Annotated in this window: 42 protein-coding genes (1 of these 42 running past the window's edge); 14 read left to right on the top strand and 28 right to left on the bottom strand. The window is 68.7% G+C overall.

Features of this window, described 5'->3' with window-relative positions:
- From MU407_RS04065 to MU407_RS04050, 4 genes are all read right to left on the bottom strand, one after another.
- Positions 1 to 301 carry the start of a hypothetical protein gene (locus MU407_RS04065; RefSeq protein ID WP_246955549.1) on the bottom strand. Its footprint begins 1016 nt before the window's first position, so the window shows 301 of its 1317 coding nt (coding positions 1-301); the start codon lies at positions 299 to 301; the stop codon falls past the left edge of the window.
- 142 nt (positions 302 to 443) lie between these two features.
- A complete protein-coding gene (ilvC, locus tag MU407_RS04060; protein WP_102235215.1) occupies positions 444 to 1475 on the bottom strand; it encodes a ketol-acid reductoisomerase in 1032 nt (343 codons plus the stop codon).
- A 94-nt stretch (positions 1476 to 1569) separates the two neighbouring features.
- Positions 1570 to 2085, bottom strand: coding sequence for an acetolactate synthase small subunit (ilvN, locus tag MU407_RS04055; RefSeq protein ID WP_102235280.1), 516 nt, complete (start codon positions 2083 to 2085; stop codon positions 1570 to 1572).
- Positions 2086 to 2155: 70 nt separating this feature from the next.
- Positions 2156 to 3913 carry an acetolactate synthase large subunit gene (locus tag MU407_RS04050; protein ID WP_102235214.1) on the bottom strand — a complete coding sequence of 586 codons (1758 nt, stop codon included), beginning with the start codon at positions 3911 to 3913 and terminating at the stop codon, positions 2156 to 2158.
- 385 nt (positions 3914 to 4298) lie between these two features.
- Between MU407_RS04050 and nirB the strand changes: the two genes are divergently transcribed.
- The 3 genes from nirB to cobA are packed head-to-tail and all read left to right on the top strand — an operon-like array spanning position 4299 to position 9045.
- Complete coding sequence (gene nirB / locus MU407_RS04045) at positions 4299 to 6968, top strand: nitrite reductase large subunit NirB (RefSeq protein WP_246955547.1); 2670 nt, start codon at positions 4299 to 4301, stop codon at positions 6966 to 6968.
- 35 nt (positions 6969 to 7003) lie between these two features.
- On the top strand, positions 7004 to 7417 hold the full coding sequence (locus tag MU407_RS04040) for a nitrite reductase (NAD(P)H) small subunit (protein ID WP_246955544.1): 414 nt from the start codon (positions 7004 to 7006) through the stop codon (positions 7415 to 7417).
- Entirely contained in the window at positions 7417 to 9045 is a 1629-nt protein-coding gene (gene cobA / locus MU407_RS04035; protein ID WP_246955542.1) for a uroporphyrinogen-III C-methyltransferase, read from the top strand. The genes MU407_RS04040 and cobA overlap by 1 nt, the downstream gene beginning before the upstream one ends.
- A 47-nt stretch (positions 9046 to 9092) precedes the next feature.
- Here the strand turns inward: cobA and MU407_RS04030 are convergent, their stop codons facing one another.
- On the bottom strand, positions 9093 to 10664 hold the full coding sequence (locus tag MU407_RS04030) for an alanine/glycine:cation symporter family protein (protein WP_246955565.1): 1572 nt from the start codon (positions 10662 to 10664) through the stop codon (positions 9093 to 9095).
- Between the two features lie 345 nt (positions 10665 to 11009).
- Here MU407_RS04030 and MU407_RS04025 point away from each other — a divergent pair, with 345 nt between their 5' ends.
- Genes MU407_RS04025 through MU407_RS04010 form a run of 4 tightly spaced genes read left to right on the top strand, consistent with a single transcriptional unit; the run spans position 11010 to position 16916 of the window.
- Positions 11010 to 11993: an ABC transporter permease gene (locus tag MU407_RS04025; RefSeq protein ID WP_102235210.1), complete on the top strand. Its 984-nt coding sequence runs from the start codon at positions 11010 to 11012 to the stop codon at positions 11991 to 11993.
- On the top strand, positions 11990 to 12919 hold the full coding sequence (locus MU407_RS04020) for an ABC transporter permease (RefSeq protein ID WP_246955540.1): 930 nt from the start codon (positions 11990 to 11992) through the stop codon (positions 12917 to 12919). The genes MU407_RS04025 and MU407_RS04020 overlap by 4 nt, the downstream gene beginning before the upstream one ends.
- Positions 12916 to 15180, top strand: a complete 2265-nt coding sequence (locus tag MU407_RS04015; RefSeq protein WP_246955538.1) for an ABC transporter ATP-binding protein — start codon at positions 12916 to 12918, stop codon at positions 15178 to 15180. Before MU407_RS04020 ends, MU407_RS04015 begins: the two co-directional genes overlap by 4 nt.
- The gene (locus MU407_RS04010; protein WP_246955536.1) at positions 15180 to 16916 is read left to right on the top strand and encodes an ABC transporter family substrate-binding protein; all 1737 of its coding nucleotides are present in this window, start codon (positions 15180 to 15182) and stop codon (positions 16914 to 16916) included. Before MU407_RS04015 ends, MU407_RS04010 begins: the two co-directional genes overlap by 1 nt.
- 303 nt (positions 16917 to 17219) lie before the next feature.
- On the opposite strand, the gene MU407_RS04005 is transcribed toward MU407_RS04010, so the two are convergent.
- The 5 genes from MU407_RS04005 to MU407_RS03985 form a co-directional block, all read right to left on the bottom strand.
- Positions 17220 to 17645: a type II toxin-antitoxin system VapC family toxin gene (locus MU407_RS04005; protein ID WP_246955534.1), complete on the bottom strand. Its 426-nt coding sequence runs from the start codon at positions 17643 to 17645 to the stop codon at positions 17220 to 17222.
- Complete coding sequence (locus MU407_RS04000) at positions 17642 to 17878, bottom strand: type II toxin-antitoxin system prevent-host-death family antitoxin (protein WP_246955532.1); 237 nt, start codon at positions 17876 to 17878, stop codon at positions 17642 to 17644. The genes MU407_RS04005 and MU407_RS04000 overlap by 4 nt, the downstream gene beginning before the upstream one ends.
- Positions 17879 to 18082: 204 nt before the next feature.
- Positions 18083 to 19915, bottom strand: coding sequence for a dihydroxy-acid dehydratase (gene ilvD, locus MU407_RS03995; RefSeq protein ID WP_246955530.1), 1833 nt, complete (start codon positions 19913 to 19915; stop codon positions 18083 to 18085).
- 359 nt (positions 19916 to 20274) lie between these two features.
- The gene (locus MU407_RS03990; RefSeq protein WP_246955528.1) at positions 20275 to 21873 is read right to left on the bottom strand and encodes an amino acid carrier protein; all 1599 of its coding nucleotides are present in this window, start codon (positions 21871 to 21873) and stop codon (positions 20275 to 20277) included.
- Between the two features lie 83 nt (positions 21874 to 21956).
- Positions 21957 to 23696 (bottom strand): amino acid carrier protein, encoded by a 1740-nt coding sequence (locus MU407_RS03985; protein WP_246955526.1) that lies wholly within the window; start codon positions 23694 to 23696, stop codon positions 21957 to 21959.
- A gap of 412 nt (positions 23697 to 24108) precedes the next feature.
- Between MU407_RS03985 and MU407_RS03980 the strand changes: the two genes are divergently transcribed.
- Both MU407_RS03980 and MU407_RS03975 read left to right on the top strand, forming a co-directional pair.
- Positions 24109 to 24333, top strand: coding sequence for a hypothetical protein (locus MU407_RS03980; protein ID WP_246955524.1), 225 nt, complete (start codon positions 24109 to 24111; stop codon positions 24331 to 24333).
- Complete coding sequence (locus MU407_RS03975; RefSeq protein ID WP_246955522.1) at positions 24330 to 24806, top strand: hypothetical protein; 477 nt, start codon at positions 24330 to 24332, stop codon at positions 24804 to 24806. The genes MU407_RS03980 and MU407_RS03975 overlap by 4 nt, the downstream gene beginning before the upstream one ends.
- 90 nt (positions 24807 to 24896) lie before the next feature.
- On the opposite strand, the gene gatB is transcribed toward MU407_RS03975, so the two are convergent.
- From gatB to gatC, 3 genes are read right to left on the bottom strand one after another with little or no spacing between them, the layout of a single operon-like run.
- Positions 24897 to 26402, bottom strand: coding sequence for an Asp-tRNA(Asn)/Glu-tRNA(Gln) amidotransferase subunit GatB (gatB, locus tag MU407_RS03970; protein WP_246955520.1), 1506 nt, complete (start codon positions 26400 to 26402; stop codon positions 24897 to 24899).
- Complete coding sequence (gene gatA / locus MU407_RS03965) at positions 26399 to 27907, bottom strand: Asp-tRNA(Asn)/Glu-tRNA(Gln) amidotransferase subunit GatA (protein ID WP_246955518.1); 1509 nt, start codon at positions 27905 to 27907, stop codon at positions 26399 to 26401. The genes gatB and gatA overlap by 4 nt, the downstream gene beginning before the upstream one ends.
- 1 nt (position 27908) lies before the next feature.
- Positions 27909 to 28205, bottom strand: coding sequence for an Asp-tRNA(Asn)/Glu-tRNA(Gln) amidotransferase subunit GatC (gene gatC / locus MU407_RS03960; RefSeq protein WP_102235199.1), 297 nt, complete (start codon positions 28203 to 28205; stop codon positions 27909 to 27911).
- 116 nt (positions 28206 to 28321) lie between these two features.
- On the opposite strand from gatC, the gene MU407_RS03955 reads away from it, so the two are divergent.
- A complete protein-coding gene (locus MU407_RS03955) occupies positions 28322 to 28621 on the top strand; it encodes a hypothetical protein (RefSeq protein ID WP_246955516.1) in 300 nt (99 codons plus the stop codon).
- A 121-nt stretch (positions 28622 to 28742) separates the two neighbouring features.
- Here MU407_RS03955 and MU407_RS03950 read toward each other — a convergent pair whose 3' ends face one another.
- Positions 28743 to 29648 carry a hypothetical protein gene (locus tag MU407_RS03950; protein ID WP_246955514.1) on the bottom strand — a complete coding sequence of 302 codons (906 nt, stop codon included), beginning with the start codon at positions 29646 to 29648 and terminating at the stop codon, positions 28743 to 28745.
- Complete coding sequence (locus MU407_RS03945) at positions 29645 to 30238, bottom strand: hypothetical protein (protein ID WP_102235196.1); 594 nt, start codon at positions 30236 to 30238, stop codon at positions 29645 to 29647. Before MU407_RS03945 ends, MU407_RS03950 begins: the two co-directional genes overlap by 4 nt.
- A 97-nt stretch (positions 30239 to 30335) precedes the next feature.
- On the opposite strand from MU407_RS03945, the gene MU407_RS03940 reads away from it, so the two are divergent.
- A complete protein-coding gene (locus MU407_RS03940; protein ID WP_246955512.1) occupies positions 30336 to 32576 on the top strand; it encodes a DEAD/DEAH box helicase in 2241 nt (746 codons plus the stop codon).
- Positions 32577 to 32604: 28 nt separating this feature from the next.
- Here the strand turns inward: MU407_RS03940 and ligA are convergent, their stop codons facing one another.
- From ligA to MU407_RS03875, 13 genes are all read right to left on the bottom strand, one after another.
- Entirely contained in the window at positions 32605 to 34983 is a 2379-nt protein-coding gene (ligA, locus tag MU407_RS03935) for an NAD-dependent DNA ligase LigA (protein ID WP_246955510.1), read from the bottom strand.
- A gap of 434 nt (positions 34984 to 35417) precedes the next feature.
- Entirely contained in the window at positions 35418 to 38828 is a 3411-nt protein-coding gene (locus tag MU407_RS03930) for a DEAD/DEAH box helicase family protein (protein WP_246955508.1), read from the bottom strand.
- 48 nt (positions 38829 to 38876) lie between these two features.
- A complete protein-coding gene (locus MU407_RS03925) occupies positions 38877 to 40043 on the bottom strand; it encodes a restriction endonuclease subunit S (protein ID WP_246955506.1) in 1167 nt (388 codons plus the stop codon).
- The gene (locus tag MU407_RS03920; RefSeq protein ID WP_246955504.1) at positions 40040 to 41509 is read right to left on the bottom strand and encodes a class I SAM-dependent DNA methyltransferase; all 1470 of its coding nucleotides are present in this window, start codon (positions 41507 to 41509) and stop codon (positions 40040 to 40042) included. Before MU407_RS03920 ends, MU407_RS03925 begins: the two co-directional genes overlap by 4 nt.
- A 93-nt stretch (positions 41510 to 41602) precedes the next feature.
- Positions 41603 to 42736, bottom strand: coding sequence for a hypothetical protein (locus tag MU407_RS03915; RefSeq protein WP_246955502.1), 1134 nt, complete (start codon positions 42734 to 42736; stop codon positions 41603 to 41605).
- Positions 42733 to 43818, bottom strand: a complete 1086-nt coding sequence (mnmA, locus tag MU407_RS03910; protein WP_246955500.1) for a tRNA 2-thiouridine(34) synthase MnmA — start codon at positions 43816 to 43818, stop codon at positions 42733 to 42735. The genes MU407_RS03915 and mnmA overlap by 4 nt, the downstream gene beginning before the upstream one ends.
- Positions 43819 to 43998: 180 nt before the next feature.
- A complete protein-coding gene (locus MU407_RS03905; RefSeq protein WP_246955498.1) occupies positions 43999 to 45234 on the bottom strand; it encodes a cysteine desulfurase family protein in 1236 nt (411 codons plus the stop codon).
- Positions 45228 to 46232 carry a hypothetical protein gene (locus MU407_RS03900; RefSeq protein ID WP_246955496.1) on the bottom strand — a complete coding sequence of 335 codons (1005 nt, stop codon included), beginning with the start codon at positions 46230 to 46232 and terminating at the stop codon, positions 45228 to 45230. Before MU407_RS03900 ends, MU407_RS03905 begins: the two co-directional genes overlap by 7 nt.
- Positions 46229 to 47224, bottom strand: a complete 996-nt coding sequence (locus MU407_RS03895; RefSeq protein WP_246955494.1) for a VWA domain-containing protein — start codon at positions 47222 to 47224, stop codon at positions 46229 to 46231. Before MU407_RS03895 ends, MU407_RS03900 begins: the two co-directional genes overlap by 4 nt.
- Entirely contained in the window at positions 47221 to 48246 is a 1026-nt protein-coding gene (locus tag MU407_RS03890) for a VWA domain-containing protein (protein ID WP_102235189.1), read from the bottom strand. The genes MU407_RS03895 and MU407_RS03890 overlap by 4 nt, the downstream gene beginning before the upstream one ends.
- A complete protein-coding gene (locus tag MU407_RS03885) occupies positions 48237 to 48806 on the bottom strand; it encodes a hypothetical protein (protein ID WP_233190606.1) in 570 nt (189 codons plus the stop codon). Before MU407_RS03885 ends, MU407_RS03890 begins: the two co-directional genes overlap by 10 nt.
- Complete coding sequence (locus MU407_RS03880; RefSeq protein WP_246955491.1) at positions 48793 to 49689, bottom strand: DUF58 domain-containing protein; 897 nt, start codon at positions 49687 to 49689, stop codon at positions 48793 to 48795. Before MU407_RS03880 ends, MU407_RS03885 begins: the two co-directional genes overlap by 14 nt.
- 21 nt (positions 49690 to 49710) lie before the next feature.
- Positions 49711 to 50841: a MoxR family ATPase gene (locus tag MU407_RS03875; RefSeq protein ID WP_246955489.1), complete on the bottom strand. Its 1131-nt coding sequence runs from the start codon at positions 50839 to 50841 to the stop codon at positions 49711 to 49713.
- Between the two features lie 195 nt (positions 50842 to 51036).
- Here MU407_RS03875 and glgX point away from each other — a divergent pair, with 195 nt between their 5' ends.
- From glgX to glgB, 3 genes are all read left to right on the top strand, one after another.
- Positions 51037 to 53262, top strand: coding sequence for a glycogen debranching protein GlgX (glgX, locus tag MU407_RS03870; RefSeq protein ID WP_246955487.1), 2226 nt, complete (start codon positions 51037 to 51039; stop codon positions 53260 to 53262).
- An 89-nt stretch (positions 53263 to 53351) separates the two neighbouring features.
- Entirely contained in the window at positions 53352 to 55379 is a 2028-nt protein-coding gene (locus MU407_RS03865) for an alpha-1,4-glucan--maltose-1-phosphate maltosyltransferase (protein WP_246955485.1), read from the top strand.
- Positions 55380 to 55473: 94 nt separating this feature from the next.
- On the top strand, positions 55474 to 57671 hold a 2198-nt coding region (gene glgB / locus MU407_RS03860), incomplete at its 3' end, for a 1,4-alpha-glucan branching protein GlgB (protein ID WP_246955563.1).

The raw sequence follows: 57671 nt of genomic DNA, 5'->3' as shown, positions 1-57671 counted from the left end.
GGGTCCCCGTCGTCGTGCCGTATCGCTCATCCGCGGCAACGAGGTCCACCTCGACGCTCTCGAGGTCCGCGATCGCCGCCCAGTCCACGAACGGATCCGCCGGCGTCGTTTCCTCGCCGCCGTCGCTGGGCTCGGGCTGGTCCTTCCCCCCACCGGACGGCACGGGGTCCTTCTCCCCGCCGAGGCCCGGTAGCAGCGAGCAGGCGCTTGCGGCGCTCACCACGCCGAGCGTCCCCAGACCCGCCAGGGCGGTGCGGCGCGTGGTCATCGTGCGTGCGGTGTCTCGTGCGCTGCGCATCATGCGGCGTCTCCCCCATCCCCGTGTGCTGTCGGCTCCACGCTGGAACCACCCGAGCACGATAGAGGACGGCGGGCCCTGGTGGGGACCCGCCGTCCATCCGGTCTGGGGCGCGCACCCTGCGGCGTGCGCGAGAGCGCTGCGCTCAGCGTGCGGCGCTGCCCTCGGTGTAATCGGAGTCCAGCTGCTCGGCGCTCCAGGAGAACATGGCGCGCAGGCCCTTGCCGACCTTCTCGATCTCGTGCCCGGCCTCCTGCTCGCGCAGCTGCGTGAACTCGGTGCGCCCGGCGTCCTGGTCCTCGATGAAGCGCTTTGCGAAGGTGCCGTCCTGGATGTCGGCGAGGATGCCCTGCATGGACTGCTTCACGTGGTCGTCGATCACGCGGGGACCAGAGACGTAGTCGCCGAACTCCGCGGTGTCGGAGATGGACCAGCGCTGCTTGGAGATGCCGCCCTCGACCATGAGGTCCACGATGAGCTTCATCTCGTGGAGGACCTCGAAGTAGGCGATCTCCGGCTGGTAGCCGGCGGCGGTGAGGGTCTCGAAGCCGGCCTGCACCAGGTGGCTCATGCCGCCGCACAGCACCGCCTGCTCGCCGAAGAGGTCGGTCTCGGTCTCCTCGGTGAAGGTCGTCTTGATGACCGCGGCGCGGGTGCCGCCGATGCCCTTGGCGTAGGACAGGGCCAGGTCCCAGGCACTGCCGGAGGCGTCCTGCTCCACGGCGACGATGTCCGGGATGCCGCGGCCGGCCACGAACTCGCGGCGCACGGTGTGGCCGGGAGCCTTGGGGGCGATGAGCAGCACGTCCACGCCGTCGGGGGCTTCGATGTAGCCGAAGCGGATGTTGAAGCCGTGGGCGAAGGCGAGCGCCTTGCCCTCACTCAGGTGCGGCTTGATCGACTCGGCGAAGACCTTCCGCTGGTCCTGGTCGGGGGTGAGGATCATGATGAGATCCGCCCACTGGGAGACCTCGGCGACGGTGCCGACGGTCAGGCCCTCATCCTGGGCCTTCTGCGTGGACTTCGAGCCCTCACGCAGGCCCACCCGGACCTCGACGCCGCTGTCGCGCAGGTTCAGCGCGTGGGCGTGGCCCTGCGAGCCGAAGCCGATGATCGCAACCTTTTTGGACTGGATGATCGAGAGGTCGGCGTCGTCGTCGTAAAAGATCTCTGCCACGGAGTGCTCCTTCGATGGTGTGGGGGCGACGGATCGATCCTACCGCCCATCGTCTTACGGTCTGAGAGGGGATCTCGCGATGTGATCGCGCGGGTCAGTGCAGCAGGGCACGGTCGGTCATGGCCCGGGCACCGCGGCCGATGGCCACCTCACCGGACTTCACGATTTCCCGGATGCCGAACTCCTCGAGCATGCCCAGCAGGGCGGTGAGCTTGTCCTGGGTGCCGGTGGCCTCGATGGTCACCGCGTCCGCGGCGGCATCGACCACCTTGGCGCGGAACATCTGCACGATCTCCAGCACCGAGGTACGGGTCGAGTTGTCGGCCGTGACCTTGATGAGGATCAGCTCGCGCTGCACCGTGGTGCGCGGATCGAACTGCACGATCTTCAGCACGTTCACAAGCTTGTTCAGCTGCTTGGTGATCTGCTCGAGCCGGTGCTGATCCACATCGACCACCACGGTGATGCGGGAGATCTCCGGATGCTCGGTGGGACCGACGGCCAGCGAGGAGATGTTGTAGCCGCGCCGGGAGAACAGGCCGGTGACGCGCGTGAGGGCGCCAGGCTTGTTCTCCACCAGCACCGACAGCGTCTGACTGCCGGGCCGCATGACGGTGTCCGTCGTGGAGGAGGCACGCGTGCTCGTCGAAGTGCTCGGGGCGTTGCCATGGATGCTCATCTCAGATCTCCCTCTCCCACTCGGGGCTCATGCCCTGCGCGATCTGGATCTCGTCATTGGAGACCCCGGCCGGCACCATGGGCCACACCATGGCGTCGGCGCTGACCTGGAAGTCCACGACCACGGGCCGGTCGTTGATCTCCATCGCCCGCTCGATGGTGGCGTCGATGTCCTCTTCCTGCTCGCAGCGCAACCCCGCGCAGCCGTAGGCCTCGGCGAGCTTCACGAAATCGGGCACGCGCCGCGAGTTGTGGCCGGTGTTCAGCTCGGTGTGCGAGTAGCGCTGGTCGTAGAACAGGTTCTGCCACTGGCGCACCATGCCCAGCGAAGAGTTGTTGATCAGCGCCACCTTGATCGGGATGTCATTGATGACGCAGGTCGCGAGCTCCTGGTTGGTCATCTGGAAGCAGCCGTCGCCGTCGATCGCCCACACGGTCCTCTCGGGCTGCCCCACCTTGGCGCCCATCGCCGCGGGGACCGAGTAGCCCATGGTGCCCAGACCCCCGGAGTTGATCCAGGTGCGCGGGTGCTCATAGCGCACGAACTGGCTGGACCACATCTGGTGCTGCCCCACCCCGGCCACGTACACCGACTCCGGCCCGGAGATCTCCGAGAGCCGGGAGATGACCTTCTGCGGGGCGGTGAAGCCATCAGCAGTCTCGGTCCAGCCCAGCGGGTAGGTGTCGCGCAGCATCGACAGCGTCCCCCACCAGGCCTCATAGTCCCGCGGGTCAGAGTCCTCCAGGCGGGCGCGCAGTTCCGCGGCCAGAGCGCGGGCCACATCGGCCGCCTGACCGACGATCGGGACGTCCGCGGCGACGTTCTTGGAGATCTCGGCGGCGTCGATATCGGCGTGGACGACGGTCGCATGCGGGGCGAAGGAGTCCAAGCGCCCGGTCACGCGGTCATCGAAACGGGCGCCGATGGCGATGATGAGATCCGCGCGCTGCAGGGCGGAGACCGCCGAGACGGTGCCGTGCATCCCCGGCATCCCCAGGTGCTGCGGGTGAGAGTCCGGCAGGGCGCCACGGGCCATGAGCGTGGTGACGAACGGGGCGCCGGAGAGGTCCACGAGCTCGCGCACCACCTCGGTGGCATTGCCGCGGATCACGCCGCCGCCCAGAAGGAACACGGGCCGCTTGGCCTGCAGCAGCAGGGAGGCCGCTTCGCGGATCTGCTTGCCATGGGGGCGGGGATCTGGCCGGTAGCCGGGCAGATCCATGCCCTCCGGCCAGGAGAAGTTCGTCATGGCCTGCTGGGCGTCCTTGGTGACGTCCACGAGCACCGCGCCGGGCCGACCGGTCGAGGCGATATGGAAGGCCTGCTTGATCACTCGCGGGATCTCGTCGGCGTCCTTGACCAGGAAGTTGTGCTTGGTCACGGGCATGGTCATGCCCACGATGTCCGCTTCCTGGAAGGCGTCGGTGCCGATGAAGGAGGAGCCCACCTGTCCGGTGATCGCCACCAGCGGGATGGAGTCCATCTGCGCATCCGCGATGGGGGTGATGAGGTTCGTGGCGCCCGGGCCGGAGGTGGCCAGGCACACGCCCACCTTGCCGGTGGCGTGCGCGTAGCCGCTTGCGGCGTGGCCGGCGCCCTGCTCATGGCGCACCAGCACGTGGCGCAGCTTCTTCGCGTCCAGCAGCGGGTCATAGGTGGGCAGGATCGCACCGCCGGGGAGGCCGAAGACGACCTCGGCCCCGGCGTGCTCGAGGGATTCGACCAACGCCTTGGCGCCGGTCATCTGCTCTGAGGTCATCGATGCTCCTGGGTCGTCTCGGTCGGTGGGCGGTGGGCCCGGGATTGTCGCGCCTTGCGCCGCACCCCGTCCGGGACATGGAAAAGCCCCTCCACCAGGGACTCGGGGAGGGGCGCGGCGACGTCTCGTCTCGACGAACGGGCGTCAGCCGCGCTCGGGGAGTACAAGAATCATCGTGTGCATGCGGTCACTCTAGGTCAGCCGATCCCCCACGATCCAGCCGTCCGCATGGCGAGATGCCGTTTCGTCACGAAGCTCGCCACGATGACGGCAGGCCTCGCCACGATGATGGTCGGCCTGGTCCGGACAGAGGTCCTGGCACCTCGCAGGCTCTCTGCGTACCGTATACACGACGTCACACGGCTCGTCGAGAGGTAGACCGCCCATGAGCACCCCTGGCCACTCCCCCCTCGCCCCCACCTCCGAGCATCGCCCGCTGGACGGGGCGCGCCTGCTCGTCATCGGCGGCGGCATGACCGGGCACCGCTTCGCCGCACGGCTGCAGTCGATGGATCCGGAGGGCACCTGGACGCTCACTGTGATCGGCGAGGAGCCGCAGCGCCCCTACGACCGCGTGCACCTGTCGAACTGGTTCGGCTCACGCAACGCTGATCTGCTGGCCCTGGACCCCACCGTCTGGGACGATGCGCGGATCACCCTGGTCACCGGGGACGCGGCCGAGAGCATCGACCGTGACGGCCAGAAGGTCACCACCGCCTCGGGCGCGGTGCACGAGTACGACCACCTGGTGCTCGCCACCGGCTCCTGGGCGTGGTCGCCGCGGGCGGAGGGCAAGGAGCTCGAGGGCATCTTCGACTACCGCACCGTGCAGGACGTCGAGGACCTCGCCGCCTGGGTCACCTCCCGCGGTGAGACCGTCGGTCGCCCGCTGAAGGGCGTGGTCGTCGGCGGCGGGGTGCTCGGGCTCGAGGCCGCCGCAGCGCTCAAGGGCATGGACGTGGACACCACCGTCGTGGAGTTCGCCGACCGCGTCATGGCCGTGCAGCTGGACCAGGGCGGCGGCGAGATGCTGCGCCTGCTCATCGAGGACCTCGGCATCCATGTGCGCACCGGCGTGGGCGCGACCGCCTTCACCCCCGCGGCCGACGGTGCGCTGGGCGCCGCGCACCTGTCCGATGACTCGCAGCTGGACGCCGATGTGGTCGTGTTCTCCACCGGCATCCGCCCGCGCGACAAGGTCGCCCGTGAGGCGGGCCTGGCCATCGGCGAGCGCGGCGGTGTCGTCGTCGGCGAGACCTGCCAGACCTCCGATCCCGCCATCTGGGCGATCGGCGAATGCGCCTCCTTCGACGGCGTGTGCGCAGGCCTGATCGCCCCCGGCAATGACATGGCCGACGTCGTCGTCGAGACGCTGCTGGGCCGCAAGCGCACCCACCAGCGCAAGGACGACGGCACCAAGCTCAAGGGCGTGGGCGTGGACGCCGCCGCCTTCGGTGACGTCAACGCCCTCTCCCCCGGCGCGCTCGAGGTCTCCTTCGTGGACCCCGTGCACCGCATGTACCGCAAGCTCGTCATGAGCGATGACGCCCAGGTGCTGCTGGGCGGCGTATTCGTCGGCGACATCGAGCTGTTCTCCCAGCTGCGCCCACTCGTGGGGCGCAAGCTCGGTGCTGACCCATCGGCCGTGATCGCCCCCGACGGCGGCGGTGACGCGATGGCTGGGGCGGAGCTGCCGGACGACGCGACCGTGTGCTCGTGCAACAACGTGGACGCCGGCACTGTGCGCCGGGCCGTCACCGAGCAGGGCTGCCACACCCTGGGCGCGGTCAAGGAATGCACCACGGCCGGCACCGTGTGCGGCTCCTGCGTGCCCACTCTGACGAAGCTGCTGAACCAGGAGCTGGCGAAGTCCGGCATCGAGGTCTCCCACGCCCTGTGCGAGCACTTCGACCACTCCCGCGCCGAGCTGTTCAAGCTCGTCGAGGCCGGCGGCGAGGACACCTTCAGCGATGTCATCGCCGCCCACGGCAACGGCGGGCGCGGCTGCGCGGTGTGCCGCCCCGTGGTCGCCTCGATCCTGTCCACCCTGGGCGCGATCACGGGCCGGCGCCACAACCCCGTCGGCCGCCAGCTGGGCGCCATCCAGGACACCAACGACTTCGTGATGGCGAACATCCAGAAGGACGGCACCTACTCGGTGATCCCCGCGATGCCCGCCGGTGAGGTCACCCCCGAGGGCCTGATGGTCATCGCCCAGGTGGCCAAGGACTACGGGCTGTACGTCAAGCTCAACGGCGCCCAGCGCATCGGCATGTTCGGCGCGCGCCTCGAGCAGCTGCCGGAGATCTGGGAGCGTCTGGTCGCCGCTGGATTCCAGTCCGGCCACGCATACGGCAAGTCGCTGCGCATGGTCAAGGCGTGCCTGGGCACCAATTGGTGCCGCTTCGGCGTGCAGGACTCCACCACCCTCGCCGTCGCGCTCGAGAAGCGCTACCGGGGTCTGCGCTCCCCGCACAAGCTGAAGATCTCCGTCTCCGGCTGCGCCCGCGAGTGCGCGGAGGCGCAGGCCAAGGACGTCGGTGTCATCGCCACCACGAAGGGCTGGAACCTGTACGTGGGCGGCAACGGCGGCATGAACCCCGCGCACGGCAAACTGCTGGTGGAGGATCTGGACGACGAGCGCCTGGTGCGCTGCATCGACCGCTTCCTCATGCTGTACGTGCGGGAGGCCGACAAGCTGCAGCGCACCGCCCGCTGGGTCGAGGAGTACGAGGGCGGCATCGAGGAGCTGCGCCGCGTGATCGTGGACGATTCGCTCGGGATCGGAGAGCAGCTCGAGGAGGCCATGCAGCGTCACGTGGACTCCTATGTCGATGAGTGGGCGGAGGCCGTGAACGACCCGGAGCGCCGCGCGAAGTTCGTCTCCTTCGTCAACGCCCCCGAGAAGTCGGATCCGAATCTGCGGTACGTCATCGAGCGTGGCCAGGCCCGCCCGGCGATGGAGGGCGAGACGGACACCTACCCCACCCCGCTCGCGGCCCGCGAGCACGCCATGGCCCATCCCGGCACGGCCGAGGCCGAGCTGGACATCTGAGCGGCGCGCGAGCGACGGACTGAAGGAGACCTGCGATGAGCACCGACACCACCGCCACGAGTGGCGAGACGATCGAGATCTGCGCCGTGCAGGCGCTGAGCGTGGAGCGCGGCGCCGCTGCCCTGCTGCCCGATGGGACGCAGATCGGCGTGTTCCTGCTGGACGACGGCTCCGTGCACGCCGTCCAGCAGTACGACCCGTACTCGGAGACGAACATCCTCTCCCGCGGCCTGGTGGGCACCCGCCGGATCACTGTCGAGGACGAGGCGCACGAAATCCCCACTCTCGCCTCCCCCATGTACAAGCAGACCTGGAACCTCGAGACCGGCGAGGTGCTCGATGCCGCGGGCGCTCAGAAGCACCCGATCCGCGTGTTCGACACCGAGGTCCGTGACGGCGTGATTCACGTGGCCACGGCTCCGCGCCCCCTGCCGGGCTCCGCCGCCTGATGCCGCGCCTGAACGCCGAGGCCCTCACCGATATCCGCCTAGAGCCCGGGTCCGTCGCCCTCATCGGCGGGGGGCCCGGGGCTTGGGATCTGCTCACCGTGCGCGGCCTTGCGCTGCTGCAGCAGGCCGATGTGGTGGTCGTCGACCGCCTGGGACCCGCGGGGATCACGGAGCTGCTCGAGCAGCACGTCGAGGTGATCGGCGTGGGCAAGGCCCCGGGGGCGCACTCCCTCTCCCAGGAGGGCATCGGAGAGCTGCTCGTGCAGAAGGCCCGTGCCGGGCACCGCGTGGTGCGCCTCAAGGGCGGGGACCCGTTCGTGCTGGGCCGCGGCGGCGAGGAGGTCATGGCCTGCCAGGCCGCGGACGTGCCCGTCCAGGTGGTGCCCGGGGTGACGTCCGCCATCGCAGGACCGGCCGCCGCGGGGATCCCGGTGACTCATCGCGGCACGGCGGTGGCGGTGCATGTGGTCAATGCCCACGGCGATCTGGGGCCCGCGGATCTCGCGGCCCTGCGCGATCCGGGAACCACGACCGTGCTCCTGATGGGCGTGGCATGGCTGCCGCGCCTGGTGGCACAGACACAGCTGAACGGCATCGACCCGGCGACCCCGGTGGCGGTGGTGCAGAACGCCACGTTGCCTGAGCAGCGTGAGGTGCGCGGCACGCTCGGCACTATCGTGCAGCGCGTCCAGGCCTCCGGCATCGGACATCCGGCGGTGATCGTGGTCGGCCGCACGGCCGTCAACGGGTTCCTCTCCCCTGCCGCGGCGGAGGAGGGCACCGCGGAGGGTGGGGAGCTGCAGGGTTCTGGACGGCAGGCCCTCGCCGCCGGAGATGACCGGGCCCTCAGCGAGGATGGCGCGACGGGGGCGGATGGCGCCACCGGGGCCGACGGGGTTCGCACCGCTGCAGGACTGCCGCCGGTGCTGATCGGCTGCGCACACGGCACCCGCTCCCGCGAGGGCCGCGACGTGGTCCGCGCGATGCTGCAGCGCGTCGCCGCGGCCCGTCCCGATGTGCCGGTGCGCGAGGCCTATGTGGATGTGCAGGAACCTGCGGTGGAGGACGCCGTGGCCCGCTGGGCCGGTCCGGATGCTGATCCACGCACTCGCGACGATGCGATGCCGCGCGCCGTGGTGGTGCCGCTGCTGTTATCCACGGGTTATCACGTGGGCTGCGACATTGCGGCGGCCGTCGCAGGTCAGGCGGCGTGCTCCACCGGGCCGCTGGGACCGGATCCGCGCTTGGCCCAGGTCATGGCCGAGCGGCTCACCGAGGCAGGGGCCCGCGAGGAGGACGCCGTGGTGATGGCGGCGGCCGGGACGCGGGATGCTGCGGGCCAGGACATGGCCCGGCAGATGGCGCAGCTGCTCGCTGCCGAGCTGGGCCGCGATGTGATCACCGCTTTCATCGCCGCAGCAGACCCGTCGGTCGTCGAGGCGGTGGCGTCTGCGCGGGCCGCGTCACCATCGGGTCGGGTGGCACTCGCGAGCTACCTGCTCTCCCCCGGACATTTCCAGTCCCGGCTCGAAAGCGCGGGGGCGGATGTGGTGGCGGCACCGCTGGGCGATCACCCGCTGATCACGCAGCTCGTGCTGGACCGCTACGACGCCGCTGTCGGCGCCTGAGCTCCCACCGCGCAGAAGCCCCGCGCCGCCCGGCCCGCGCCGCCTGCTCAGTGAGACCGGCGCCAGTCCGGATCCTCGTTGAGCCGACGGTGCAGGTCCGCCAGACGCTCCCGCTCCGCCTCTTCCTCGGCGCGTGCGGCTGCGACCTGCTCCTCGGTGGGGTCATGCGAGCCCATGCCCACCCGCAGATCCGGGTCCTCGATCACGGGGATCGCGCCGGTGTCAGTGCGGTAGCCGAAGCGCAGGATCTCCAGGCGCAGCACGCGCGCCAGGAAGTAGATGCCCAGCAGGTTCGGGATCGCCATGAGGAAGAAGGACGCATCGGCGAAGGCGATCACCGCATCCAGCGTCGCAGACGCACCCAGGATGGGGCCGATCACCCACACGATGCGGAACAGGTTCCGCACCCAGCCCTTGTCCCCCAGCAGGTACACGAGCGCCTGCTCGCCGTAGTAGGCGTAGGCGAGAACGGTGGAGAAGCCGAACATAGTCACGGCCACCGCCAGCAGGTACGGGAACCAGCTGGCGACGGTGCCGAAGGCGGCAGCGGTGATCGCCACGCCCTCGGCATTGTCGGTGGCACCGGCGGTGTGCGACCCGGTGACCACGATCGCGGTGGCGGTAAGCATGCAGACGACCACCGAGTCGATCAGCGGCTCCCACATGGCGGTGTACCCCTCGGTCGCGGGGTGCTTGGTCTTGGAGGCCGCATGGGCGAAGCCGGCGGTGCCCACACCAGCGGCGTTCGAGAACAGGGACCGCTGGATGCCGATGACGGCCACGCCGATGATGCCCCCGGCGACTCCCTGGCCGGTCACCATGCCGCTGACCATGGAGCCGAGCGCCGCGGGGACATCGGCGATGTTCACCAGGCACACGGCCAGGACCGACAGGAAGTACAGCAGCGCCATGGCGGGGGTGATGCGCGAGGTCCACGTGGCGATTGAGCGCACGCCGCCGAGGATCACGATGCCCACCAGTACGGCGATCACCAGGCCGATCACCCAGTTGTTGTCCTGCAGGAACGTGCTGCCCGAGGAGTCGGCGACGATCGCGGCGACCTGGTTGGACTGGAACAGGTCAGCGCCGTACACGCCCAGCAGCGTGAAGATCGCGTACAGCACGGCGAGCGCCGCGCCCAGACGGGGCCAGCCGACGTCCCGCAGGCCGTCGCGCAGGTAGTGCATGGGGCCGCCGATGACACGTCCGTCCTCGGTGACCTTGCGGTACTTCGAGCCCAGCGTCGCCTCGGCCATCTTCACGCTCATGCCGAGCACGCCGAAGATCGCGATCCACAGCGCTGCGCCGGGGCCGCCGACAGAGACCGCCACGGCCACGCCCGCGATGTTCCCCAGACCCACGGTGCCGGACAGCTCGGTGGCCAGGGCCTGAAAGCTTGAGACCTCACCGGGGTCGGTCTTGCGGGTGAAGCGGCCGCGGATCACGCCGATCGAGGTCTTGAATCCCGTGATGGGCTGGAAGCGCAGCCAGACGGTGAGGAACAGCGCCGCGGCCATCAGCCACAGGACGATCACGGGGACACCGCCGAAGATCGGCAGCTCGTAGAAGACGATGGCGGACAGGACATCGGCGACAGGACCGACGACGGATTCGATCATCTGGTCGATGGGCGGCACGCGGGGTTCCTTCCGGGGTCGGGATGGACGCGCCAGGCATCGTGCGTTCCGCCGAGCGCGGTCCCGATCACCATATCCACACACACTCTTCGCCTTGCATCGACGTCTTATCGACCGCCCAATTCACGACGCCCCGGCTTGTGACAACTTCGTGACCTTCCGGCAACCAAGCCCTGAAAACCTCCTATGACCTGGGTTAACTTCCGCTGAGCGGGAGGTGCGGCTGACGAATCCGACATCTGTCAAGTGCTTTTCGTCAGACGAAGGTCCCGGAGGGGTCTACCCTCCCGATAAAGCGATCCACATCACAGCAGCACGGAGCAGTGCATGGTCAGGTACCTCGCCAAGAGGATCGCGGTCTACATCGCCATGGTGTTCGCCGCGACCACGGCCGCCTATTTTCTGGCGGTCACCTTCCTTCGCCCAGGGCGGCAGTTCGAACAGCAGACCCCTCCTCTGACCGAGGAGCAGATCACCGAGCGTCTGCGCTACCTGGGGCTGGACCCCGAGAAATCCGCCCTCGAGCGGTACATCGATTGGCTCGGCAATGTGCTGCTGCACTGGGACTGGGGCCGTTCGCCCAACTCCAGCTACGTCAACGCCGAGTTCGGCGCCCGCGTGCTGGTCTCCTCCTCGCTGACCCTTGCCACGATCGTCCTCACCCTGATCATCGGCGTCGCGCTCGGTGTCTGGACGGCCACCCGTCAGTACTCCATCGGCGATCGCGTGATCACCGGCTACTCGTACTTCACCTTCGTGGTCCCCGCACCCGTCGCGTACCTCGTGGTGCAGCTGGGGGCGATCATGATCAACAAGGCCGCCGGGCAGCGGATCTTCTTCGTCACCGGCATCTCGAGCGACGGCGTGCAGGGCTTTTGGCCGGTGCTGCTGGATCTCGCGGCGCACTATGCCGTGCCCACGTTCGCCATGACGGTGCTGGGCTGGGCCGGTTACCAGGTCTCTCAGCGCCAGTACCTGCTGGACAACATCAATGCGGACTTCGTGCGCACTGCCCGAGCCACCGGCCTCACGCGCGCCCAGGCCATCAGTCGCCACGCGCTGAAGGTCTCCTTCATCCCTGTCGCCCAGTCGATCGCCTTCACGATCCCCGCGATCTTCACCGGCTCCTTCTTCGCCGAGACGATCTTCAACTGGCCGGGCCTGGGCGTGTGGTCCATCCAGGCCATCGCCAACCAGGACGTCAACGTCGCTGTGGCGATGACCGCCTACGGCGCTGTCATCTTCGCCATCGGCGCGATCCTCGCGGACTTCGCGATCGTGCTGGTCGATCCCCGAGTGAGGCTTGCATGAGCACCCAGACCACCACCCCTGCCTCCCCCGCGGCATCCGAGAACACGCCGGACGGAGCCTCCGTCTACCTCAACAAGCGCCGCATCATCGTCAAGCGGTTCTTCCGCAACAAGCCGGCCACCATCGGCCTGATCATCCTCAGCCTCGTGGTGCTGTTCGCGATCTTCGGGAACCTCCCCAACAAGTGGTCCTACGACGATCTGGACCCCTTCGCGGCCGGCGGTGAGGCTCCCAGCGCCGTCCACTGGTTCGGCACCAACGTCGCCGGGGCCGATGTGTACGCGCTGCTGGTGCGCGGCCTGCAGAAGTCCCTCATGATCGGATTCCTGGTCGGGGTGATCACCCCGATCCTGGCCGCGCTGATCGGCACCACGATGGCCTACTTCGGCGGCTGGGTGGACAAGATCATCCTGTTCGTCCTCGAGACGCTGATCATGATGCCGGTGCTGATCCTGGTGGCGATCCTCATGAACGGGCGCGGCGGCGGCTGGTTCACCCTGGCGGTGCTGCTGATCGTCTTCGGCTGGATGGGCACCGCCCGCCTGATCCGCGGCCTGTCGATGTCGCTGGTCCAGCTGGACTACGTGCGCGCCGCCCGCTACATGGGCATCCACCCCGCCCGGATCATCCGCCGCCACCTCGTGCCGAACATCGCCTCCCTGGTGGTGCTCAACGTGACCATGGGCATCTGGGGCGCGATCCTCTCCGAGGTCGCCTACTCCTTCATCGGGATCGGCGTGAAGATCCCCGACACCTCGCTGGGGCTGATGATCGCGCAGGCCTCCACCATGCTCGAGACCCAGTGGTGGCTGTTCTGGGCCCCCGTGGTCACCCTCTTCTTCATCACGATCCCGCTCGCGCTGATCAACGACGGCCTGCGCGATGCCCTGGATCCCGCCTCCCTCTCCGCAGGTACCGCCTCATGACCGAACACTCCCCCTTCCCGACCATCGGCAACCCCCTCGGCGCCAGCAAGGATGTGCTCGAGCCCGACTCCGATCAGGAGCTGATCCAGGCGGATCACGTCACGCGGGACGGCACTGCCGGGGTGTTCACCGCGCCTCGCCGCCACCGCTACGACCACGATGCGGACCCGGTGCTGTCCGTGCGGGACCTCCACGTCAGCTTCAACAGCGAGAACGGCACCGTCCACGCAGTGCGGGGCGTGAACTTCGATCTGCGCCCCGGCGAGGTGCTCGGAATCGTGGGGGAATCCGGGTCCGGCAAGTCCGTGACCTCGATGGCGATCATGGGGCTGCTGGCGCCTACCGCGACGGTGCGCGGCGAGGTGCGGTTCCAGGATCAGAACCTCGTGACCCTGTCGGACAAGCAGATGTGCGCCTACCGCGGCAGCGAGCTGTCGATGGTGTTCCAGGACCCGCTGAGCTCCCTGACGCCGGTGTACACCATCGGCCGACAGCTGGACGATGCGATCCGCATCCACAACCCCTCCTGGTCCAAGGCCCGCCGACGCGAACGCGCGGTGGAACTGCTGACCAAGGTGGGCATCCCCTCGCCCGAGGATCGGCTGAAGGCCTACCCGCACCAGTTCTCTGGTGGGATGCGTCAGCGTGTGCTCATCGCGATCGCGATGGCCAATGAGCCCAGCGTCCTGATCTGCGATGAGCCCACCACTGCCTTGGATGTCACGATCCAGGCGCAGATCCTGGAGGTGCTGCGGCAGGCCAATGAGCTCACCGGCTGCGCCGTCATCATGATCACCCACGACCTCGGCGTGATCGCCGGGTTCGCGGACAATGTGCTGGTCATGTACGGCGGTCGGCCCGTGGAGTACGCCGAGACCCATGAGCTGTTCGCCACCCCTCGCATGCCCTACACGATCGGCCTGATCCGCTCGGTGCCGCGCGTGGACCGGTACGCCAATGGACCGCTGGCCACGATCGACGGCCAGCCGCCGAACCTGCTGACCGAACCGACGGGCTGCACCTTCGCACCCCGTTGCCCGCTGGCCACCGAGGCCTGCACCGACGGCGAGCCGGACCTGCGCGAGGTGAGCGACCGGCACCTGGCCGCGTGCGTACGCAGCGACGAGCTGGTCTCCGGAGCGGTCGACACCACCGAGCTGTTCGCGGCGGACACCACCGAGCATGAGCAGATCGACCGTGCCGAGCGTGAGCAGCGGACCACCGTGCTCAGCGTCGAGGACGTGAAGAAGCACTTCCCGCTCACCGAGGGAGCGCTGGTCAAGCGGCGGATCGGTACGGTGCGCGCGGTGGACGGTGTCAGCTTCGACATCCGCGAGGGCGAATGCCTGGCGCTCGTTGGCGAATCCGGCTCCGGCAAGACCACCACGCTGCTGGAGATCATGGAGATGAACCGCCAGCAGCCCGGTCGCATCACCATCAACGGGGCCTCCAACAAGCGGTCCGATGACGGCAGCGGGGAGAAGTTCACCCGCGAGGTCCGCAAGACCGTGCAGATGGTGTTCCAGGATCCGCTCAGCTCCCTGGATCCTCGCTTCACCGTGTTCGAGGTGATCTCGGAGCCGCTGGAGATCATGGGCTGGGACCACAAGCGGGTGCGGGAGCGGGTATTCGAGCTGCTGCGCCTGGTGGGGCTGCAACCCGATCACGCCAACCGCTTCCCCGTGCAGTTCTCCGGCGGTCAGCGTCAGCGCATCGCGATCGCCCGGGCACTGGCGATCAACCCCAAGCTGATCGTGCTGGACGAGCCGGTCTCCGCCCTGGACGTCTCGATCCAGGCGGGCGTGTTGAACATGCTCGATGACCTGCGCAACCGCCTCGGGCTCAGCTACATGCTGGTGGCGCACGACCTGTCCGTCGTCCGGCACATCGCCGACCGCGTAGCCGTGATGCACCTGGGCAAGATCGTCGAATACGGGCAGGTGGACAAGATCTTCGATGCGCCCTCGCACCCGTACACCAAGGCACTGATCTCCGCGATCCCGGTGCCTGATCCCGTGGTTGAGGAGCGGCGCCAGAGGATCATCCTCTCCGGCGATCTGCCCTCGCCCCTGCAGACTCCCTCCGGCTGTTCCTTCTCCTCCCGCTGCCCGCTGTATGCGCAGCTGCCGGAGGAGGCGCGTGCCCGGTGTCGGGAGGCGGAACCACCTCTGGTGGAGGTCGCCGATGACCATTCCTCCGCATGTCTGTTCCCCTCTGAATCCCTAGTTGCACACTCCCCCCTCGAGGAAAGGACCCTCTGATGATCCACCCCGTGACCTTCCGCTTCTCTCGCCGTGCCGGCCTGGTGGGCGCGTCGGCCCTGGCCGCGACCGCGCTGGCGGCGTGCTCCCAGGAGCGCGACACCACCTCCGGTGGCGGCGGCTCCGATGGCGGCGGCACCGCGGCCACCGCGGACAGCAACCTCGAGGAGCTCATGGCCCATAACCCCAAGGACGTCTCCGAGCTGGAGCAGGGCGGCACGCTGACCCTGACCATCAGCGCCCTGGGCCCGAACTACTTCGGCTGGAACAACTCCGGCAACAACGTGGACAACTCCAACATCTACGCCGCCATGGATGTCTCCGGCGTGTGGAAGTACGAGGCCGACGGCACCCCCGTGCTGCGTGAGGAGTTCTGCACCGATGCGCAGTACGACGACTCCGGGGAGAAGCACGTCATCACGTACACCCTGAATCCCGAGGCGAAGTTCAACGACGGCACCCCCTACGACTGGAAGGTGTTCGAGAACCAGTGGAAGATGATGAACGGCGAGGACAAGACCATCGACGCCGTCTCCACCGAGGGCTATGACCGCATCGAGAAGGTCGAGGCCGGGGAGGATGACTTCCAGGCTGTGGTCACCATGCGCGAGCCCTACCAGCCGTGGCAGGACCTGTTCTCCGGCACCTTCCACCCCGCGATCAACACGCCCGAGCTGTTCAACGACGGGTTCGTGGATGATCTGCACCCGGAGTGGATGATCGGCCCGTTCACGCTGGAGAAGCTGGACACCGTGCAGAAGCGCGTGACCCTCGTGCCCAATGAGAACTGGTGGGGCGAGAAGCCGAAGCTGGACAAGATCGTGTGGGTTCAGATGGAGTCCAGCGCCACGATCCCGGCGTTCAAGAACGGTGAGATCGACGGCACCGCGGTGGGGAACGCGAACCGCTTCGAGCAGGTCAAGGACATGGAGGGGATCGACATCCGGCGCTCCCAGACCATGTCGATCTCCGGCATCAACTTCAACACCACCAAGGGGCACCTCAGCGACATCGAGGTTCGCAAGGCGATCTACCAGGGCGTGAACCGCGAGGAGCTCGCGTCCATCCGTTTCAACGGCATCGACTGGTCCGAGGAGACCCCGGGCTCGTGGATGCTCATGCCGTTCAGCCCCCACTACCAGGACAACTACCCGTTCGAGCATGACGTCGAGGCGGCGAAGAAGACCCTGGAGGATGCCGGCTGGGTGGCAGAGGGCGATGGCCCGCGCAGCAAGGACGGTGAGACGCTGGACATGACGATCACGACCTTCGGTGATGATCCGATCACGAACGCGATCGTCCAGACCCTGCAGAAACAGCTGCAGAACATCGGGTTCAACGCCGAGATCGATGCGCGCGGCTCGGGCGACTTCGGCCAGGTGATGGCCGATCAGGCGTTCCAGCTGGTGATGATGGGCTACACCGTGGGATCGGATCCGACGGGCGTGGTCAAGCAGTTCTTCGACTCGGAGTCCACCTCGAACATGACCGGTACCGGCTCCGATGAGATCGATGAGATGATCCCGCAGGCCTCGGTCTCCCCGGAGATCGAGGAGCGCGCGAAGATCGCCAATGAGTGCGAGAAGAAGTTCCAGGAGCTGTGCGCGATGATGCCGCTGTGGAACGGCCCGTCGATCATGGCGTACAAGGAGGGCCTGGCGAACTTCGGGCCCAAGCTGTTCCTCAGCACCGACTGGTCCACCGTGGGCTGGGAGAAGGGCAAGAAGAACGGCTGATCAGCACCGCTGACGCACCGCGGCGCCCGTCGGATCCTCCGGCGGGCGCCTCGGTGTCTGCAGGGTCAGGGGTCAGCCCAGGGGCCGGACTCGGGGCGCCGCTCCCCCGACGGCTGCGCCGCTCCCCCGACAGCCCTATCGGTCCGCTGGCCCGTTCGCTCCGTCGGCCCGCGCTACGCTCTGTCAGCCCCACCCCCTCGGATCCGCGACTCTGTACCAGCGACTCCGCCGTCCTATTCCCGCTGGTGGAACACAAGAGCCGATTCGATGCGGTGGGAACGGACTGTCCGCCCTGTGGCCGGGTCAGCGGCGTACGGTGCGCACGTCGAGGCCTTCAATGCCGTCGAAGTCCGCAGGATTCGCGGTATACAGGGGCAGATCCTGGGAGAGTGCAATGGCAGCGATCACGGCGTCGTACGCACGGGCCTGAGGTTTTCGGCCAACGCTGCGGAGCGACGACGCGACGCGGCCGAACGCACGCGCAGCCGCGGCATCGAAGGGCAACGGTTCGAAATCCGCTTCCGCCTGCTGCAGGTGGGCCTGCCGATGTGCCCGTTCGGCGTCAGTTCTCGCCACGAGCGACCCCACCGAAAGCTCAGCAAGGGTGATCGCTGTGATGTAAGGCCGATGTGGCAACGTCTGGGCGTCGCACTCCATCAGATCGAGCAGAACTGAGGTGTCAATGATGCCTTCCGACGCGCGGTCTTCCACTCCTCGGGGGCCGTTCACAGCGCTGGATCGATCACGTCGTCGAGGTCGGACTGCAGAGCAGCTGCATCGACTCGCGGCAGGTGGCGCCGACGCTCACGGAGTTGCTCTACCGAGAGCGGCCGCCGGGGTACCTGGCCGAGCGATGCCACGGGCTCGCCGTCGCGCGTGACGATGAGGCGTTCACCGTCATCGACCCGCCGCAGGACATCAGCACTGCGGTTGCGAAGATCCCGGATAGTGACGGTGCTCATGCCGACACCGTATCACCCGTGATACACGGATGGGGTGCCCTCGTCAGCGACACCGCGATTCTGTACCAGCGACTCCGCCGTTCTGTTCCCGCTGGTGGAACAAACCGGCCGAATCGACCCGCGAAACCGGGGTAAGGACAGCGACCGACGGGCGCCACGGTCAGGCCCGGGGCCATGGGGCGGGCGCCGCGGTGTGTGCGCAGGTCAGTCCAGCGGCCGACGGGTTGCGCCGTAGGTCGCCGAGCGCACCAGGTGGGCGTAGACCTTGAGCGCCTGGGAGACGTGACGCTCACGCTGCTCCGGACGCCACGGCAGCGGGCCCTTGGCCTCGCGCCGCCGGGCGATCTCCTCGTCGTCAACCTGCAGCTCCAGCAGGCGCTTGTCCACGTCGATGACGATCCGGTCGCCGTCCTCGATGAGACCGATGAGCCCGCCTTCGGCAGCTTCCGGGGAGATGTGGCCGATGGACACGCCGCTGGTGCCGCCGGAGAAGCGGCCGTCGGTGATGAGCGCGCAGTCCTTGCCCAGGCCCCGACCCTTGAGGAATGACGTCGGGTAGAGCATCTCCTGCATGCCGGGCCCGCCCTGCGGTCCCTCGTAGCGGATCACCACCACATCCCCGGCCTTCACGGTCTTGTCCAGGATCTTCTGGACCGCTTCTTCCTGCGAATCGCACACCACGGCAGTGCCTTCGAAGTGGAAGAGGTCCTCGGTGATACCGGCGGTCTTGATGACGCAGCCGTCCTTGGCGAGGTTGCCCGTGAGCACACACAGCCCGCCATCCTTGGTGTGGGCATGCGGCACGGCGCGGATCACGCCGCCTTCCCCGTCGGTGTCCAGGGACTCCCAGGTGTTGGTGGTGGAGAACGCCTGGGTGGTGCGCACCCCGCCGGGAGCGGCATGGAAGAGCGCCTCGGCCTCCTTCGTCGGGGAGCCACCGCGGATGTCCCAGTCCTTCAGCCAGGTCGCGAGGTCCGGGGAGTGCACGGCGTGGACCGTGTGGTCCAGCAGCCCGGCGCGATCCAGCTCGCCGAGGATCGCAGGGATCCCCCCGGCGCGATGGACGTCCTCGACGTGCGCGGTGCCGTTCGGCGCGACCTTGGACAGACAGGGCACGGAGCGGGAGAGCCGGTCGATGTCCTCCAGCCCGAAGTCCACCTCCCCCTCGATCGCGGCGGCGAGGATATGCAGCACGGTGTTGGTGGAGCCGCCCATCGCCACGTCCAGTGCCATGGCGTTCGTGAACGCGGCCTTCGTGGCGATACTGCGCGGCAGCACGGAGTCATCGTCCTCGTCGTACCAACGCTTGGCGAGCTCGACGATCTTGGTGCCGGCGTCGAGGAACAGCTGCTTGCGGAAGGCATGCGTGGCGAGGGTGGTGCCGTTTCCGGGCAGGGAGAGGCCGAGCGCCTCGGTCAGGCAGTTCATGGAGTTCGCAGTGAACATGCCGGAGCAGGAGCCGCAGGTGGGGCAGGCGCTGTCCTCGATATCGGCGAGCTCGGCGTCGGTGACGGTGTCATCGGCGCTGTGGATGATCGCGTCGATGAGGTCCATGCGATGCTCGACGACCCCGTCGACGGGCTTGCCGGATTCCATCGGCCCGCCGGAGACGAAGATGACCGGGATGTTCAGGCGCATCGCGGCCATGAGCATGCCGGGGGTGATCTTGTCGCAGTTTGAGATGCACACGAGCGCGTCGGCGCAATGGGCGTTGACCATGTACTCGACGCTGTCGGCGATGATGTCGCGACTGGGCAGGGAGTAGAGCATCCCGCCGTGGCCCATGGCGATGCCGTCGTCCACCGCGATGGTGTTGAACTCGCGGGCGATGCCCCCGGCCTCCTTGACGGCGCCGGCCACGAGGTCGCCCATGTTCTTCAGGTGCACGTGGCCGGGGACGAACTGAGTGTAGGAGTTCGCGATCGCAACGATGGGCTTGCCGAAGTCAGAGGTCTCCATGCCGGTGGCGCGCCACAGGGCGCGGGCCCCCGCCATGTTGCGGCCGTGGGTTGAGGTGCGAGAACGGAGCTGAGGCATGAGCTGATCCTACGCGGCGTCCGCGATTCGGAACACGGGTGTCACCATGCGGGATGAGGCGAGGATCCTGCAGCGAGGTTCACCTGGGGCCCGCACTCCGCTCATCGCAAACATGGACATCAGTGCTGACACCAGAACCGCGCCGAAGGCTTCTGACGCCGACGGGCCCGTGCGCCAGGAGGGGCACGATCGTCGGCCTGGGCTGCTCGACCCCGCTCGCGAGGGAGTCATTCTGAGCCACTTTCTGGCTCAGAATGACTCCCTCGCGGTGGATAGCGCGGAACCGCGGGCGATGGGCCGATGTGCCCGAGATAGGCGCCGCGTCTCGTGCGGGGCCCTGCCCACCTCAGTCGGCGCGGTCAGTCCTTGTTGTAGCTGTGGGGCCACTCCGGGTCCGCCTCGAGCCTCCGGTGCAGCTCCTCCAGCCGCATCTCCTCGGTGCGGGTGCGCTCCCGCTCGGACCGGACCTGCTCCTCGGTGGGCTCGTGATCGCCCATGCCCACCCGCAGGTCTTCGTCCTCGATCTCCTCGATGACGCCGGTCTCGACGCGGTAGCGGTAGCGCAGCACCTCCAGGCGCACCACCTTCGCCAGCACGTACAGGCCGATGAGGTTCGGGATCGTGACCAGGAACGTCGTCGCATCGGCGAAGGCCACCATCGAGGTCATGGAGATCGAGGCCCCCACCACCACGAGCAGCACGTACACCACGCGCAGGGTCATCCGCACCGCGCGGGTGGGGCCGAACAGGTAGGTCGCGAGCATCTCGCAGAAGAACGAGTAGCTCAGCAGCGTGGAGAAGCCGAACAGGAACACGATGATCGTCAGCAGCACCGGGAACCAGTCCGCGACCGTCCCGAAGGCCGAGGCGGTCAGCACCACGCCGTCCTCGGCGTCCTCCACGGTGTGCACGCCGGTGACCACGATCGCCACGGCGGTGAGCATGCATACCACGACAGAGTCGATCAGCGGACCCCACATGGCGGTGTAGCCGTCGGAGGCGGTGTGCCGGGTCTTGGTGGCGGAGAAGCTCATGGCGGCGGTGCCCACCCCGGCAGCGTTGGAGAACAGGGCACGCTGGATCCCGACGACGGCCACGCCCACCGCGCCTCCCGCCACGCCCTGGGGGTTGAAGGCGCCGACGATGATCTCTCCGAGCGCTGCGGGGATCTGCGGCAGGTTCACCGCGACGATCACGAGCACGCACAGGATGTAGGCGATCGCCATGTACGGCGTGATCCGCGAGGTCCAGCGGGCGATAGAGGTGACGCCGCCCAGCACCACCACCGCGACCATGGCGGCCAGCACCACGCCCACCACCCAGTTGTTCTGCGCCAGGAAGGACTCCTCTCCGAAGGCGTCGGAGATGATCATGGTGACCTGGTTGGCCTGGAACATGTTGCCGCCGCCAAGCATGCCGATCAGCGCGAGCACCGCATACACCGCGCCCATCGCGATTCCGAGCTTCTTCCAGCCGATCTCGGCGAAGCCCTCGCGCAGCATGTACATCGGGCCGCCGACGGTGCTGCCGTCCTCGAGTACGGTGCGGTACTTGTTGCCGAGCACCGCCTCAGCCATCTTGACGCTCATCGCGAAGATGCCGAACAGGGCGATCCACAGCGCCGCGCCGGGGCCGCCGACGGTGATGCCGATGGCCACCCCCGCGATATTGCCCAGCCCCACGGTGCCGGACAGCTCGGTGGCCAGGGCCTGGAAACTCGAGACCTCACCGGGGTCGGTCTTGGCGGCGAAGCGCCCGCGGATCACGGCCAGAGAGTGCTTCGCTCCGGTGATGGGCTGGAAGCGCAGCCACACGGTGAAGAACACGGCGCTCGCGGCGAGCCAGATGACCACCACGGGGATGCCGCCGAAGATCGGCAGTTCGAAGAACACGATCGCGGAGAGCACACCGGCGATCGGTGCGAAGACAGCTTCGATAGCGGCGTCAAGACCTGACATGGGGACCATCCGTGCTGAGAGAAGGGGCGGGCGGTGAGAGAGAAGCGGGGCGGCGGTGGGGTTCACCGCCGCCCCACAGAGGATCAGCTGCGCGCCGGGGGCACGTCACCATCGGAGGCCCCGCCGACAGTGCCATCGGCCGCGGTCTCCGGGACCGCATCGGCCGGCCCATCGGCGGCCGGAGCAGTCCATCGCTCATGGTCGGGGTCGCCCATCGGCGAGGAGAGCGTCTCGTCGTGATGGTCGGCGCGCACCGGGAAGCCAGGGTCCTCGGCGAGCTTGCGGTGCAGCTCCTCCAGGCGCATCTCCTCGGTGTAGGTGCGCTCGCGCTCGGTGCGGACCTGCTCCTCGGTGGGCTCATGGGAGCCCATGCCAACCTGCAGCTCGGGGGGCACCTCGGTGAGCGCGCCGACGTTCACGCGGTACTTGTGGCGCAGGATCTCCAGCCGCACGGTCCGCGCCAGGAAGTAGATGCCCAGCAGGTTCGGGATCGACATCAGGAAGAACATGGCGTCGGAGAATGCGACCACGGAGTCCAGGGAGATCGCGGCGCCGACGATCACGGCCAGCACCCAGATGACGCGGAAGCCCATCTTCACGCCGTTGTTGGAGCCGAAGAGGTACATGGCGTTCAGCTCGCCGTAGTACTCGTAGGCCAGCACGGTGGAGAAGCCGAACAGCGCCACGGCCACGGTCAGCAGGATCGGGAACCAGCTGGCCACGGTGGCGAAGGCGGAGGCGGTCAGGGCCACGCCGTCCTCGCTGCCGGTGGTGTACACGCCGGTGACCACGATGGCCAGGGCGGTGAGCATGCAGATGCCGATGGAGTCCACGAGCGGCTCCCACATGGCGGTGAAGCCCTCGGTGGCAGGCTCCTTGGTCTTGGAGGCGCTGTGCGCCATGCCGGCCGAGCCCACGCCCGCGGCGTTGGAGAACAGGGCACGCTGGATGCCGATCACGGCCACGCCGATGACACCGCCCTCGACACCGCCGGCAGTGAAGGCGCTGGTGACGATGAGCCCGAAGGCCGCGGGGACCTGGGTGATGTTCATGACCAGGATGAGCAGCACGCACAGGGTGTACAGCACGGCCATCGCGGGGGTCAGGGCGGAGGTCCAGCGGGCGATGGACTTCACGCCGCCGAGGATCACCAGACCCGCCAAGATCGCCATGACCACGCCGATGAGCCAGCCGTTGGACTGCAGGAACTCACTGCCGGTGGCCCCGGAGACGATCATGGCGACCTGGTTGGCCTGGAACAGGTTGCCTGCGCCGAACACACCCACCAGCGCGAAGATCGCATACATGACGGCGAGCACGCGGCCGGTGGTTTTGAAGCCGATCTGTGCCATGCCCTCCCGCAGGTAGTGCATGGGACCGCCCTCGGTGGTGCCGTCGGGGTTGACCTTGCGGAACATGACGCCCAGCGTCGCCTCAGCCATCTTCACACTCATGGCGAAGAAGCCGAAGATCGCAATCCACAGGGCGGCGCCGGGGCCGCCCCAGCTGATCGCGACGGCCACACCGGCGATGTTGCCCAGGCCCACGGTGCCTGACAACTCGGTGGCCAGGGCCTGGAAGCTGGAGACTTCACCGGGGTCGGTCTTGGCGGTGAACTTGCCGCGGATGACGTTGATGGAGTGCTTCATGCCCGTGATGGGCTGGAAGCGCAGCCACACGGTGAGGAAGATCGCGGCGGCCATGAGCCACACGACGATGATCGGAATGCCTCCGAAGACGTCAACCTCGTAGAAGACGACTTCGCTGAGGAAAGTGGCTATCGGTCCGAAGATCGCTTCGATCGCTGCGTCGATCCCGTTCACGGGCGTGCTTCTCCTTCGGCGGGCTATCCCGCCCTGGATGGCATGGGCTAGTGCGTCTCGGGGCGCCGGGCACCCTGGTTCGCACTCGGGTCAGCAAAACTGTACAGAGCCTGTGCAGGGCCTCCATGACTAACGCGCGCCGCCAGATCGCAATATCACTGCAGGTCAGGAGAGACCTGCCGGTAACTTTCGGTGCGGATTGTCCGACAATCCCGGTCGCGTCGGTGTGATGAAGTCGTGACCGGCAGTGTGAGGTGATCCCGACATCCTCGCAGCCTCCTTGCACCGGGAGAGCAGGAGCGATAGACGTGCGGCGCCACCTGATGCGCCTCCCGCTCGGCCGGCCTGAAACGCGCACCGTTGAGACTGCTGCTGGTACCTTGGCCTTCAACCGACAACTACCGGGGGGTACATGTCCGGAGAGTTCATGGGGGCCGACACCGCGTCACTGCGCACCTTCGCGAAAGCGGTTCGGGACCAGTACAACTGGGACGGCGGGAAGAGGACCACGATCGATCTTCCTGGTCCCTTCGACCCCACAATCACCGACCAGCAGCTCGCCGAGCTCCACCGCGCGGGACTTGCCATGGAGTTTTTGCTCCATGGCAGCACCACGCGGCAGGTGTCAGGGCCATGACCAGCCGACGAGCGGTCCTGCTCACTGCGGGTCTGGGCGCGATCGCCACGCTGCTCCCGGTCAGCGGATGCACCATCAGGCACAGCCCGAAGGAGAACCCCACCATGACCGACGACCAGCCGACCGCAGAAGAGGCGCTGCGCAGCGTGGGCATCATCGTCCCCGATGCCGAGCTCACCGTTTCCGAGGGGATCGTCGTCTCCGATCTGGACGAATGGAGCGTGCGCGTCTCCTTCTCCGACTCTTCCGAGGCGATCGCGGACTGGGTGTCAGAGACATTCAACGGTTCTGAGGGACTGCTGGTGTCTTCCGACGGAGCGACGATCTCCCAGCGCTTCTCCCCCGAGGAAGTGCACGAGGGCGCGCGCTACCTCAACGGCTCGAACCCGGAAGATCCGTCGGCCACATACACCGTGCTCATCTCTCCGGAGGGCACGGACGTCGTCATCGCGGCTGCGCGCACCTCGCGCTGATCCGGGAGCTCGTCCGCTCCGCACACGGCACAGCATCGGCCCGGTCCCCGTGCGGGGACCGGGCCGATGCTCAGCTCGTCGCGAGCGCGCTCACCCCACGCCGAGCGTGGACATGATGATCTCGCGGACCTTTCCGGCGTCGGCCTGGCCCCGCGTGGCCTTCATGACCGGGCCGATCAGGGCGCCGATGGCCTGCATCTTCCCGCCCTTGATCTTCTCGACCACATCGGGGTTATCGGCGATGGCCTGCTGCACGGCCGCGGTGAGGGCGCCGTCGTCGGAGACCACCTCGAGGCCCTCGGCCTCCACGATCCCGGCGGGGTCGCCCTTGCCCTCGAGCACGGCGGTCAGGACCTTCCGGGCGATCTTGTCGTTGATCTTCCCGTCGTCGATCAGGGCCTGCAGCTCGACGATCTGCGCCGGGGTCACCGGAAGTTCCTCGAGCTCGACCTCGCGATCCTTGGCCACGCGGGACAGCTCACCCATCCACCACTTGCGGGCGGTGGCGGCAGAAGCGCCCCCGGCTACGGTCTGCTCGATGAGGTCGAGCGCCCCGGCGTTGATGACGTCGCGCATCTCCAGCTCGCTGTAGCCCCACTCCCCCAGCAGGCGGCGGCGCCGCGCGGCGGGCAGCTCAGGCAGAGCGGCACGGATCTCCTCGACCCATTCGCGGCTGGGGGCCACGGGCACGAGGTCCGGCTCGGGGAAGTAGCGGTAGTCCTCGGCGTCGGACTTCACGCGGCCCGAGGAGGTCTCCCCGGTGTCCTCGTGGAAGTGGCGGGTCTCCTGGATGACGCTGCCACCGTCATCGAGGATGCCGGCCTGGCGGCCCACCTCGAAGCGCACGGCCCGCTCGATCGCACGGAAGGAGTTGACGTTCTTCGTCTCGGTGCGGGTGCCGAGCGGCGCCTCGGGGTTCTCCCGCAGGGAGACGTTGATGTCGGCGCGCACATTGCCGCGCTCCATGCGAGCCTCGGAGACGTCCAGCGCCCGGAAGATGTCCCGCAGGGTCTTCACGTAGGCGGCGGCGACCCCCGCGGCACGCTTGCCGGTGCCGGGGATGGGCCGGGTGACGATCTCCACCAGCGGCACCCCGGCACGGTTGTAGTCGACCAGGGAGTATTCGGCGCCCTGGATGCGTCCGGCGGCGCCGCCGATGTGGGTGTTCTTCCCCGCGTCCTCTTCCATGTGGGCGCGCTCGATCTCTACGCGCACCACCTCGCCGTCCTCGAGCTCGACATCGACCCAGCCGTCGAAGGCGATGGGCTCGTCGTACTGGGAGGTCTGGAAGTTCTTGGTCAGGTCCGGGTAGAAGTACTGCTTGCGGGCGAAGCGGCACATCTCGGCAATGGAGCAGTTCAGCGCCAGACCGATCTTGATCGCGTACTCGACCGCGGAGCGGTTGACCACCGGCAGCGCGCCGGGCAGGCCCAGGGACACCGGGGTGATCGCGGTGTTGGGCTCGGCGGCGAACACGTTGGGGGCGCCGTCGAACATCTTGGTGGCGGTGCCGAGCTCCACGTGCACCTCGATGCCGAGCACCGGGTCGTAGCGGTCGGTGGCCTCGTCGTAGTCGACGATGGTCTCGGTGGTCATCGGTTCGCACCTCCGGCGAGCTCGGGGGCCTTCTCCAGCAGCGGTCCGCCCCAGCGGTCCTCCAGCAGGGCCTCCAGGGCGCCGCCCACCCGGTAGAGGCGGTCATCGCCACGGGCGGGGGCCAGGAACTGGATGCCGGCTGGCAGGCCGTCCTCGGCGAGGCCGCTGGGCAGGGAGATGCCGGGCACGCCCGCGAGGTTGGCGGGGATGGTGGCGATGTCGTTGAGATACATCGCCAGCGGGTCATCGGTCTTCTCACCGAAGCGGAAGGCGACGGTGGGGGCGGTGGGCGAGGCCAGCACGTCGACCTTGTCGTAGGCGGCGGCGAAGTCACGCTGCACGAGGGTGCGGACCTTCTGCGCGCTGCCGTAGTAGGCGTCGTAGTAGCCGGCCGAGAGGGCGTAGGTGCCCAGCAGGATGCGGCGCTTGACCTCGGCGCCGAAGCCTTCGCCGCGGGTGGCCTTCATGACGGCCTCGGCGGTGGCATTGCCCTCGGGGATGACGCGCAGGCCGTAGCGCATGCCGTCGAACTTGGCGAGGTTGCTGCTGGCCTCGGAGGGCATGATCAGGTAGTAGGCGCCCAGCGCGTACTCGAAGTTCGGGCAGGAGAGGCGGATGATCTCCGCTCCGGCCTGCTCGAGCAGCTCGAGGGATTCGGTGAAGCGGGCGCGGACCTCGGGGGCGAAGCCCTCGCCCTCGAGCTCCTCGATGACGCCCACGCGCAGGCCCTTCACATCCTGGCGTCGCGCCTCTGCCACGAAGTCGCCGAAGCCGCCGTCGAGCGACGTGGAGTCCTTCGGGTCGTACTGGCCGATGAGCTGGTGCAGCAGCGCCGAGTCCTCGACGGTGCGGGTGACCGGCCCGGCCTGGTCGAGGGAGGAGGCCATGGCGATCAGGCCGTAGCGGGAGACGCTGCCGTAGGTGGGCTTGACGCCGACGGTGCCGGTGACGGCGCCGGGCTGGCGGATGGAGCCGCCGGTGTCGGTGCCGATCGCAAGCGGCGCCTCGAATGCGGCGACCGCGGCGGCGGAGCCACCGCCCGAGCCGCCGGGGATGCGACTCGTGTCCCAGGGGTTGCGGGTGGGGCCGAAGGCGCTGGTCTCGGTGGAGGAGCCCATGGCGAACTCGTCCATGTTGGTCTTTCCGAGGATCGGCAGGCCGGCCTGCTTGAGCAGGGTCACGAGGGTCGCGTCGTATGGCGGGACCCAGCCCTCGAGCATCTTCGACCCGGCGGTGGTGGGCAGCCCCTCGGTGACCACGACGTCCTTGACGGCGATCGGTACACCGGTCAGCGGGTGCACGTCCTCGCCGGCGCGGCGGCGCTCATCGGCGGCGCGGGCCGCAGCGAGGGCACCGTCCTCATCGACGTGGAGGAAGGAGTTCAGGGTGCCGTCCACGGCGGTGATGCGGTCCAGGTGGGCGCGGGTGAGCTCTTCGGAGCTCGTGGTGCCGCTGGTCAGGGACTCGGCCTGGGCGGCAGCGCTGAGGCGGATCAGCTCGGTCATCTCACTCCTCCCCCAGGATCTGCGGCACGGCGAAGCGGCCGTCTTCCTGCGCGGGAGCGCCGGAGAGGGCCTGCTCCTGCGTGAGGGTCTCGGTGACCACATCTGCGCGCAGCACATTGGTCATGGCGATGGGGTGGCTGGTAGCGGGCACATCCGCGGTCGCGACCTCGGACACGGAGGCCACAGCGTCCATGATGGCGTCGAACTCGCCGGCGTAGCGGGAGATCTCGTCATCGGTGAGCTGGATCCGTGCGAGGTCGGCGAGGCGTGCAACGTCGTCTCGTCCGATCGAAGGCATGCGGACAGTCTAGGACCTGCCGATGGTGGTGCGGCTCGCTGCGGAGGTGGTGTGGACAGCGCTCGAGGGCCGTTGGACGCATGGGATGCCCACCGAGCCCCAGTACAGTATCGGCCGTGATCGGTCTCCGCCCGGGGCCCGATGTCCATCTCGACCGGGAGGTCCCGCACATGTCCGTCGACCCCAACATCGACTACACCTCGCATGATCCCGAGGACAGCGAGCAGCTCTCCGATGACCCGCGCATTCGGGAGGTCCAGGAGTTCGAAGCGCGGATGCGCCGGGCGCTGGCCACGAAGGAGAATCCGCTGCGGGACACCGAGACCTCCGCGGAGCGGATGGCGCGGATCGACCGTGAGCACGCTGCGCGGCAGTCCCGCGAGGGCGACGCGTCCCAGGACGACTCCGCCTCTTGAGCTGCGCGCTCCTGATCTATGCACTCCTGATCTGCGCCGCCTGACCTGCGTCTGCTGATTCGAGCGGAGCCGCACAGCCCCATCGGCCGCCTCTGCCCGCATCGGCCCACCCGCTGAGGCCTCACCGCTGAGGCGGCGGCATGAGCCACAGCGGCAGGTAGAGCACCCCGGAGAGGTGGTAGGGGAACGTGATGCGCATGATCGCCTTGATCCCCCAGTGCATAGAGCACGCGCCGATGCCGAACAGCCTGCCCAGGCGCCGGTCCAGCACGGCCAGCGGCGCACCGATCTCGATGATGATCGCCCCGGCGGCCATGAGGGTGAACAGGAGCCGACGGGGGTAGAGCAGCTGGGCGAGCTCGTTCGTGCCCTCCCCCAGCCGGTCCTTGCGCAGCGCATCCACGGCGACCTGCTGGCGCATGCTCGCCCCGTCGACCCAACCGGCACCGTCCTCTCCGGTGAACTTCGCGAGCCCCGCCAGCAGGTACGTGCCAGCCATGGCGGTGTTCATGACCGTGGGCGTGGCCCCGTACATCCACGAGCGTCGTCGCGGGATCAGGCAGCGATCACGCGCCAGGGCGTCGAGGGACAGTGCGTCCGCGGCCGGTGCGACTGCGAGCACCATGGTGTGCAGCACCAGGGCGTTCTCGTGGTGGAACACCATGGAAAAGGAGTTGCGGTAAGAGAAGTTCCAGGTCTGCAGCGCTGCATGCAGCGGGCCGATCACGCGGTGCCCCACCCCGGCGGTGAACAGCGCTCCCGTGACCAGCGACGCGTCCACCAGGCGGTCGGCGAGGACGGGCGGCAGCGGCCGACGCAGCACCCGCGCCACGCCCACGGGGTCGAAACTCGCCGCATCGGTGCGGTGCACGCCGCGGTAGAGCTTGCGCTTAGAGCCCGCATGCCACAGGTGGTAGGCGCCCACGGCGATGCGCAGCACCGCCGGAACGGTGGGCGCGGCCGTCGGCGCGAGGCGTCGCGATGTTTCCCGGGCGAGGCTCTGGAGGGCGGAGAGCAGGCGGCTCATCGGGCCACCTCCTCATCCGCGGAGCGACTGGACGCATCACCACGGCCGGGCACATCACCACGACCGGACGCATCACCACGGCCGGGCACGGCGGCGCGTCCCTTCACACGCAGACGCGAGGTGAACTCCTCCTCGCCCGCCCCGCGCATGAACGGCTCGATGAGGTACCGGCCCTTGACCACATGCACCTCCACGATGTCGCGGTCCTCGGCGTGCTCACGGGAAGCGAGGCGGCGGGCGGCCCGGCGAGCCAGGCGCTTGCCTTCACCGTCGTTGACGCGCCGACGCAATTGGCGCCGGACGGCGTTCAGCCCGCCCGTGCCCGCGTAGGAGTAGTGCAGCGGGCGCTGCTGCCCATCGGCCGTGATTCCGAGCAGATGGGTGACCCAGTAGTGGTCTTTGCGGCGGGCGGAGAACATCGGGTAGTGGCTGAAGGGGAAGGAGTCGCGTACGCGGCCCTGGTCGGGGCCGAGCTTGCGGGCCGGCGCCAGGATCGAGCCCAGCAGCGCGGCGGTCAGCACGCCGGCGATGGTGCGCGTGGCGGGAGTGTCGGGCAGCGAAGCGCCGAGAGGGCGGGGGCGAGGACTCATGCCCGGAGAGTACGCAGGGTCGATGAGACCGCCCGGGCTGTGGATGAGGTGTGGATGAGAGAGGTCTCACATGCGCCAGGCGTGGGACGGTAGAGGCATGAACACCGAGTCTGATGCTCCGCCGAGCCCGCCACCCGCAGATCTCGCCACGGAAGCGCTCGCCGCGCTGCGGGACCTCACCGGGCGGGCGGATGCCCAGTTCCGCGACGGACAGCTTGAGGCGATCACGGCGCTCGTGGAGCAGCGGCGCCGAGTTCTGGTGGTGCAGCGCACCGGCTGGGGCAAGTCGGCGGTGTACTTCCTGGCGGCGCTGCTGCAGCGGCGGCGCGGCGCGGGGCCGGCACTCATCGTCTCGCCGCTCATCGCTTTGATGCGTGACCAGGTGCAGGCGGCGGCGCGGGCCGAGGTCCGGGCGGCGACGATCTCCTCGGCGAACCGCCTGGAGTGGGAGGACGTGGAGCAGGATCTGGCCGCCGATGCGGTGGACGTGCTGCTGATCTCCCCGGAGCGCCTGGTGAACCCGCGGTTTCGGGAGCAGCTACCGGCGCTGGTGGAGCGCTGCGGGCTACTGGTGATCGATGAGGCGCACTGCATCTCCGACTGGGGGCATGACTTCCGCCCCGACTATCGGCGGCTGCGTGACCTCGTGGCGGCCCTCGGCGATGACGTGCCGGTGCTCGCCACTACGGCGACGGCGAACTCCCGTGTGGTGGCCGATGTCGCCGAGCAGCTGGGCGGCGACGGACGGGAGGTGCTGACCCTGCGGGGGCCGCTCACCCGAGATTCGCTGCGCCTGGGGTGCCTGCGCCTGCCCGATGATCGGGCGCGCTTGGAGTATCTGGCGCGGCATCTGCACACTCTGCCGGGCTCCGGGATCATCTACACCCTCACAGTCTCGGCCGCGCAGGATCTCGCGCAGGTGCTGGATCGGCCCGGCGCCCCGGTGCGGGCGTACACCGGCGCGACCGATGAGCAGGAGCGGGCTGAGCTCGAGCAGGACCTCAAGGAGAACCGGGTCAAGGCCCTCGCGGCCACGAGCGCGCTGGGGATGGGGTTCGACAAACCGGATCTGGGGTTCGTGGTGCATATGGGGGCGCCGAGCTCCCCCGTGGCGTGCTACCAGCAGGTGGGCCGTGCGGGCCGCGCCACCGACAGCGCCGATGTGCTGCTGCTGCCGGGCGCGGAGGACCGCGCGATCTGGGAGTACTTCGCGACGTCCTCGATGCCTTCCCCCGAGGCGGCGCAGCAGGTGCTGGATGCTCTGCAGGGGGCCGATGGGCCGCTGTCCACGCCGGCGTTGGAGGCCCGGGTGGATGTGCGCCGCACGGCGCTGGATCTGCTGCTGAAGGTACTCGCGGTCGATGGGGCGGTGCAGGCGGTGACCGGAGGCTGGGTGCCGACCGGCCAGCGGTGGGTGTACGACGCAGACCGGTATGCGCAGGTGGCGCAGGCGCGATGCATGGAGCAGGAGGCAATGCTCGCCTATGAGGCGCTGCAGATCGGCGATCCCGCGCAGTGCCGGATGCTGTTCCTCGCCCAGCAGCTGGATGATGCGACGGCGGTGCCATGCGGGCGCTGCGACGTGTGCGCCGGCCCCTGGTATCCAGCGCCGGATCAGCCCCGCGCAGCGGACGGAGTGGTCGGGGCTGATGGCGACGGTGCCGGGGCGGGTGCTGTCGTCAGCGCGGAGGATCCGATGGCCCCGGTCTCCCGGGTGCTGGACCGTGTCGGGGTGCCCGTCGCGCCACGCAAGGCCTGGCCGACGGGACTGGACCGGCTGGGCATCGCCCTGCGCGGCCGGATCCCGCCGTCGGAGCAGGTGGCTGAGGGGCGTGTGGTGGCGCGGATGTCGGATCTGGGCTGGGCGGTGCCGCTGCGGGAGCTGCTGGCCCGGGACGAGGACGGGCGGCCGATGGATGCTGAGCTCACCCCAGCGATTGCACAGCGCATCATCCAGGTGCTCGCCGCCTGGGAGTGGGAGGAGCGCCCGGCCGCGGTGGTGTCGGTGCCCTCGCTGACCCGCCCGCGCCTGGTGCGGCAGATCGCCGAGGGCCTCGCCCGGGTGGGGCGGATGCAGGACCTCGGGTCGCTGGATCTGGCGCCGGATGCCCGGGTGCTGCACGGGGCGCGCAACAGCGCCTTTCGCGTCGCCGCCCTCGCGGACCGCTTCCACGTCGGCGAGGAGCTCGCCACGCAGCTCGCCGCGCTCGCCGGGGCGCCGGTGCTGCTGGTGGATGACGAGATCGACTCGCGCTGGACGATGACGCTCGCCGGCCGGGCGCTGCGGCGGGCCGGCTCGGGGCCGGTGCTGCCGCTCGCGCTCGCGCAGACCGGCTGAGCGGACACCGGGCGGGCGGCCTGGCGCGTCACTCCTCGGCGGCGGGACCGTTCTCCAGCAGCTCCACGAACCCGGCCTCGTCGAGGATGGTCAGGCCTAGTTCGCGGGCCTTATCGGCCTTCGACCCGGCATTCTCCCCCACCACCACGTAGTCGGTCTTCTTCGAGACGGAACCGGCGGCCTTGCCGCCGCGGGCGATGATCGCCTCCTTGGCACCGTCCCGGGTGAAGCCCTCCAGGCCCCCGGTGACCACGACGGTCAGGCCCTCGAGGGTCTTCACGAAGCCGTCCTCGACCTCGTCGGCCATCCGCACGCCGCTTTTCTCCCAGCCGTCCACGATCGCCTCATGCCAGTCGACGGCGAACCAGTCCCGCACAGAGTCGGCGATGATGCCGCCCACTCCGTCGGTCTCGGCGAGCTGCTCGGTGCTGGCCTCGCGGATCGCATCCATGGAGCCATAGGCGGCGGCGAGCGCCCGGGCGGCCGTCGGCCCCACATGCCGGATGGACAGCGCGACCAGCACCCGCCATAGCGGCTGCGTCTTCGCCTTCTCCAGCTCGCTGAGCAGCAGCTCGGTGGTCTTGCCGGCGGCGGCGTCCTTGGTCTGCTTCCAGCGGGCCTCTCGCTTGTAGTAGCGCCAGGCGGCGGAGGTCCAGAACGCCGGGGTGATGCGCCAGTCGCCGGTCTCCTCGCCGTCGCGCCGCACGGGCTGGAAGACGAACACCTCGCGCAGATCCTCGGCGGTGAGGTCGAACAGGTTGCCGCCCTCCGTGATGGCAGGATCCTGCAGGGCAGGGATCGCGGGATCGGCAGGGTCGGTGATGCGCAGCATGGGCACCCCGCCGTCCCCGGGGGCGGATTCCTCACCGTTCTTCAGCACCACGAAGGCGGGGCTGTCGAGGTCGTCGTCGCTGCGGATCGGCAGGTAGAGGGCGTGCCCGGCCTCCACGGCGGCGAGGGCCTCGGGACGGCGCTTGTCGGGGTCGGCGAGCGCGATCGCGGATTCATCGCCGAGGGCTTCGATGTCGAAGGCGCCGCGGGAGGCGGCGTGGGCGATGCGGCCCACCACCTGGGCGGGACAGGTGCGGGTGTTGGGGCACCGCCAGTCCTTATCCCCCTCCTTCGCGGGCCGGATCTCGGTGCCGCAGGACGGGCAGTCCCGTGGCATGACGAAAGGGCGCTCGGTGCCGTCGCGCAGCGCCTCGACGGGGCCGAGCACTTCGGGGATCACGTCCCCGGCCTTGCGCAGGATGACAGTGTCGCCGATGAGCACGCCCTTACGCTCCACCTCGAACTGGTTGTGCAAGGTGGCGCGCGCGACGGTGGATCCGGCGACCTTCACCGGCTCCATCACCGCGAACGGGGTGACGCGGCCGGTGCGGCCCACATCCACCTGGATGTCCAGGAGCTCGGTGGTGACCTCTTCGGGCGGGTACTTGTAGGCGATCGCCCAGCGCGGCGCGCGGGAGGTGGAGCCGAGCGCCCGCTGGTGAGCGAAGGAGTCGACCTTGATGACGATCCCGTCGATCTCATGCTCGGTGCCGTGGCGATCCTCGCCGTGCTCAGCGATGTAGGCGCGCACGTCCTCGAGAGTGTCGAGCACGCGGGTGTGGGGCGAGGTGGGCAGCCCCCAGGCAGCCAGCTGCTCATAGCTGCCGGACTGGCTGTCCAGCTCAGAGCCGCCCTCGCGGGCGCCGATGCCGTGGACGTACACGGCGAGCTCGCGGGAGGCGGTGACCCGCGGATCCTTCTGCCGCAGGGACCCGGCGGCAGTGTTGCGGGGATTCGCGAACTCCGCCAGACCCGCTTCGCGGCGCTCAGCGTTCAGCTCCTCGAAGGCAGCGACGGGGTAGAACACCTCGCCGCGTACCTCCAGCAGGGTAGGGATGTTCTCACCGCTCAGCTGGTGCGGGACATTCGCAATGGTGCGGACGTTGGCGGTGACGTCCTCGCCGACGCGGCCATCGCCGCGGGTAGCAGCGCGCTCGAGGGTGCCGTCGCGGTAGATGAGGTCGATGGCGAGCCCGTCGATCTTCAGCTCGGTGAGGTAGCAGACCTCCGCCCCGGCCAGACCCTCGCGTGCCCGCGCGGACCACTCGTCGATCTCCTCGAGAGTGAAGGCGTTGTCCAGGCTCATCATCCGCTCAAGGTGCTCCACCGGGGCGAACCCCTGGGCGACCGCACCGCCGACGGTCTGCGTCGGCGAATCGGCGCTGGCCAGCTGCGGGTTCTCCGCCTCGAGGGCACGCAGCTCCTGCTCGAGCTGGTCGTACTCGGCATCGGCCATCGTGGGGGCGTCGTGGACGTAGTAGTCCTCGCGCGCCTGCTCGATCGCGGCGGTCAGCTCGGCGATGCGCTGCTGGGCATCGGTGGCATCGGACGCGGTGCTCTGCTTGTCAGTCACCATGTCATTGTCGCGCATGGGGGTGACGACGGTGGGGCGGCGGAGTTGTCCGGGAGGGCTCGTCGGCGGGACCGAAGGAATTCGACCTCTCAGTGGCACGGCGCGTGCATATTGCACGGCACGTGCCGCTGAGAGGTCGTTTCCCTACGCTTCATCGTGAGCCTGAGCTCGATCGTGCTCGCGAAATGTCCCCGACATCCCGAAGGCCCCTCCGCGGCAATGGCCGGAGCGGCCTTCGAGCACCCGTTGCGGGCGAAGCTGAGGCGGCACCAAGGATCTGCCGACTCATCACATCCCGCATAGTCCCCTCGGTCCCCTGGGTGCACCCACGTCCGTGAGCTCCAGGCAGTTGCCGCAGAATGCGCGTACTGCAGTCAGACCATGTCATCCAGGGACCGGCGCAATACGAGCTCGCTCGATTCCTCACAAGCTCCCCGTCACGCCCCGATGCTGGCACCGGCGTCACCGTCGCTGTCGGGGCCGACGATCGCGGTGCGGCGCACGCCGGCCAGGCAGTCACGCAGGGAGATGACCTGTGCATCCTCGAACAGTCCGAACGGGCCGTCGCGGGAGTCATCGGTGTAGGGGGATTCGAACAGGCGCCCGGCGTCCATCACGCCGTTGGCGGTGAGCTCGGTGATGACGTTGTCGATGAAGCGGTGCTGCGCGGCGGTCAGGGAGTCGCCCACGAAGATGTCCACCAGCAGACCCTGGGCGGCGCTGCGGTCAAGGCCCACCAGCTGGCGCAGGAACAGGCCCAGGTGGCCTTCGGCGGAGTCCTTGGCGTGGTCGAGGATCTGGTCATCGGCGCCGTGGCTGCGCAGGATGTCCTCGAGCGATTCGAGGTCCTGCTCGGTGAGCTGGCGGCCGTGGCGGAGCTTGGCCACCGCGATCTGGTTCTCGTCGCGCCGCAGCGGCTCAGTGACCTTCGCCCAGAAGCGTTCTTCATCCACGCCGGGGGCGGCGGCCTTGACGTCGATGTGCTCGATCTCGGTGAGGGTGTCGGCGAAGTCGGTGTAGACGCGGGAGCGGCGTTGGTGTTCGACGAACTGGATGAGCCCGCGCATCTGCCTGCGGGCGTGCTCGAGCATCCCGAGGGTGACGTCTTGCCACCAGTCTTCGCTCGAGATGGCCTCCAGCAGTTCCCGCTGCGCGCGCACGGAGGGGATGGATTCCTTGCCGAGCAGGTTCTCGGCGAGGGACTGCACGGTGGTGCGGATGCGTTCGCCGGTGCCGATGTCTCCGGTGAGCTGGGCGAGTTGGCGGCGGACGATCAGCAGGTCGAAGCGTTTGGCGTCGATGTCCTCCCCCGGCGTGCCGGTGATGAGCCCCGCGAGCGGCCGCACTCGCTCGGCCTTCTCCACGGTGAGCTGCTCAAAGGCCCCCTCGGTTTGGAATTCCTCGAGGGCCCGACGGTGGGGGCGCACGAGCACGTTGTCCAGGGTGAGGCGGCCGATGGCCTGCTCGAGCTGCTCGGCGGCGCTGGCGCGCACGGTGCGGGCGTCCTCGGTGCTGACGCCGGTGGCTCCGGCGTCGAGGACCACGATAAGGTCCAGGCGGTCTTCGAACAGGCGCTGGGTGAGGGAGCGCTGGGTGGAGCCAGGGCTCTCGGGCAGATCCTGGTTGAAGTATTCGAGGTTCTGGCAGAAGTCGAAGACCAGGAAGTCCTCTTTGTCCTTCCCGGGGCCGTAGAGATCCGGGCACAGACGGGTGCCGCGGCCAATCATCTGCCAGAACTTGGTCTTGGAGCGCAGCATCTTGAAGAACACGAGGTTGACCACCTCGGGCACGTCGATGCCGGTGTCCAGCATGTCCACGCTGATGGCGATGTGCGGGGCCTTACCCGGGATCTTGAAGTCCTCGATCATCTCATCCGGGTAGCGGCTGGCGTGGGTGATGACCTGGGCGAAGCGTCCGCCCAGCTCGGGCCACTGGGCGTTGAAGCGTTCGAGGATGAAGTCGGCGTGGGCCTGGTTCTTGGCAAAGATGATGGTTTTGCCCAGGTGTTCCCCGTCGGCCACTGTGCGGCCCTGGTCCATGAGGGTGGCGAGCACTTGGTCCACGGTGTCGGCGTTGAACAGGAAGCGGTTGATCTCCTCGCTGGAGACCTCCTCGGGGGTATCGCCCTCGCCCCAGTCCAGGGCGTCCCAGGTTTCCTGGTCCTGCTCGGACAGGTCGTCGTAGCGGATGCCTTCGCGCAGGAACTGGGTGCCGACGGAGACGCCGCGGGGTGGGACGAGCCAGCCGTCGCGCACGGCTTCGTCAAGGCTGTAGGCGTCGGTGGGCACGCCGGGTTCGAGCTCGAACAGCCGGTACGTGTTGCGGTCCACCTCGTCCTTGGGGGTGGCGGTCAGTCCCACCAGCAGCGCGTCGAAGTGTTCGAAGATCTCGCCGTACTTGGCGTAGACGGAGCGGTGGGCCTCATCGATGATCACCAGGTCGAAGTAGCCGGGGTCGAAACGGGCGCCTTCGGGAGCGGACTGCTGGATGAGGTTCATCATCGTGGGGTAGGTGGAGGCGTAGATGCGGCCTTCCCCGTGCCGGGATGTCAGCAGGTTCACGGTGGTGCCCTCGAAGCCGAGGGCGACGAAGGCGTCCGCGGCCTGTTTCACGAGGCTCTGCCGGTCGGCGAGGAACAGGGCGCGTTTGACCCAGCCGGCGCGGCTGAGCTGGTCCACGAGCGCGATGGCGGTGCGGGTTTTGCCGGTGCCGGTGGCCATGACCAGCAGGGCGGCGCGGCGCTTGTTCTCGAGTGCTTCGCCGATCGCGGCGATGGCGCGCAGCTGGTAGGGCCGCCCGGCGATGTCCCGGTTCACGGGAACCTGGGCGAGGGGGACGCGGGTGGTGCGCCGACGGATGAGGGTCTCGAGCTGATCGCGGGTATAGAAGCCGCGAACGGGGCGGGGCGGGTAGCCGGCGGCGTCATCCCACAGGTAATGCTCCACGCCGTTGGTGCAGAAGATGACAGGCCGACGGCCGAACTGGGCCTGCAGGGCATCGGCGTACCGGGAGGCCTGGTCCAGGCCCACCTGGACGCTGAGGGTGGTCTTCTTCGCTTCGACGACGGCAAGGGGTTTGCCATCCGCGCCCCACAGCACGTAATCCACATAACCCTGGCCAGTGGGGGTGGGCATACCGGTCACGGGGTATTCGCGGTCCCGCGGGCTATCGAGCGGCCATCCGGCTTCGTGCAGCAGCTGGTCGATGAACAGGTCGCGGGTCTGGTTCTCGGTGTAGTCGCGGGGGTCGGCGGCGAGCTGCTGCTTGGCGGCGGCCAGTTCTGCGCGGGCCTGCTCGAGCTGCTGTTCGAGCTCGGCCTGCTGCTGCTCGGAGGCGGCCCGGGCTGCGGCGGCCTCGGCGTCTTTCTGTTCGAGCAGGGTGTTCAGCTGGATGAGTTCATCGCGGGTGAGCGGCGCGGCCTGCGGGGCGAGGGCAGGGTCGAAGGTGGCGCGCATGTCCAGGGTGGGGCCGGCGCCGGAGTAGCGGTAGGCGGCCCACAGCAGGACGTGATGGAGCTCGGTGAGCACGAACTGGGCGACCCGCGGGTCCGTCTCCTTCAGCTGGTGGACGGCGTCGTTGCCGCGCTGCCGGATGACGGTCATCTTGCGGATGATCTGCGGGTTCGCCGCCTGATGGAAGGCGTCGGCGTCGATGCGGGCGGCGAGGTCACTGCGATAGGGCTCCGGCAGCTTGCACAGCCGGTAGATGCCGTCGACGACGAGCTCGACGGTGCGCCGAGCGTAGAAGCAGGCCGAACGCGGATCCGTGTGCAGGTAAGACTCGGCGCGCGCGGCGTCCTTATAGATGAGTGGCCACACCGGCTCCAGGAACGCGAAGTTGCCGCTCATGCCGGTCGCCTCTTCCTGCTCGTCATCGCCCTCGACCCGCCCAGGATGTCAGAGCTCGCCCCGGAAGGCACGGGACTGGAGGGAGGCGAAGAGTTCCGACATCGCCGACGATCTCGCCCGATACAGCTCACCGACCGATGAGACCTGCCGGATCCACCCGGAAAACTTCTCCTGCAGATGCACCGGTGGGACCGGGACAGGGAGTGCTCGTAGCTGCGTCATGTTGATGGATGCGATGCCCGTGGTCTGCTTGGCGCAGCGCAGAAAGTAACTCTTTGCGGCGCCACCCATGACGTAGTAGGCGAGGTACACGGGAAGAACCTTCTCGCGGTCAGCTCGGACCCGAAAGATGTGATTCTGGTGCAGACATTCCTCGAGTTCGCCGGACCACAGGTATCCACGCCCGAGCTTGTCTGGGTCCCCGCCTTCTGTCAGCAGGAGATCTCCGGCCTCCAGGCGGTACCGCTCGATCTCCTTCTCCGTCGCCGCGATCGTCTTCACCACGCAGAGGTCTAACTCGCCATCCTGAACGTTCGCGACAGCGAGGTACGGCACCTCGCGAACGCTCTGATCAGTCTTACGCCCCTTCGTGATGCCGGATGACACCTGCGCGATATCCGCAAGCGTCCGCGTTTCAGCCTGATCTCGATGAGCGTCCAGCTCCTGGGAGAGCTTCGCCAATACGAGGCCACGTCGATACGCAGAGGATTCCTTTGCGCGGTTCGCCAGCGTGGAGGCCTTATCGAGAACCGCCGCAATCCGCCGCTGCTCATCAAGGGGCGGCAGGGGGAACTTTACCTTCGCTAGCTCGCCGGGGCTAATTCTGGGCAGGTTCACTCCGGTGGCTCTCGCAGCCACTTGGTCCACAACTCGCTGCCAGCTCAGATAGTGAAACAGATACCCTGCATCTAGGCGCTCATCATTCACCTGTAGCGGGAGAATGTCGGTACTGCACACCCCTCCGACATAAACTCGGGCGATCTTCGCGAGATTCGGGCGCAATTTACCGTAGAGGATCTGGCCCGGATTGAAACGGAACTTGGTGCTCTTGACCTGAGCGCCGCCCACCGTTGCATCTGCAAGGATTCGGCCGCCCCGCTCGATGTGCTCCAGCCCGATGTAGCGCTCCTCGGGCTGCATGGCTTCTGGCTTCACCGTCGTACGGACGACGGTCGCCACCTCCCCCAGCGCCACCTCCGTCCAGCCGGGCTTCATCGCAGCATCTCCTTCAGCTCTGCCAACCCCGCGCGGATCTCCTCGTCCAGCTGTTCGATGTCGGCGATGATCTCCAGGGGGTCGCGGTGCTCGAACTCCTCGACCTCGATCTCCTTGTAGCGGTTCAGGGACAGGTCATAGCCGCTGTCCACAATCTCCTGCTTGGGAACCAGGAAGGACTTCTCGGTGCGGGCCCGCTCGGCCTCCCCCTCTCGGTCCCGCCAGCGCTCCAGCACCTCAGGCAGGTCATTCGCCTCCACGGGGTTGCGCTTGTCATCCAGCGAGAACCCATCGGCCTGGACGTCGTAGAACCACACATCCTTCGTGCCACCGCTGCCGGTCTTGGTGAAGAACAGGATCGCGGTGGACACCCCCGCGTACGGCTTGAACACCCCCGAGGGCAGCTTCACCACAGCCTCCAGCAGGTGGTCCTCCACCAGCAGGCGGCGAATTTCCTTGTGCGCCTTCGTCGAGCCGAACAGCACCCCGTCGGGCACGATCACCGCCGCGCGTCCACCGGGCTTCAGCAGCCGCAGGAACAGCGCCATGAACAGAAGCTCAGTCTTCTTCGTCTTCACCACGCGCTGCAGGTCCACGGCCGTGGAGTCATAGTCCAGCGACCCCGTGAACGGTGGATTCGCAAGGATCAGGGTGTACTTCTCCGAATCCCCCGCCGCGCCCTCGGACAGCGAATCGCGGTAGCGGATGTCCGGGGCCTCCACGCCGTGCAGCAGCATGTTCATCGAGCCGATGCGCAGCATCGTGGAATCGAAGTCGTAGCCGTGGAACATGCTGTGGTGGAAGTGCTCGCGCAGCTTCCGGTCCACGAGCGACTCCGGATGCTGCTCGCGCAGATGCTCCGCGGCCGCCACCAGGAAGCCCGCGGTGCCGCAGGCCGGGTCGCAGATCTCGTCGGCCGGGGTGGGTGCCGTCATCTCCACCATGAGCTTGATGATGTGCCGGGGCGTGCGGAACTGGCCGTTCACCCCGGAAGAGGAGAGCTTGGAGAGCAGGTACTCATACAGGTCCCCGCTGGTGTCCCGGTCATCCAGCGGCAGCTGGTCGATGAGGTCCACCACGGTGGCGAGCAGACCAGCGCTCGGGATCGTGAAACGCGCACCGCGCATGTGCACCGAATAGGTGGACTCCTCGCCGCCCACCTGCTGGCCGTACTCGCGCAGGAACGGGAACACTGCGGTGGAGACCACGTGGTACATGCTCTCCGGGGCCAGCTCCTTGAAGCGGGACCAGCGCAGATCCTCCTGCTCCGGAGCAAACTTCGGGTCCTGGATCGGCTGCCCGGTGAACGCCGCCCGCTTCTCCTGCGAGGTGTGCAGATCATCCAGCCGCCGCAGGAACAGCAGGTAGGTCATCTGCTCGATGACCTCCAGCGGATTGGAGATCCCACCGGTCCAGAACGCGTTCCAGACCCGGTCCACCTTGCTTCTCAGTTCACCCGTGATCACCCGATGATCCTACCGAGCCCGCCGGACATTCGAGCCCGCATCGACCCCGCTCAGCTTTCATGCGACTCCGCTGCGCGCCTGCTCAGCGCGCCCTCACGGCACCAGGCGCTCGGCCCACTGGGGGGCGATGCGCAGCATGTCCGTGATCGCGGGCTCATCCAGCAGCGACGATGCGTCCGGCTGCAGAGCGGGGTCGCGCTTGCCCTGGTCGACTTCGTGGGCGATCCCGGTGTGGGCGATGACCGCCACGCCCGCGGCGTCGGCGTCGGTGTGGCCCAGGCGCCGCCAGGTGTCCAGCATGCGCTCGAGCTCCGGGCCCAGCATTCCACCGGGCCGCGGGTCCACGATCAGCTCGAGTACCGCCCCGCGGTCTACCTCCTCCGCAACGGCCTCCCACAGGGTGCGGCCCGCCGGGGTGGACAGGTCCGGCATGCGCCGCGGGCCCATCGCCAGGCGCCGCACCCCGGCATCGCGGGCAGCGCGCAGCAGCTCGATATTCGCGCCGATGCCCAGCGTGATCTCATCGGCGCTGAGCCCGAAGTCCTCGAGCGAGACCACCAGGCGGCGCCACAGTCGGCCGATCACATCCGCGGGCACCGGGTCGTAGCGGCGCCGGCCCGAGGGTGTGGGAATGCGGCCCTCATGCACCGCGGCCACGGCGTCCTCGCGCAGCAGCACATGCTGTTTCGCGCCCGGCACGTGGTCGCGCACCCGCTCCAGGTGCTCCACCAGACCTTCTGCGAGCAGGATCGGCAGGTCACGCACCGCTCCCGGATCCCCCAGGGTCCGCTCCCCGGACTGCAGGAACGTCGAGGCCGTGAGCGTGGCCGGGCCCAGGGCCGTGGTCATGAGCGGTCCTTCATAGCCGTGCAGCGCGATGCGCGCCGCCCCGAGCATCCGCTCCCACTGCTCATGAGCGCGCCGCCACGCCTGACCCGCCCCGGTGCCGAGCCGCCACCCGTAGCTCGCCAGGTCCCCGGTCGTGTCTCCCAGCATGGCGAGGGTCGCGGGCAGCACGTGGTCGGTCGGATCCTGGCCGAGCGCCGAGGGCAGATACAGCCGGGTCGCAATCTGGGAGTCCAGGTCATCGCCCAGCAGGGCGCGCAGGCGCAGCAGCGCCGCGAGGTACGGGTCATCCGGCAGGTTCAGTCGGGCGCGCTGCGCGGGGTCCGGCACGCGGAAGGTGCCATCGCCCGTGAGGGTGACCAGGGTGGTGTCGGGGCTCATGCGCGGCGCTCCAACGTCGCAGAGGCGAGGACGCGGTCCCCGTCGTACAGCACGAGGGTCTGGCCCGGCGCGACCCCGCGCAGCGGAACATCCAGCTGCACCCGCAGCAGCTCCTCGCCGTCCGGAATCGCGGTGACGATGCCGGGAACCGCCTCGCCATGGGCCCGGATCTGGGCGTGCACCCGCCTGCCGGGTTCGATCGGCTCGAAGCTGACAAGATCAGTAGCCACCAGCTCGCGGGTGGACAGCAGCGCCGCCGCCCCGATCACAACCTGCCGGGTCCCCGGATCGATGTCCACCACATAGCGGGGAGCGCCATCGGGGGCAGGGCGCTCGATGCCGAGCCCGCGCCGCTGGCCGATGGTGAAGCCGTGAGTGCCGCGGTGGGTGCCGAGCACCTGCCCGTCGGCATCCACCACCTCACCGGGGGCCTCCCCCAGGTGACGCTCGAGGAAGCCCCGAGTGTCACCATCGGCGATAAAGCAGATGTCGTAGCTGTCCGGCTTGGTGGAGACGCCGAGCTTGCGCTCACGGGCCTCCGCACGCACCGCATCCTTGCTCTCCATGTCCCCGAGCGGGAACAGAGAGCGGGCGGCCGCCTCCGGGCCCATCACCGCGAGCACATAGGACTGATCCTTGGCGAGATAGCGCGAACGGTGCAGGGAGATCGCCCCGTCCGGTCCCTCGGTGCGCAGGGAAGCGTAGTGCCCGGTGCACACCGCATCGAAGCCCAGCACCGTGGCGCGCTCCAGCAGGGAAGCGAACTTGATGCGCTCATTGCAGCGCACGCAGGGGTTCGGGGTGCGCCCGGCGGCGTACTCGGACAGGAAGTCCTCGACCACCAGGTCGTGGAAGTCCCCGGCCAGGTCCCACACGTAAAAGGGGATGCCGATGCGCTCCGCGGCGCGTCGCGCGTCCTGCGCATCCTCCACAGTGCAGCAGCCGCGCGAGCCTGTGCGGCGCTGATCGCTGCTGGCCGACAGGGCCATGTGCACGCCCACCACGTCATGGCCGGCCTCGACGGCGCGAGCCGCAGCGACCGCGGAATCCACCCCGCCGCTCATCGCTGCCAGCACCTTCACGTCAAGCCTCTCCACAGGTCTGCGCCCGGGACCGCCCCGGGATCTCCAACCAGCCAGTCTACGGATCACCGGCGCGCCGGTCTCGTCGGGCGCGCGTGATCCTCACCGACTGGACGTGAGGCTCATCAAGTCCCGACCGGCTCACGCCCCGCCCGGCACAGTCAGTGCTGCGGGCCCCGGTCAGTGCGGCAGGGACAGAGCGCCCACGGCACGGGCACGCTCCACGGCGTCCGGCAGAGCTGCCAGCAGCATCTGGACGTCCTCACGCGTGCTGGTCCAGCCCAGCGACAGGCGCAGCGCGCCCCGAGCATCGGCGTCACTGATCCCCATCGCCGCCAGCACCGAGCTCGCCCGATGCACCCCGGCCGAGCAGGCCGATCCCGCCGAGCAGTCCACGCCGCGCTCATCGAGCAGGAACAGCAGCGCATCGGAATCCGCACCCGGCAGCACCACATGCACGATGTGCTCGGCGCGCATCGCCCCCTCCGGCAGGGTGAAGCGGGCATCGGGCACGATCCGGGCGATGCCCTCGCGCAGCTCCGCGGCGAGCTGCGCGGTCTGCTCACGTTTGCGCTCAGCCTCGGTCAGGGTCTCCCGCAGCGCAGCGGCAAACGCCGCGGCGTGGAGCAGATCCAGCGTGCCCGAGCGGACACCGCGCTGCTGTCCGCCGCCCGTGGAGGTCGCCGCGAAGGGAACATCGGGATCCGCGACCAGCACTCCCACCCCGACCGGGGCACCGATCTTGTGGCCCGACAGGGACATCAGATCGACCGTGCCGGGCGCGGGCAGCGGCACATTCCCCACCGCCTGCACCGCATCGGTGTGCAGCAACGTGCCGTGCTCACGCGCCATCGCCGACAGCCCCGCGATGTCCTGCACCGCCCCGGTCTCGTTGTTCACGAGCGCCGCGCTGAGCACGCTCACGGCGCGATCCGCGAGCGCCTCGCGCACCCCATCCTTGATCAGCGCCCCGCGCGCGTCGACGGCGAGCTCTCGCACCTGGATCGGTGCGGACCCGGGTGCCGCTGTTGCTCCGGGAGCCAGGGAGCGGGCGGTCGCGAGCACCGCGGGATGGTCCGTCGCCGCGACGGCGACGGCGCCGCGGGAGGGATCGGCCGCCGCCACGCCGAGGGGCACCGCGCGCAGCGCCAGGTTGTCGGCCTCGGTACCGCCGCTGGTCATGATCAGCCAGCTGCGCGGCACCCCCAGCAGCGCCGCGATCTCCTCCAGCGCATCATCGAGCACCGCGCGGGCACGCCGTCCCGATGTGTGGACCGACGACGGGTTTCCTGCCACGGCGCTCGCCTCAAGAAGGGCCTGGCGGGCGGCTGGGCGCAGCACCGTGGTGGCCGCATGATCAAGATAGGCGCGGCGCGGGGCGTCGGCCGTCCTGGTGTCGTGCGGGGCGGTCACCATGGCTTGTCCGGATTCGTGTTCGAGCCGCCGGTGTCCTCACCGTCGTCGCCGTTCTGGGCATCGCGGTTGCGCTGCTCCAGCTCATCGTCCTTGCTCTTCTGCTCGGAGTCCCCCTCATCGGGGGCTTCCTCCTGCGGACCCTCGCCCTCGTCGTCCTCGCGACGGGGATCGCCCGGATCCTTCTGCTGCGGATCCTCCCCCGGGTCCTCGCCCTCCTGCTTGTCCTGCTCGGTGCCACGGGCATCAGGGTCGTTGCCGGCCTCCTCATCAGCTTCGCGGCGCTTCTCGCGGACCCGCTCGCCGTTGTCCTCCGTGGTCTCGGAGTCCTCGTTGCCCTGGCCCTCCTGCGGCTCGCCCTCGCCGCCGCCTTCGCCGCCTTCGCCGCCCTCGCCGTCGCCGCCACCGCCGCCTCCGGCGCAGGGGGCGATGATCTCCTCGGCCTCATAGAGCCGGTCGGCGCGCTCGGCCGCATCGTCGATCTGCTCCGCCTGGCGCTCGATCGAGATCGCCAGGTTGTTGCGGATCTTGCACTCGGCGTGCAGCGGGGCATTGAGATCTTCGTGCGCGTCCCATTCCGCGAGCGCTGTGCGCAGCTCCTCCTCCGCGGCGGCGTCCTCCCCCTGCTGGAGCAGGGCCGTGCCCTTCGACAGGTGCGGCAGGTAGGGCTCGAAGAAGTTCAGGCGCTGCACCGGCCATAGCCGCTCGATCGCCGACGGATAGTTCTGCGAGCCGTACGCATCCAGGTGCATCGCCTGGGTGATCGGCATAGAGACGAAACGGATCGCCAGCAGCGCCAGCAGGATCAGCAGCGGAGACAGCAGCGCGAACACGATCAGCCGCACCCGACGCAGCCGGGCCGTATCCAACCCGAAGTCCCGGTCACGGCCCTTCTCCCGCTGGCGCAGGGACGGCGGGATGCTCTGCCCCGCGGGCTGTCCGGCCGTGCCCGGCGGCGTGGCCTGCGGGGACTGAGGGTGGGGTGCCACAGAGGTGCTCATCGGTTCGCTCCCGCAATGTCGTAGCGGTCCAGTCGGCGCGGCAGGCGGTAGGTCATCTCCCCGAGCTCCCAGATCAGCAGGGCTGTCAAGGGGATCGACGCCACCCAGTACCAGTCATCGAAGCTCGTGGCGGACGCGTCAGTGTCCATCGGGATGGGCCGCAGCGTCACGTCCTCCATCGTGCCCTCGATCGGCTCTTCGGGATCGGTGCGGTGCAGATACGGCACCCCCATCTGCCCGGCGATCGTCTGCAGCTGCTCCTCATCGATCGTGGAGATGCCCTGCTGGCCATCGGAGGTGGTGATGTACTTCCCGTCCTCCGGGCCGCCCTGGGCCTTCATCGGGCCGCCCTCAGCGGTGCCGTACCCGAGGACCCCGCCGCCGTCCACGAATCCGGCGAGTTCGGAGAACGCCTCCGCCTCACGGCCGTCGGTGTTCTCCCCGTCGGAGAGGAAGTAGACGAGCACGGAGGAGTCCGGGTCGTCATTGCGCGCCTCGGAGATCTCCGTCATGAGCGTGCGCAGGGGACGATCCACGTTCGATCCCTGCGAATAGGCGGTGGGTTCTGTGGCCAGCGTTTCCACCCACGCGCGGGCGGCGCCCGCATCGGTGCTCAGCGGCAGCTGCTGGGTGGCGGTGGAGTCGAAGCCGATGATCGCGTAGCGCGCCCCTTCGGTCATCTCCATGATCCGCAGCATGTCCGCCTTCACGCCCTCCAGCCGCGGCTGGGCATCGGCGTAGTCCTCGGCGTTCATCGAGCCGGTGCGGTCCACCACGAAGAACACGTTCGCATTCATGCGCTGGACCTGCTCGCCATCCAGGGGCGTCACCGGGCGGATCGCCACGGCCGCGAGCAGCAGCACCATCAGCAGGCGGCGGCCCCACGCCACGCGCTCGCGCGGACGCAGCACCAGCGGTATCACGCACGCGGTCGCCACCAGCAGGAACAGGGGGATCAGCAGCCACAGCGGCAGCAGCGGATGGATGCTCATCGGCGCGCCCCCCACCCCAGCACGATGATCGCCACCAGGCTGAGGAACGTCAGCGTGAATGCCACCCCGGGATGATCGGTGCGCAGCACCGTGGGGGTCGCACCCAGGATCTCTGCCTGCGATTTCTGGATCTGCTGGATGATCGCCGGGATCGCATCGGGATCCGAGGACTCATACAGCTCCCCGTCCTGATCCTTGGTGGCCTGCTCGAGCTCCTCGAAACAGGCCGGACCGCACTCATAGGCGCCCGGGTAGAAGGTGTACAGGTCGATGTCCCGCGAGGCGACCGCTTCTGTCGCCTCCTGCAGCGTGAAGATCGGGGAGCCGTTGACCTCGTTGTCGGTCGCGAAGATGATCGAGCGCGAACGGTCCTTCTCCGCCTGATCGAAAATCTGCGCGCACGAAGCCAGCCCGTCGGGCACGACCGATGCCTGATCGGGGATGCCGCGAGTGCCGTCCACGAAGTCCACGTACTGACGGACCTTCTCATCGGAGTAGTCCCGCATGCCCAGGCGATACCCGAATTCGTCGAAGTCGATCGCTTCCGCGCCGTTCTCGAGCTCCCGCCGCACCAGGTCGTAGTCGTTGGTCAGCGGGAACACGGTGCGGGAGGTGGAGTTGAAGATCGACAGCGCGATCCGTTCCCCCTCGAAGGTGTCCACCATCTGCGCGAAGGTGTCCAGGATCTCCGCGTCGTATTCGTACATCGAACCGGACACGTCCAGGCACAGCACGATGTCGCGGGAGGCGAACTCCGGGGTCTCGATCCGCTCGGTGGCGATGCGCCCCGAGAGCACCGAGGCGAAGATGACCGCGAGCACGGCGATCGCCACCTGCGCGACCCGCAGCACGCGCGCGAGGTTCTGGGCGCGGCGGAAGCTCGGAATGCGCTCCAGGTACTGGGAGTTGGCCACCAGCACGGGAGAGCGTCGCATCGCGCGGCGGTTCCAGAACGCGATCGCCCACACCGCGATCGCGGCCAGTAGCAGCAGAGCTGTCACCCACCAGAACGTCATGACCATGCGCGGATCACCCCTCGTGCGCGGCGTACCGACTCCTTGAGCTCCCGGTCAGAGGAGGGTGCGAAGTCCGGTTCGTACAGATCGCCAATCAGGCGCCCGACATCGTGGGTGCGCGGATCGGCCAGCAGCGTGTGCACATCCTGGCTGGTCACGTCATGTCCCGTGGTACGACGTACGAAACGGCGCATCACCCCGGTGAGCTCGTGATGCCCGGCGCGCGCCTCCAGCTCCCCCGCCTCGTGCCGGTCGGCGATGTCGTTGACGGCGCGCAGGAACTCGGCCTTGAGCGTCTCTGTCTCCGCGGGGCGCCGACGGTACGCGGCGCGCTCCTCGATCCGCCGGGTGATGCGCAGCGTGGCGAACACCAGCGCGAAGATCACCAGCAGACACAGCAGCGCCAGGATCGGCCAGGCGATCGAATACTGCGGCGGATCGATGATCGTCGGGCCCTGCGGCTGCGCAAGCAGCACCTCCCGGGCCGCAGGCAGCACCTCCCGGACCGCAGCCAACTCGGTGCGCACCGCCAGATCCCCCACCGCCATCACCTCAGTGCGGACCATGTCGGTACTCCCTCGAACGCAGCATGGCGATCATGTCATCGACCACGGTGGTCTCCCCGCGCGCGAGCACATGCGAGATATGCAGCCGCTCCAGCATCTCGGAGATCCCCTCCCCTCGGGCCCGACGATACGCCGCCACATCCTGGGCCACTCGCTTCGAGGTGCGAGCCAGCGAGCCCACCTCCCGCGGGTCATCCACATCCACCACATCCATGTCCATCGCTGTGGCCTGCAGCGGATCCCCATCGGCGATGCGGACCACCATGACGTCATGCCGCGTGGTCAGGCGTCGCAGCGCTGAGAAGTCATCCACCGTCGGATGTGCCTCATCGGTGATGATCGTCATCAGCGTGGGGCGGGCGGTCACGCGGAAGGCACGCTCCAGAAGCCAGTCGCTGCGGGCCGGGCCGGAGGCGGTGGTGGTGCCCTGCTGGATGCTGCGCAGCAGCAGCTCCCGGTGACCGTCGCTCGAGCGGGCCGGCAGCTGCACCGGATGCTGCTCGCTGCCGGCCACCAGACCCACCAGGTCGCCGTTCTTCTGGGCCAGGAAGCAGATCATCCCCGCGGCGAGGATCATCGCCTCCCGCTTCGAGGTGCCATCGGCCGCGGTCGCCGACATTCCGGCGGAGGTATCCGCCACGATCGACAGGTGCCGCACCCGCTCCTCGTTGAACTGCCGGATCAGCGGCTCGCCCGATCGTGCCGTCGCCTTCCAGTCGATATCGGAGATCTTGTCCCCGGGCTGGTAGTACTTCAGGTCATCGAAGTCCTCGCCGCTGCCCTTGAACAGCGAGCGGCCGCGGCCCTGGATCAGGCCGCGCGCCCGGTTCGAGGTGTAGAGGTCCACCCGGGCCTTGACCCGGGTCATCAGCGAGGTCGCCATGCGCTTGAGCTTCCCGGTCGATCAGGGCATCGGCACGGCGTGGAACACCGCGTCGATGATCTGCTCGGGCTTGATACCGCTGGCCAGCGCATCGAAGGTGAGCACCAGACGGTGGCGCAGCACCCCGTGGCGCATCGCGCGCACATCATCCGGGGTGACGTAGTCGCGACCGTGCAGCAGGGCGTGCGCCTGCCCCACCCGCATCAGCGCGAGAGAGCCGCGGGGGCTCGCCCCCACGCGCACGGACTGCGTCAGATTCGCCACCGGGTTGGGGCCGGAGCCGCGGGTGGTGAAGACGACGTCGATGATGTAGCGCTTGACCACCGGGTCCACGTACACCTGATCCACCATGGCCTGCAGGAACCGCACATCCTCGAGGGTCACCGTGCCGGAGGGCTCGCGCGGACCGGTGAGGCTGCCGGCGGTGGAGCGATCCAGGATCTCGTGCTCCTCCGCGGGCCGCGGATAGGTGAGGATCTCCTTCATGAGGAAGCGGTCCATCTGAGCCTCGGGCAGCACGTAGGTGCCCTCTTCCTCGATGGGGTTCTGGGTGGCCAGCACCATGAACGGCTCGGGCAGCTTGTACACCTCGCCACCGATCGAGGTCTGCTTCTCCTGCATCGCCTCGAGCATCGCGGACTGCGTCTTCGCGCTCGAACGGTTGATCTCATCGAGCAGCACCACATTGGCGTGCACGGGACCTAGCTGGGTGGTGAAGGTGCCCGAGCCGTAGTTGAAGATCTGGGTGCCGATGATGTCATTGGGCATCAGGTCCGGGGTGCACTGGATGCGCGCGAAGGAGCCCGTGATCGCGGAGGCCAGGGCGCTCGCGGCCGTGGTCTTGGCCAGGCCCGGCACGGACTCCAGCAGCACGTGGCCGCCCGCGGCGAGCGCCGCCAGCAGCGTCAGGCGCAGGTTCTCCTGGCCCACCACGCGGGACTGGAACACCCCGGTGATGGTGCGGACGATCTGCGTGCTGCGCTCCATGTCCTGCTCGGAGATCGCCCGCTGGGCCGGGGTGAAGCTCGTCCCCCGGCGCGGGGATCCGCCCTGCGGCGCGCGGCCGCCTCCGGGGCCCTGCGGGGCGGGCCCGCTGGGCGGGGACTGCGGGCCTCGGCTGCTGCCCTGCTGCGGGCTGGCTGGAATGCTCATGCGCTGCGACTCCCCCGTCTGGCTGTCTACTGCTGTGGTCCCCGGGCCGCGGCTCGGCACGAGCCGGGTGCGTCGGCGGCCATCCGAACATGACCGCCGTGCCGATCCTACGGCAGGAGTGACGATAGCCCCATCGGGCGCACCCGCGAGCGCGTTTATCGCTACTGAGCAGTCAGAAGGTGCGAGGATATCGCGGTGCAGCCAGACCGATTCGACCGTGCGACACCCCCTCTCGCCCCCACCTGCCCGGGCCTGTCCGTGGACGCCCAGGGCCGCGGCACCTTCGCCGTCGCCGCTCCCCGTGCCGAGGCGGTGGACCTCGTGATCCGTGAAGGCGGTGCCGAGCGCACCCAGCGTCTGCGGCACTTCGACGGCGGTCTGCGCTGGGATGAGGTGACCGGCATGACGCCCGGTACCCGCTACGGACTGCGAGTCTCCGGCCCCTGGGATCCCGCCTCGGGGCTGTGGTGCAACCCCGCCAAGCTGCTGCAGGACCCCTGGGGCCGCGGCATCTCCCATTGCTCATCGCTGCTGAGCTCCTTTTTCCCCTTCGAGGTGGATGCGATGCTGCGCCCGATCGAGCAGCACCCGACCCCGTCGGATCATGACAACGGGCATGAGGCCGTGTGGTCCGAGGTGGTCAGCGACCGCTTTGACTGGCAGGACGATCTGCGGCCGATGGTGGACTGGGATTCCACCGTCCTGTACGAGCTGCACGTCAAGGGCTTCACGCAGCTGTTCCCGGATCTGCCGCCCGAGCTGCGCGGCACCTACGCCGGGCTCGCCCACCCGTCGGTCACCTCCTATCTGCGCTCTCTCGGGGTGACGACCCTGGAGCTGCTACCCATCCACGCGGCGATGGATGAACCGCACCTGACGCGCCTGGGGCTGAGCAACTACTGGGGCTACTCCACGATGGGCTTCTTCGCCCCCGAACCGTCACTGGCCACCACGGCGGCACAGCGCCGCGGGGCGCAAGCGGTGCTCGACGAGGTCAAGACGATGGTGCGCGACCTGCACGCCGCTGGCTTCGAGGTGGTGCTGGATGTGGTGTACAACCACACCGCCGAAGGTGGGGCCGACGGTCCCGCGCTGTCCTTCCGCGGCCTGGACTCCCTGGAGTACTACTGGAACGACCACGGGCGGATCCTCGATGTCACCGGCACCGGCGCGACCTTCGACCCGCGCAGCGTGCACGTGATGGACCTGATCCTCGCCTCCCTGCGCTACTGGGTGCAGGAGGTCCACGTGGACGGCTTCCGCTTCGATCTCGCCGCGACGCTGGGCCGGGATGACCGGGGGTTCAGGCCCGATCATCCGCTGCTGCGCGCGATCGCCACCGACCCCGTGCTGCGGCAGGTCAAGCTGATCGCCGAACCCTGGGATGTGGGCACCGGCGGCTGGCAGACCGGCGCCTTCCCCGTCCCGTTCACCGAGTGGAACGACGCCTTCCGCGATGATGTGCGTGACTTCTGGCTGGCCGATCGCGGGCACCGGGAGCGCAGCGGCGATGACGCCGTCGGCGGGGTTCGGGATCTCGCCACACGCCTGGCCGGCTCAAGCGATCTGTTCACCCAGCATGATCCGCCGCATCTGCCCGCGGGCCGCTCTCTGCGCTCCCCCTGGGCGTCGATCAACTACGTCACCGCCCATGACGGCTTCACCCTGCGCGACCTGACCGTGTATGAGACCAAGCGCAATGAAGCCAATGGCGAGGACAACCGCGACGGCACCACGAACAACCGCTCCTTCAACCACGGCTACGAGGGCGAGCTGAGCATCGACGGGGAGCTCACGGCGGAAGCTGCCGGGCAGATCGAGCGGATGCGCCGCCGCACCGCCCGCTCGATCCTCGCCACGCTGCTGCTGGCCTCGGGCACCCCGATGCTCACCGCAGGGGATGAGCGCCTGCGCACCCAGCGCGGCAACAACAACGCCTACTGCCAGGACAACGAGATCTCCTGGGTGGACTGGACACCCAACCCCCACGCCGAAGCGGTGCAGGAGACCGTCGTGCAGCTGCTGCGGCTGCGGGCCGAGCACCCACAGCTGCGCGCCCCGCACTTCCTGCGCCCCGCCGATCCTCTGGCCCTGGATGCCGGGCAGATCGCCTGGTTCACGCAGAACGGCGAGCCGATGGATCACGCCGAGTGGATGGACACCCGGCGCCACCTGCTGGTGATGCTGCGACCCGGCGTGCACGGGCGCGAAGGCTCCGATCATCTGCTGATCATCCACTCCACCGAACCGGACCCCTGGCAGGTGCGCCTGCCCGCTGCGCCGTGGCCGCAGGGCACCGCCCGCGTGCTGCTCGATACGGCCCTGGAATCCCCTGCCGAGCTCAGCGGCGCACCCATCGCGGACCGTACCGTGACGGTGCAGCCCGGCAGCGTGGTGGTGATCGGGATCTCCGCGGACTGAGAAGGTGCCTCACAGCGGCTATCGTGAGAGACGTCACCGCGTCCGCCGTCGGCCGCACGCGGACCACGAGCGCTCAGGCAGGAGAGACGATGTCCGAGACCACCGAACGCACGCGATCCGGGGCCGGGGTGGGGCGCATCCCCATCATGGATGTCCAGCCCGTCGTGGACGCTGGCCGCTTTCCCGCCCGTTGCGTCGCCGGGGAGCGGGTCCCGGTGCGCGCCAACGCCTTCCGCGAGGGGCACGATGCGATGGGCGTGCAGCTGGTAATCACCACCCCCGACGGCGCCGAGCGTCGGCAGGCCCTGCACTGCACGAACCCGGGTCTGGACCTGTGGGAGAGCACGATCCGGCCCGAGACGGAGGGCCGCTGGTCCTTCCGCATCGAGGCCTATTCGGCGCCGTATGACACCTGGGCCCATATCGCGGACGTGAAGATCCCCGCCGGGCTCGATGAGGACCTGGTGTGCGCTGAGGGCGTGCGGGTGCTTGAGCGCATCTGCGAGCAGTCCCGCTCCGGTGAGCGCCCGGTGACCGATGGGGAGCGGGCCGCCGCCGCGATCGCGGATCTGCGCGATGGGTCGCGCCCGGCCGACGTGCGCGTCGCGCGGGCGCTCGGGGCGGATCTGCGTGGGGTGCTGGCGGAGCGCCCCCTGCGCGATGGCGTGACCGCATCCCCCACCTATGAGCTGGTGGTACAGCGGCCGCGCGCCCTGTACGGCTCGTGGTACGAGTTCTTCCCGCGCTCCGCGGGGGCCCGCTTTGACCCGGAGCGCGGCTGGACCTCCGGAACGCTGCGCAGCGCGATGGGCGAGCTGGACCGCATCGCCGACATGGGTTTCGACGTCGCCTACCTCACGCCGATCCACCCCATCGGCACCACCTTCCGCAAGGGCCGCAACAACACGCTCGAGACGCGGCCCGGGGACCCCGGGTCCCCGTATGCGATCGGCTCACCGGATGGCGGGCACGATGCGATCCACCCGGACCTCGGGACGATGGAGGACTTCGACGCCTTCGTGGCCCGCGCGCGGGAGCTGGGGCTCGAGGTGGCGATGGACATCGCCCTGCAGTGCTCTCCGGACCATCCGTGGGTGCGTGAGCATCCCGAGTGGTTCGAGGTGCGGGCCGATGGCACCATCGCCTACGCCGAGAACCCGCCCAAGAAATACCAGGACATCTACCCGCTGAGCTTCGACACCGACTACGAGGGGCTGTACGCGGCGATCCGCGACATGCTCGAGCTGTGGGTCTCCCACGGCGTGACGCTGTTCAGGGTGGACAATCCGCATACCAAGCCGGTGCGGTTCTGGGAGGAGCTGCTGGCGGAGTTCGCCGGAAAGCACCCCGAGGTGATCTTCCTGGCCGAGGCGTTCACGCGCCCGACGATGATGCACACGCTGGGCAAGGTGGGCTATCACCAGTCCTACACGTACTTCACGTGGCGCCACAGCCCCGAGGAGCTGCGCGCGTACATGGAGGAGTTGGTGGAGGCGGCGCCGTACATGCGCCCCAGCTTCTGGCCCACCACCCATGACATCCTCACCCCGTTCATGACCTCGGGGGGCCGTCGCGCCTTCGTGCTGCGTGCGATCCTCGCCGCCACCCTCGTGCCCACCTGGGGCATCTACTCCGGCTACGAGCTGGTGGAGGATGTGCCGCGGCCCGGGGCGCAGGAGCAGATCGACAATGAGAAGTACGAGTACAAGCCGCGGGACTTCGCCGGGGCGCTCGAGCGCGGCGAGAGCCTGCAGGGGCTGCTCACGGACCTGAACCGGATCCGCCGTGAGCATCCGGCTCTGCAGACCCTCACCACGATCCGCTTCCATGGGGCGGATGACCCGCAGCTGCTGGTGTACTCCAAGCACCTGGACGCCGCGGACTCCCCCACCGCCGCGACGGACTCGGTGCTGGTGGTGTCGCTGACCGCGCATGATCGCGGCAGCTCAAGCACCCTCCACCTGGATCCCGCGGCCTTCGGTGCCGGTGAGGTGTTCGACGTGGAGGACCTGCTGACCGGCGAGCGCTGGACCTGGGGCCGGGACCCCTTCGTGATCCTGGATCCCGAGCATCGCCCCGCGCACATTTTGCGGATCATCCATCCCGAGGAGGACTGACATGACCCCTACCCGTGACGACGACGTTCCGCGCATGCCGCGCACAGTCCTGCCGCCGGATGCGCCGGGGCCGGTCTCCTCGCGGCCCGAGGTGATGCCGCTGGGGCTGCATGAGCTGGGCGGCACCGCCACCGGTAGCCACCATGATCCCCATGCAGTGCTGGGGGCCCACGAGTATGACGGCGGCCTGACCGTGCGCACCCTCAAGCCCTTCGCCCGCGCCGTCGCCGTGCTGCTCGAGGACGGCACCGAGGTGCCGATGGAGCATGAGCACGACGGCATCTGGGCGACCACCCTCGAGCTGGAGCGCGTACCCGCCTATCGGCTGCGCGTGACCTGGGCTGAGGGTGAGGAGTCGGTGGATCTCGAGGAGCCCTACCGTTTCTGGCCCACCATCGGCGAGCTCGATCTGCACCTGATCCGCGAGGGCCGTCACGAGGAGCTGTGGACGGCGCTCGGGGCGCATGTGCGCACCCTGGGTGAGGGCCCGCAGGCGGTCACCGGCACCTCCTTCACGGTGTGGGCGCCCAATGCGCGCGCCGTCCAGGTGATCGGCTCCTTCAACGGCTGGGACGGCCGCGGGCACGCCATGCGCTCGCTCGGGTCCTCCGGGGTGTGGGAGCTGTTCATCCCCGGGGTCGGCGCCGGTGCCGTCTACAAGTTCCGGATTCTCGCGGCCGATGGGACCTGGCGGGAGAAGGCCGATCCGATGGCGCGTCTGGCCGAGGTGCCGCCGGCCACCGGCTCCGTGGTCACCGCCAGTGACTTCGAGTGGACCGATGACCACTGGCTCGCCGAGCGCGCCGCGAGCGAGGCGGTCTCCTCCCGCATGTCGATCTACGAGGTGCATCTGCCCAGCTGGCGGCCGGGGCTGTCCTACCTCGAGCTCGCCACGGAGCTGACCGACTATGTGCGCGAGATGGGCTTCACGCATGTGGAGTTCATGCCGCTGGCGGAGCATCCCTTCGGCGGCTCCTGGGGATACCAGGTCACCGGCTACTACGCCCCCACCTCCCGTCTGGGCTCCCCCGATGAGCTGCGGCACCTCATCAACACGCTGCATGAGGCCGGCATCGGCGTGATCATGGACTGGGTTCCCGCCCACTTCCCGAAGGACGAGTGGGCGCTGGGCCGCTTCGACGGCACCCCGTTGTACGAGCATGCGGATCCGCGGCGCGGTGAGCACCCTGACTGGGGCACATACATCTTCGACACCGGCCGCAATGAGGTGCGCAACTTCCTGGTGGCCAACGCTTGCTACTGGCTCGAGGAGTTCCATGTGGACGGGCTGCGCGTGGATGCGGTGGCCTCGATGCTGTACCTGGACTACTCGCGCGAGGAGGGCCAGTGGGTGCCCAACCGCCATGGCGGCCGCGAGGACCTCGAGAACATCGCGTTCCTGCAGGAGGCGACGGCGACCGCGTACAAGCGGGTGCCGGGCATCGTGATGATCGCCGAGGAGTCCACGTCGTTCCCCGGTGTCACGCGCCCCACCGATGTGGGGGGCCTGGGCTTCGGCTTCAAGTGGAACATGGGCTGGATGCACGACACCCTCGAGTACCTCTCCGAGGATCCGGTGCACCGCCAGTACCACCACGGCGAGCTGACGTTCTCGATGGTGTACCAGTACTCGGAGAACTTCGTGCTGCCGCTTTCGCATGATGAGGTGGTGCACGGCAAGGGCTCCCTGCTGCGCAAGGCGCCCGGTGATGACTGGCAGCAGGCGGCGACGCTGCGCTCCTACCTCGCCTTCCAGTGGACCCATCCGGGCAAGCAGCTCATCTTCATGGGCATTGAGTTCGCGCAGGGCACGGAATGGTCCGAGCAGGCGGGCCTGCCGTGGTGGCTGCTGGAGTACCCGCTGCACCGCGGGGCGCAGCAGCTGGTGCGGGACCTCAACGCGCTGCAGGCCGAGTTCCCGGCGCTGTACCAGCGCGATCAGGACCCGGCCGGTTTCGAATGGCTGATCGGGGACGATGCCGGACACAACGTGCTGGCGTTCCTGCGGCGCGATGCCGCGGGCGATCCCGTGGCGGTGGGGGGGGACTTCTCCCCCAGCGCCTGGCATGACTACCGCGTGCCGCTGCCCGAAGGCGGGAGCTGGCTCGAGGTGCTGAACTCCGACGCCCCCGTGTACGGCGGCAGCGGGGGGGGGAACCTCGGGGCCGTGCACGCCGAGCCGCTGCCGCAGCATGGGCGCGAGCACTCCGTGCGCCTGACGGTGCCGCCGCTGGGTGCCGTGGTGCTCGTGCCCGAGCGCCTGCGCCAGGGGCGCGGGGGCGCCCCCTCCGG

It is taken from the genome of Brachybacterium sp. Marseille-Q7125 (assembly GCF_023062615.1).
Classification (GTDB): domain Bacteria; phylum Actinomycetota; class Actinomycetes; order Actinomycetales; family Dermabacteraceae; genus Brachybacterium.
This window is presented reverse-complemented; position numbering and strand designations above follow the sequence as displayed.

Excerpts from the sequence above, each read along its gene's own strand:
- ligA (WP_246955510.1), bottom strand. The coding sequence starts at position 34,983 with ATGGTGACTGACAAGCAGAGCACCGCGTCCGATGCCACCGATGCCCAG.
- MU407_RS03880 (WP_246955491.1), bottom strand. The coding sequence starts at position 49,689 with ATGGCGACCTCGCTGATGACCCGGGTCAAGGCCCGGGTGGACCTCTAC.
- MU407_RS03865 (WP_246955485.1), top strand. The coding sequence starts at position 53,352 with ATGTCCGAGACCACCGAACGCACGCGATCCGGGGCCGGGGTGGGGCGC.
- MU407_RS04015 (WP_246955538.1), top strand. The coding sequence starts at position 12,916 with ATGACCGAACACTCCCCCTTCCCGACCATCGGCAACCCCCTCGGCGCC.
- MU407_RS03975 (WP_246955522.1), top strand. The coding sequence starts at position 24,330 with ATGACCAGCCGACGAGCGGTCCTGCTCACTGCGGGTCTGGGCGCGATC.
- ilvN (WP_102235280.1), bottom strand. The coding sequence starts at position 2,085 with ATGCGGCCCGGCAGTCAGACGCTGTCGGTGCTGGTGGAGAACAAGCCT.
- MU407_RS03875 (WP_246955489.1), bottom strand. The coding sequence starts at position 50,841 with ATGAGCATTCCAGCCAGCCCGCAGCAGGGCAGCAGCCGAGGCCCGCAG.
- gatA (WP_246955518.1), bottom strand. The coding sequence starts at position 27,907 with ATGACCGAGCTGATCCGCCTCAGCGCTGCCGCCCAGGCCGAGTCCCTG.
- nirB (WP_246955547.1), top strand. The coding sequence starts at position 4,299 with ATGAGCACCCCTGGCCACTCCCCCCTCGCCCCCACCTCCGAGCATCGC.
- MU407_RS03905 (WP_246955498.1), bottom strand. The coding sequence starts at position 45,234 with ATGGTGACCGCCCCGCACGACACCAGGACGGCCGACGCCCCGCGCCGC.
- ilvD (WP_246955530.1), bottom strand. The coding sequence starts at position 19,915 with ATGCCTCAGCTCCGTTCTCGCACCTCAACCCACGGCCGCAACATGGCG.
- MU407_RS03990 (WP_246955528.1), bottom strand. The coding sequence starts at position 21,873 with ATGTCAGGTCTTGACGCCGCTATCGAAGCTGTCTTCGCACCGATCGCC.
- MU407_RS04020 (WP_246955540.1), top strand. The coding sequence starts at position 11,990 with ATGAGCACCCAGACCACCACCCCTGCCTCCCCCGCGGCATCCGAGAAC.
- MU407_RS04000 (WP_246955532.1), bottom strand. The coding sequence starts at position 17,878 with ATGAGCACCGTCACTATCCGGGATCTTCGCAACCGCAGTGCTGATGTC.
- MU407_RS04040 (WP_246955544.1), top strand. The coding sequence starts at position 7,004 with ATGAGCACCGACACCACCGCCACGAGTGGCGAGACGATCGAGATCTGC.
- MU407_RS03940 (WP_246955512.1), top strand. The coding sequence starts at position 30,336 with ATGAACACCGAGTCTGATGCTCCGCCGAGCCCGCCACCCGCAGATCTC.
- MU407_RS04010 (WP_246955536.1), top strand. The coding sequence starts at position 15,180 with ATGATCCACCCCGTGACCTTCCGCTTCTCTCGCCGTGCCGGCCTGGTG.
- MU407_RS04030 (WP_246955565.1), bottom strand. The coding sequence starts at position 10,664 with ATGATCGAATCCGTCGTCGGTCCTGTCGCCGATGTCCTGTCCGCCATC.
- MU407_RS03950 (WP_246955514.1), bottom strand. The coding sequence starts at position 29,648 with ATGAGCCGCCTGCTCTCCGCCCTCCAGAGCCTCGCCCGGGAAACATCG.
- gatB (WP_246955520.1), bottom strand. The coding sequence starts at position 26,402 with ATGACCACCGAGACCATCGTCGACTACGACGAGGCCACCGACCGCTAC.
- MU407_RS03925 (WP_246955506.1), bottom strand. The coding sequence starts at position 40,043 with ATGAAGCCCGGCTGGACGGAGGTGGCGCTGGGGGAGGTGGCGACCGTC.
- MU407_RS04025 (WP_102235210.1), top strand. The coding sequence starts at position 11,010 with ATGGTCAGGTACCTCGCCAAGAGGATCGCGGTCTACATCGCCATGGTG.
- cobA (WP_246955542.1), top strand. The coding sequence starts at position 7,417 with ATGCCGCGCCTGAACGCCGAGGCCCTCACCGATATCCGCCTAGAGCCC.
- MU407_RS03885 (WP_233190606.1), bottom strand. The coding sequence starts at position 48,806 with ATGGTCCGCACTGAGGTGATGGCGGTGGGGGATCTGGCGGTGCGCACC.
- MU407_RS03895 (WP_246955494.1), bottom strand. The coding sequence starts at position 47,224 with ATGAGCATCCATCCGCTGCTGCCGCTGTGGCTGCTGATCCCCCTGTTC.
- MU407_RS03930 (WP_246955508.1), bottom strand. The coding sequence starts at position 38,828 with ATGAGCGGCAACTTCGCGTTCCTGGAGCCGGTGTGGCCACTCATCTAT.
- MU407_RS03915 (WP_246955502.1), bottom strand. The coding sequence starts at position 42,736 with ATGAGCCCCGACACCACCCTGGTCACCCTCACGGGCGATGGCACCTTC.
- MU407_RS03890 (WP_102235189.1), bottom strand. The coding sequence starts at position 48,246 with ATGGTCATGACGTTCTGGTGGGTGACAGCTCTGCTGCTACTGGCCGCG.
- MU407_RS04050 (WP_102235214.1), bottom strand. The coding sequence starts at position 3,913 with ATGACCTCAGAGCAGATGACCGGCGCCAAGGCGTTGGTCGAATCCCTC.
- MU407_RS03900 (WP_246955496.1), bottom strand. The coding sequence starts at position 46,232 with ATGAGCACCTCTGTGGCACCCCACCCTCAGTCCCCGCAGGCCACGCCG.
- gatC (WP_102235199.1), bottom strand. The coding sequence starts at position 28,205 with ATGCCTTCGATCGGACGAGACGACGTTGCACGCCTCGCCGACCTCGCA.
- MU407_RS03945 (WP_102235196.1), bottom strand. The coding sequence starts at position 30,238 with ATGAGTCCTCGCCCCCGCCCTCTCGGCGCTTCGCTGCCCGACACTCCC.
- MU407_RS03980 (WP_246955524.1), top strand. The coding sequence starts at position 24,109 with ATGTCCGGAGAGTTCATGGGGGCCGACACCGCGTCACTGCGCACCTTC.